Source organism: Brevundimonas sediminis (assembly GCF_048799765.1).
Taxonomy (GTDB): domain Bacteria; phylum Pseudomonadota; class Alphaproteobacteria; order Caulobacterales; family Caulobacteraceae; genus Brevundimonas.
Genome location: NZ_JBLYQK010000004.1, coordinates 101440 through 149295, shown reverse-complemented (window position 1 = coordinate 149295; position 47856 = coordinate 101440). Strand labels below are relative to the sequence as shown.

The window sequence follows — 47856 nt, the reverse complement described above, 5'->3', positions numbered from 1 at the left end:
GCGCGAACGCCCGCCCCGACGCCGCGCGAGCCCGCGGGCCGCTGGATCGTCCAGGTCGGCGCCTTCCGCGACGAGACCGTGGCCCGCAACTGGCTGGCCGAGGTCAACCGCCGCTACACGCGGCAGTTCGCCGGGGCGGAGCGCACGGTGCAGACCGCCTCGGGCTGGTACCGGTCGCGCTTCACGGGCATGACCGAGAGCGCCGCCCGCGCCGCCTGCGCCGCCCTGGCGGAGCGCCGCTGGGACTGCACGGTGATCCGGCCCGACTGAGCCGGTCGCGGGCAGCCTTGCTCCCCGGCCGGTTTTCCCCTATACGCGCCCGCTTTCCAGGGCTTCGGTCCCGGTGCGGAGTTCCAAAGGGTTCGGGAAGTCATCCCGGCCGCCGCCCCGGGAACCATCGTGGAACGGACTGAACCCGGTCCGCCCGCGCCGGCGCCCACAAGGGAGAATACCGCATGGCTCTTTACGAGCACACGGTCATGACGCGCCAGGATATCTCGGCGCAGCAGGCCGAAGCGCTGAACGACACCATCAAGACTCTGATCGAACAAGCCGGCGGCGCTGTCGCCAAGATCGAGTACTGGGGTCTGCGCAACCTGACCTACCGCGTGAAGAAGAACCGCAAGGCTCACTATTCGCTGCTGGCCGTCGACGCCCCTCCGGCCGCCATGGCCGAAGTCGAGCGTCAGCTGTCGATCAACGAAGACGTGCTGCGCTGGCTGACCGTCCGCGTCGAGGAACTCGACCTGGAACTGTCGCCGCTGCTGGCCCGCCGTGAACGTGAGCGCGAGCGCGAGCGTGAACGCGGTCCCCGCGAAGACGCCGCCGCCGAAGCCTAAGGAACCCGGAACATGACCGATACCACCGCCCCGACCCCGGGCGCGCCGGCCGGCTCCGGCCCGGCCCGTCGCCCGTTCTTCCGCCGCCGCAAGGTGTGCCCGTTCTCCGGCCCGAACGCGCCGAAGATCGACTACAAGGACGTCAAGCTGCTGCAACGCTACATCAGCGAGCGCGGCAAGATCGTCCCGTCGCGCATCACGGCTGTCTCCCAGAAGAAGCAACGCGAGCTGGCCAAGGCCATCAAGCGCGCGCGCTACCTGGCCCTCCTGCCCTACGTGGTGAAGTAAGATGAAGGTCGTTCTGCTGGAACGCGTCGATAACCTCGGCGCCATCGGCGACGTCGTCACTGTCAAGGACGGCTTCGCCCGCAACTTCCTTCTGCCGCGCGACAAGGCCCGCCGGGCCACCGCCGCCAACCTGAAGGCCTTCGAACTCGACCGCGCCGCCATCGAGCAGCGCAACGAGAAGAACAAGGCCGAAGCGCAGAAGATCGCCGACAAGATCAACGGCGAAACCTATGTGATGATCCGTCAGGCCGGTGAAACCGGCCAGCTGTACGGCTCGGTCGCCGGCCGCGACGTCGCTGAAGCCATCCAGGCTGAAGGCGGCAAGGTCGAGCGTTCGCAAGTCGTGCTGAACGTCGCGATCAAGACGCTGGGCGTCCACGAAGTGCTGGTTCGCCTGCACGCCGAGGTCTCGGCCACCGTCAAGATCAACATCGCCCGTTCGGCTGAGGAAGCCGAGCGTCAAGCCAAGGGCGAGGACGTGATCAAGTCGGCCTACGAGGAAGATCGTGAAGCCGCCGCCGAACAGGCCGCGGACATGATCGCCGGCGGCGCCGGTCAGCAAGACGGCCTGGGTTCGGAAGCCTGAACCCAGTTTTGATCCTGGCCGAAATCTGAACCGAGCCGGACTTCGTCCAACTCGACCGATTTCGACCAGATGCTGAAAAGTCACGGCGGCGTGGGGGAAGCCCTGCGCCGCCGAACTTTTTTCGGGCGTGCGCTTGACGCTTTTATGACGCACCGCAATATCGGAATCGCTCATCGAGACCGGCTGAGGGAAAAGGCCCTTGGACGCCGGGGCAACCTGCGGACCGCCGTAAGGTGCCAACTCCTTCGGGACCCCTCCCCGGGTCACGGCAGATGAGAGACCGGCACGCCCGGACTCCCTCATCCGTCACCGCAAGTGTTTCCGATCGAGCAGGAGACGACCATGCGTTCTGACACGCCCTACGCCCTGACGGTCCCCGCCCCTGACGCCCGCGCGCCGCGCCACCTTATGTGTTGCGCCCGCCCGATGCGATGTCGCCCTGGCGCCTGACACGCTGACCCGCCCGGCCCCACGCCGGAACCGCCTCCAAAACACCGCCAGCCCGGACCCCCGGTGATCGCCGCGCGCGACACCGACCGGAGAGCTGCGCCTCATCGAGACAGAGATCCATCATGACCACCCGCTCCATCCGCGCCGCCCTGTTCGCCGCCGCCTCGGCCACCGCCCTGCTGGCCGGCGCCGCCCACGCCCAGACGGCGCCGCAGACCGCCCCCGAGGCCACCGAGGTCGACGAGGTCGTCGTCACCGGCACCCGCGCGCCCAACCGCTCCCGACTGGACACCCTCGCCCCGGTCGACGTCGTCACCCAGGAGGACCTGCAGAATCGCGGCACCACCGAGCTGGCCGCCGCCCTGGCCCAGTCGGTTCCGTCCCTGACCTTCCCGCGACCGGCGGTCGTAGACGGCACGGACTCGGTCCGCCCGGCTACCCTGCGCGGCCTGTCGCCGGACCAGACCCTGGTGCTGGTCAACGGGACCCGCCGCCACGCCTCCGCGCTGGTCAACGTCAACGGCACCGTCGGCCGCGGCTCGGCGGCCGTCGATCTGAACACCATTCCCTCGGGCGCCTTGGACCGGGTCGAGGTCCTGCGCGACGGCGCCTCGGCCCAGTACGGTTCGGACGCCATCGCCGGGGTGGTCAATCTTCGCCTCCGACAGGCCGATCACGGCGGCGGCGCGACGGTGACCGCCGGCCAGTACTACACGACCATCGACACCGCCCGCGCTCCAGGGCGTGACGAGCAGGACGGCGGCACCCTCACCGCCTCGGCCTGGCAGGGCTTCGGCCTGGGCGACGGCGGCTATCTGACCCTGAGCGCGGAATACCTGCGGCGCGACCCGACCAACCGCTCCGACCTCGACCCCCGCGTTACGCCCAACGCCGTCACGGCGCGGTTCGGCGATCCGGAGGTCGAGCAGTGGACCGTCTTCGCCAACGCCGGCGCCCCGCTGGGCAACGGATGGGAGGCCTATGGCTGGGCCGGATACCAGGATCGCGACAGCGAAAGCGCCGCCTTCCCCCGGCTGGCGTCGAATGTGAACAATGTCGCCGCCCTCTACCCCAACGGCTTCCTGCCCAAGATCGCCGTCAACTCGCGTGATCTGTCGGCCGCAGGCGGCGTGCGCGGCGTCATCGGCGGCTGGGACGCCGATGTGAACCTGGTCTATGGCCGCAACGCCCTGGAATTCCGCACCGAGGAGTCGCTGAACTCCACCTATGGCGCGGCCTCGCCCACCAGCTTCGATTCCGGCTCGCTGATCTATGACCAGCTGGTCCTGGGCGCGGACGTCACCCGCCAGTTCGACGTCGGCCTGTACGCCCCGCTGAACGTGGCCGCCGGTCTGGAAGCCCGTCGCGAGACCTACCAGATCGAGGCCGGTCAGGCGGAGTCCTGGGACCGCGGCCCGCTGGGCGGCAATACCGCCCTGACCAGCGGCGCCCAGGGCTTCGTCGGCTTCCAGCCGTCGAACGAGGTGGACGAGGACCGCACCGCCGTCGGCGTCTATGTGGACGTCGAGGCGCCGATCACCGAGCAGTTGACCGTCGCCGGCGCCGTCCGCTTCGAGGACTATTCCGACTTCGGCAATGCGACCACGGGCAAGGTCTCGGCCCGCTACGACTTCACCCCGTCGTTCGCCCTGCGCGGCTCGGTCTCGACCGGCTTCCGCGCCCCCTCGCTGCAGCAGTCCTATTTCACCTCGACCGCCTCGGTGATCCAGAGCGGCTCCATTGTGGAGACCGGCACCTTCCCGGCCACCAGCACGGTGGCCAGCCTGCTGGGCGCGGAACCGCTCGATGCCGAGACCTCGGTCAACTACACCCTCGGCGCGGTCTTCCGGCTGGGCGACTTCAACCTGACGGTCGACGCCTACCAGATCGATATCGAGGACCAGATCGTCCTGTCGGAGCTGATCAACCGCAGCTTCAGCCCGCAGGTCGCCTCGCTGCTGGATCCGCTGGGCGTCCAGGCCGCGCGCTTCTTCCTGAACGGCGTGGACACCACCACCAAGGGCGTCGACGTGGTCGGTCGCTATCGCATCAATGACGAGACCTATGGCGACTGGGACTTCACCGTGGCCGCCAATTTCAACGACGTGGAGGTGACGCGTCTGCCGACCTCCTCCTCGGTGCTGAGCCCGGTCCCTCCGCTGTTCGCCCGCAGCCGCATCCTGACCATCGAGGACGGCACGCCCGACACCAAGGTGTCCGGCACGACGGACTGGAGCTACGGCCGGTGGGGCGTCACCGCCCGGGCGACCTACTACGCCAGTGTCCTGCAGCCCGGATCGACCGCGGCCTCCGACTACTGGACCGGCGACAAGGTGGTCGCCGATTTTGAAGGCCGGTTCAGCCCGAACGAACGGATCACCCTGGCCCTCGGCGTCGACAACGCCTTCGACGAATATCCCGATGCGGTTCCGGCCAGCCTGAACAGCAACGGCGTCCTGGGCTTCCCCTTCTACTCGCCGTTCGGCTTCAACGGGCGCTATGTCTACGCCCGCGTCGGCGTGAACTGGTGACCCCTGCCCCGGGCCGCCGGTCGTCCTGCACGGACGGCGGTCCGGGACCAAGTCATCCGCTGATGAAAAACTTCGGCGAAAGCGTTGCCATGAGGAGGCTCCCGCCATATCTGGACGGTCGGAGACCTCCCCATGCTTCGTATCCTGACCGCCCTCGGGCTGGCCCTGTTCCTGTCCGCCTTCGCCTCCGGCTCCGCTCACGCCATGACGGTGCGCGAGTTCCTGTCCATCGCCGACCGCCTGCCGCAGAACGCCACCGCCGCCCTGCGCCCGGACGGCCGCCGGCTGATCAACGAGGTCTCGACCTCCGTGCACGCGGTGAAGAACGCCCAGTTCGCCGACGAGCGGGCCGGTCGCCGTCCGGCCTACTGCATCCCGTCGCGCGGCACCGGCATCACGCCGGAAGGGCTGCTGGCGCGTTTCCGCGCCCTGCCGGCGGGCCGTCGCGACATGACCGTCCAGCAGGCCATTCGCGAGTGGATGATCGAACGCTGGCCCTGCGGCGCCTGATCGTTAACTGATCCGCCTGCGGAATTCGGGACTGCCCACAGCCCCGGAGATTTGTCCCCGGCAACGCGTACGTCCAAACATGACGCAGGCGGCCTGTAAGGGCATGACGTCATGACCATGAACGCCTTTGCTCCCGCCGCCTTCAACGACACGCCCCAGGTCGCGTCCCTGCCGCACAATCTCGAGGCCGAGCAGGCGCTGCTGGGCTCGCTGATGTTCGACAACGCCGTGTTCGAACGGCTGAGCGACCGGCTGCGCGGCAGCCATTTCTACGAACCCTTCCACCAGCGCCTCTTCGATGCGGTCGAGGACCATATCCGTCAGGGGCTGCTGGCTGAGCCGACCATCCTGATGGAGCGGTTCAAGCAGGACCCGGCCTTCCAGGAGTTCGGCGGCCTTCGCTATCTCGCCGATCTGGTTGACCGCGCCCCGCCGGCCGCCAATGCGCCCGACTACGCCCGCGTCATCTACGATCTGGCCCTGCGCCGCGACCTGATCCGCATCGGCGGCGAGATCATCAAGGACGCGCCGGATCCCGAGCGCCCGGCCGAGGATCAGATCGAACAGGCCGAACAGACCCTGTACTCGCTGGCCGAGACAGGCAAACCGTCGTCCGGTTTCGTGAGCTTTTCCCACGCCTTGTCCGGCGCCGTTCAGATGGCGGCGGAAGCCTATCAGCGCGACGGCAAGCTGGCCGGTCTGGCGACCCACCTGGACGATCTGGACCAGAAGCTGGGCGGGCTGCACCCCTCCGACCTGCTGATCCTCGCGGGCCGTCCGTCGATGGGCAAGACGGCGCTGGCCACCAACATCGCCTTCAACGTGGCGCGCAGCTATCGCTGGGAGCCGACGCCGGAGGGCCGCAAGACGGTCTCAGGCGGGGTTGTCGCCTTCTACTCGCTGGAAATGAGCGCCGAACAGCTGGCCATGCGTATGCTGGCCGACGCCTCGGGCGTGTCGTCCGACAAGCTGCGCAAGGGCGAGATCGACGCCTCGGACTTCGGCAAGATCCGCGACGCGGCGGTCGAAATCGGCGAAAGCCCCCTCTACATCGACGCCACCGGCGGTCTGTCGATCTCCAAGCTGGCGGCGCGCGCACGGCGGCTGAAGCGGATGGAGCACGGGCTGGACCTGATCATCGTCGACTACCTGCAACTGGTGACCACCGGCGAGAACAGCCAGAAGAACCGGGTGCAGGAAGTGTCCGAGATCACCGGCGGCCTGAAGGCCCTGGCCAAGGAGCTGTCGGTGCCGATCATCGCCCTGTCGCAGCTGTCGCGTCAGGTCGAGCAGCGCGAGGACAAGCGGCCCCAGTTGTCCGACCTTCGGGAATCGGGCTCGATCGAGCAGGACGCCGACTGCGTGATGTTCGTCTACCGCGAGAGCTACTACCTGGGGCGCGCCGAGCCCAAGGAAGGCACCGAGGAACACCTGAACTGGCAGCAGGAGATGGACCGGCTGGAGCACCAGGCCGAGGTCGTCATCGGCAAGCAGCGTCACGGCCCCATCGGCATCGTGAAACTGGCGTTCGACGCCAACACGACGCGCTTCGGCAACCTGGCGCATGGGCAGGGCGGCGGGTACAGCGACTACGAATAAACTGCCCTTCTCCCCTTGAGGGAGAAGGTGGCCCGTCAGGGCCGGATGAGGGGGCTGCCAGCCCCATGCTCATCGCCAACGAGGCGGGCTGCTGACACAGCCCCCTCATCCGTCTCGCTCCGCGAGCCACCTTCTCCCTCAAGGGGAGAAGGAAGACGTCACCGCATCTCTACCCGTCGGGCGCCCGCGGGGATGGCCAGCTCGCCATTCGAGAAGCTCGCCGCCCGGCCGTCGATGCGGACGGTCGCGGGCGGGGTCTCTCCGGCCGGCCACTGGATGATGAAGCCGCCGGGGGGCGTGACCCCGGGTTCCAGCGTCAGGACATAGCCGCGTCGGGCGGCGCGGAAGCTGTAGGTCAGCGAACCGTACGGTGTGCGGACGGCGCGGACGCCCACCCCCTCCCCGGCCAGCCAGCGGGTCGGCACGCCCGCCGCCAGCACCAGGGCATGGTCGCGGTCGCGCTCATACACCAGCATGTCCATGACCGAGCGGATGTAGTCCGAGCTGATCCAGGCATGGGGCATGTCGCCGATGAAGCGGGGCTCGCGCTCCTCACGGCCGACCACCTCGGCCCAGCCGTTCCAGGCGCGCGGGCGGATGTCGGCGAAGTAGAAGTCCAGCGCCCGGAGCGCCTCCTCGCGGCGACCCAGCCGGACCATGGCCCCGACGTTGCGCAGCTCGTAAGGGGTGTAGTCCTTCCACGCCTGACGGTTCTCCTGCCGGGCGGTGAAATTCTCCCACCATTTGTCGAAGGTGCCTTCCAGCAGCGACTGCGGCAGGTCGTCGATCAGACCACCGGGCGACAGGCCGATGGTGGTCGAGGTGGCGTCGAAATCGCCCCGGTCGGCGGCGCCGGCGATCCAGTCGATGCCGTGGACGCGGGCCGTGGCCTCGATCGAGGCGATGATGTCGGCCTTGAACTGGGCCTCCGCCGCGCGGAAGCGGTCGGCGGCCTCGGCGTCGCCCAGGGTCTCGGCGATGAAGACGGCGTCGGCGTAACCGCGCAGGCCCCAGAAGTCGTCCCAGTAGCTGTAGGCCGGACGGTCCGAATAGCCCTCATGGCTGATGGTCGGCGGCAGCAGGCCGAACAGGTGGCGCTTGTCGGCCGCCTCGAACTCGGCCGTGCGGGTCGAGGCGCGCAGCTCGTCCATATAGCGGATCGCGCCCTGCACCTGCGGCCAGACGGCCCTCAGCGCCTCCAGATCGCCGGTGTAGCGGTACGTCTCGGCGGCGAGGAAGACGAACTCGCCGTGACTGTCGTTCTCGGGCACCGGATCGGCGCCGCGGCTGTCGACGCAACAGGGCACCTTGCCGTTGTCGAAGACGTAGGGGGCGAACCAGCGCAGATAGTCGGCGGACAGGTCGGCGTGACCCAGCCGGTTCAGCCCCTCGGCCATCATGGCCCCGTCGCGGATCCAGCTGCGGTTATAGCTGCGCGTGCCCGGCTGCAGGATCGGCCCCTGACGCGACATCAGCATATGGGCCAGCGAGGACTTCATCACCGCCTCGACCGGACCGGCCTCGGGCGGCAGGGTGACGTCGAAGCGGTCGAGTTTCTCGCGCCATCGGGCGGCGACGCGGGTCTGAGCATCGTCCAGCACCGCCTCGGCCGAACCGGTGAGCGGCAGGGCCGCGTCCCCACCAGCCAGCGCGGCTGTCCAGCCGAAGGTTCGGCTTTCACCGGGCTGGAGGATCACATCGTACAACCAGCCGCCAGACATCAGGGTCGAGGCGTCATATTCCGCGCCGCCCTCCCCCATGAACGCACGGCGATCAGCCACGGTCAGAAGGCTTTGCGGATCACTGCCGGCTTCAAAGCTGGACGCGACGATATGACCGGCCCGGCTCAGGGCGCGAACATTCACGTTGTCATTCAGCGTCAGCTCTGCGGGATTGATCTCGATCTTCTCGATCGGACCAACACCCCCGGGCGTGGTCAGGAACTGGCGCGGGCCGTTGACCTGGAAGGGTCGGGCCGCCAGCGCCAGCGTCAGGCTCTGCGGGCGGTCGGAGGTGTTGGTCAGGACATAGCGGCCGTACAGGCGGGCGGCGTCCGGCTCCCCCTCGGCGAAGGCCGTGGTGGTCAGGCTCCAGTGGTCGGCGGTCCAGGTCACGGACGGGATCGGCAGATCACCGTCCGCCTGCGACTGGGTGATGTTGACGTCGGACCAGGTCACCAGCCGCCCGTTCTCGACCACAAACGGTTCGATGCTGGGGCCGCCGCGACGCAGCTCGATGGCGCCGTCCTCGCCGATCAGGCCGCTCTCGCCGCCGCCGTCGACGCCGACGAGGGTCCAGTAGGGCTGTTCGCCGTGGAAGCCGCGCGGATAGAGGCCCCGACGGCTTTCGGACGCCACCGCCATCATGAAGCTGGTCTGCGTCTCGCCGAAGGACAGGGGTTCGATCTCAAGGCCGGTCAGGGCGTAGGCGTTGGCCGCCGCCTGCCCCAGCCGCTGCCCCGCGCCCGCCTGGCCGACGACGCCGCTCTCGTCCAGCGGGGCCAACAGATCGAGCCGCAGCCAGCGCGCCGACGCCTCGGGCGTGCGCAGCCAGTCGGTCCCGCCGTTGCCGTCGGTCACCGAGGCCAGCTCGCGCCAGTCGCGCCCGTCCGACGAGGCCATCAGACGATAGGCCGACGCCGCCATCCGGTCCGCCCAGCGCAGGGTCAGGCCGCCGAACTCGCGCTCATAGCCGAGGTCCAGCGTCAGGCTCTGCTCGCCACCCGCCGCCGATTTCCAGAAGGTCAGCGGGTCGTCATCGACGGCGCGGGCCGCGACATTGCCGCCGTCCTCGCTGGTGGCGTCGGCCACCGGGCGCGGCGGGACCGAGGGCTCGGGCGGCAGCTCGCGCAGCTCCAGCTGGTCGATCTCCAGCCAGCCGCGACCGCCCTGCCCCGCCGTGACCACGAACTCGATCCGCGCGGCGCCGCGGAAGGTGCGGTCCGGCTCCGGCCCCCAGGCCCAGAGGATCTGGCGCTTCTTGATGACGTAGCGGGTCCACTCACCCTGCGCCTCGAAGCGCTGGATCTGGCGCCAGTGGACGTTCTCGCCGGACGCATCGGTGAACTTGATCTCGAGCGTATTGGGCAGCATCTCGCCGCGCGCCCAGAAACTGATCTCGTAGTTTTCCGGCACACGCAGATCGAGGGCGCGGGCGGCGAAGGCGTAGCCCGAGCGACCGTTGAAGTCGTACGCCAGCCGCATGGCGCGGCCCTCATGGCCGGGGACCGCGGAGACGGCCGAAGAGACGTCGGTGGAGGCGTCGGCGGTCCACGGGGTCAGGGTCTCGAAGGTGTCGAGCGGACGGGCGGACTGGGCCTGCGCCGCCGTGGCCAGGGCGAGGGCGGCCGTGGTGGCCAGCAGGAAGGTGCGCATATCCATACTCCGCTCATCCCGGCGAAAGCCGGGACCCAGTTCTGTCCAGCGTGACGCCGGCGTTGGGGGATCAGCCTCGGTGCGATCCCGGTCCCGCTCCATCACCCAGCGCACTGGGTCCCGGCTGTCGCCGGGATGAGCGGATCGTTTGGTTCAGCCCTTCACGCTGCCCGCGAGCATGCCGCGGATGTAGTAGCGTTGCAGGGCGAGGAAGATGGCCAGCACGGGGGCGACGGTGATGACGGCGCCGGCCATCATCATCTCGGCGTCCTGCACGTGCTCGCGCGACAGGGCCGCCAGCGCCACCGGCAGGGTGTAGTTGGACTGGTCCGTCAGGATGATCAGCGGCCACAGGAAGTCGTTCCAGCTGCCCAGGAAGACGAACAGGGCGAGCGTCACGACGATGGGCTGCATGGTCGGCAGGACCACCTTGCGGAAGATCTGGCTCTCCGAAGCGCCGTCGACGCGGGCGGCCTCGAGCATTTCGTCGGGGATGCTGAGCGCATACTGGCGCACCAGGAACAGGCCGAAGATGGACGCCAGCCAGGGCACCAGAGCCCCGGCGTAGGTGTTCACCAGTCCCATGGACTTCAGCATCAGGAACAGCGGCAGGGTGCCGATCTGGGCGGGCACCACCAGAGCCGCGACCAGCAGCTGGAACAGCCGCTCGCGCCCCTTGAACTTCAGCTTGGCGAAGGCGTAGCCGGCCGGGACGGTGAAGCCCAGCGCCAGCACGGTGGCCATGGTGGCGAGCGCAAAGCTGTTCCACAGATAGCGGCCCATGCCCTGGGTCACGAACAGGTCGCGGTAGTGCTCGAGCGTCCAGTTCTTGGGCCATAGCGGCGGCGGGAAGGCCGCGGCCTCGCCGGTCGACATGAAGCTGACCGACACCATCCACGCCAGCGGGAACATCACCGCCAGGGCGATCAGGGCGACCGCGAGGTTCAGCAGGATCGAGCGAAGCTTCATTCGTACGCCCCCACCTTCTTCGCCACGGCCAGCTGCACCAGGGTGACCGCAAGGATGCAGACGAACAGGACGAAGGCGACGGCGCTGGCGGAGCCGAGGTTCCACCATTTGAAGCCCTCCTCGTACATGAAGTAGAGCACCGTGACGGTCGACTGGGCCGGGCCGCCCTGGGTCATCACATAGGGCTCGGCGAACAGCTGGAAGAAGCTGGCGACGGCGATGATCGAGACCAGCAGCAGGGTCGGGGCGATGGCCGGCAGGGTCACATGGCGGAACTGCCTGAACGGGCCCGCGCCGTCGATGCGGGCGGCCTCGTACAGGTCATCCGGCACGGTCTGAAGGACGGCCAGGAAGATCAGCATGTTGTAGCCGAAGGTCTTCCAGACGACGAACATCAGGATGGCCGGGATGGAGGTCGAGGGATCGCCCAGCCAGTCCACCGGCGGAATGCCGAACGCGCCCAGCGCCCAGTTGATGACCCCGTACCGGGTGTGGAGCATGTAGTTCCACAGCACCGCCGTCGCGACGAGGGTGGTGACGAAGGGGGCGAAGAACATCACCCGCCACAGCGGCCGCCATTTGATGACGCGGGCGTTCAGGATGACGGCGGCGGCCAGCGAGGTGGCGATGGACAGGGGCACGCCGATGACGGCGAACAGGCCGGTGTTCTTCATCGCGCCCCAGAACAGGGGATTGGAGAACAGCCGCTCATAGTTCTGCAGGCCGACGAAGCGCATGTTGCCGATATCGGCCAGCGCATAGATGTCGAAATCGGTCAGGCTGAGCAGCAGGGCCGCGAAGACCGGGATGGCGAAGAAGACGCCGATGGCCAGCAGCGACGGGGCGACGAAGCCCCATGCGGCGCGCTCGCGCTTGCGGAGGGATGACGGGGTCACTCGGCCCTCCCCTGTTCGATCATCCAGCGGCGCTTCTCCAGCAGACGATCCACGCGCCTGTCGATCTCGGCGGCGGCGGCGGCGGGCGCGAACTCACCGCGCACCATGCGTTCGGCGACGATCTGCATCTCGGTCACGATCCGCTCCCACTCGGGCGCCTTGGGCACGGCCCTGGCGCGCGACAGCTGGCCCTTGAACGCGGCGATGTAGGGGTCGTTCGCCACCGTCGGGGCGGACCAGGCGCTTTCGCGGGCCGGCAGGTTGCCGGTGATGCCGTTGAAGATCGCCTGCACGCGCGGCTCGGACAGGTAGCGGACCAGCTTCCACGCCGCCTCCTGATGCGGCGAGCTGCTGTAGACGACCAGCGACGATCCGCCGGGGGCCGAGGCGCCGGGGCCGGTCGGGCCGGGCACGCCCGCGGTCATCCACTGGACGCCGGGCGACAGGCGGTCCTTGAAGTCGCCGATGGTCCAGGGGCCGGAGAAGTAGAAGCTGAACCAGCCGCGCTCGAACTCGGTCCAGACGTTGGAGATCTGCGCGGCCGAGGCGACCGGGGCCAGCCCCTCGTCGAACAGGCTCTTGTAGAACTCCAGCGCAGCGATGAAGGACGGGGTGGAGAAGTTGCCGCGCGTGTCCTGGTCCCGCAGCAAAGGCGCATCGCCCTGCAGGCCGAAGGTCAGCAGTTGCTCGAACTCGTTCAGCGGCAGCAGGACGGCGTATTTGTCCGGCCCCACCACCCGCTTGACCGCATGCATGGCCTGTTTCCAGCCGGCCCAGTCCCGCGGCATGGCCTCATGGCCGGCCTGACGCAGCAGGTCGGTGCGGTAGAAGATCAGCCGGGTGTCGACGTACCAGGGCGTGGCCATCGGTCGGCCGTTGATCCGGTTGGTGTCCAGCACCGCCGGGAACTGGTCGGTCAGCAGGTCCCGCGCCTCGGCGGGCAAGGGGCTGATGGCCCCGATGGCGGTCATCTCGGACACCCAGGTGTTGCCCACCTGACTGACGTCCGGCAGCGAGGCGCCGGCGTAGGCGGTCAGCAGCTTCTGGTGGGCGGCGGTCCAAGGCAGGGCCTGGACCTCGACCTTGATGTCCGGGTTCAGCCGCTCGAACTCCGGCAGGATCCGGCCGACGTTGGTGGCCTCCGAGCCCATGGCCCAGAAACGCAGGCGGGTGCGGCCGTCGCGGCTCCCGCCACAGGCCGACAGGCCGGTCGCGGCCGCCCCGGCCATCAGGCCGAGCGTCGTGCGTCGATCCGGCCTGAAGATGCTCATGCGTTGTCCAGCCAGCCGCCGGTGAAGCCCGCGCGCTTCAGGCCGCGCACCAGGTTCGGTTCGCCGTGCATGGCCTTCCAGACGATCTCGGAGCGATGGTTCTCGATCTGGATGACGATGGGGCCCTGGTCGATGCCCAGATAGTCGCCGTCGACCCAGCCGATGCCCGGCACGATGCGACCGTGCTGGAGGGGGCCGTCGCGGACGGTCAGGGTCGGGTTGAACGAGTCCAGGAAGCCGTACTGCGTATAGATGGCCGAGCCGTAGCGGGCCTTCATCGCCTTCAGGCAGGCGATGACATGGTCCGGGGCGAACGGCATGGACGCCAGGGCCGCCGTCGGGGCGAGCGTGCCGTCGTCACGGTCGCCCGGACCACGCGCCGAATAGCTGAAGAACTCCCGCTCTCGCCCGTCGATCACCTGACGGAAGTCGCCGGGGCCGTCGCAGGCGGTCAGACCCCAGACGTCGGCCGAATAGCCGGCCCAGCCCATCGGGTTGTCGATGGCGTACTTGCGCTGGGCCTCGACGGCGCGGACGCTGTTCTGGAAGTAGTCGAAGCCCGGAATCTCGGCCTGCTGGTCCTGCAGCCAGCGGTCCCGGATGCCCCGGAAGTCGATGTACATGTGGCTGTATTCATGCCCGAACAGCGGCGGGAAATGCAGGTGTTTCGGTCCCCAGCGGTCGGTCCAGCTGTGGTCGTAGACGCTGCACCACTCGTCCCAGACCGTGGTCGGCGTCGGATGGGTCGGGCTACCGATGGCCAGCAGCAGGACGATCATGCCCTCGTTGTAGACGTTCCAGTCCGCGGGGATGAAGCCGGTCTCGGGGTGCCAGCCCATGGTGATGCGGTTCGGCCGGACGACGGCCCAGTCCCATTCGACCCGCTCATAGACGGCCTGCGCCCGCTCGCGGATCTCGCGCTCCTGCGGATGATCGCCGTCGAACCAGCGGGCGGCGAACAGCATGCCGGCGACCAGAAGGGCGGTGTCGACGGTCGACAGCTCCGTCCTACCGAAGCGGTGGCCCGTCTGCATGTTGAGGAAGTGGTAGAAGAACCCCTTGTAGCCGCCGTTGCCGGTCGGCTCGGGCCCCTGCGGCAGCTCGTGGAAGAAGCGGATGGTGGTCAGGGTGCGCTCGCGCGCCTCGTCACGGCTCATCCAGCCGCGCTCGACCCCGACGGGCCAGCAGGTCAGGGCGAAGCCGACGGCGGCGACGGACGAGAAGGACTCGGTCGGCCAGCGGTCGGGGGTCAGGCCATTGGCGCGATTGGTGACGCGCACGAACCAGTCAAAGGTCTTGCGCTGCAGGTCCTCGACGTCGGCGTCCAGCGCCGGTCCGGTCGGAACCAAAGGCGTGGCCGACGGCATGGTGGCGCAACCGGCCACGGCCAGAGCCGCGCCGGCGAAGGTGGACCCCATCAGAAAACGTCTGCGGTTCATGGGATCACCTCTCAACTCGGAATACGCGGATCAAAAAAATGGCCGCCCCCGGTTGGGCTGGGAGCGGCCGTTCAGGCTCAGGAGATTGTAGTCCCCATCGGGCGGCCCGGAAGCCGCCCGAGGGTCGCACCTACCAGCGGTAACGCAGACCGACCTGGAAGCTGCGCGTCGGCAGATACTGGGCGGTCGGACGGCCGAAGTTCGGGTTCAGCGGGGCGAGCCCGGTGTTCGACGTGCGATAGGTCTGGTTGAAGCTGCTGAAGTTCTTGAAATCCAGAACGTTGATGGCATCGAACGTCAGTTCGACGATATCACCGTGCGGGAGCTCGAACTCCTTGGTCACGCGCAGGTCAACCTGACGGAAGGCCCAGGCGTCGGGGATGATGAAGTCCTTCCGTTCCGGATAGGCCGAGAACCAGTCCGGCTTGGCCCCGTTGCCCACGTTGTTGCGCGTGTACGGCAGGCCCGAGCCGAGGGTGATCAGGGTCGACAGGCGGAAGTCGTACGGCAGGGCCACCGTGCCCGACATGATCAGGCGGTGACGCTCGGCGCCCGGCGAGTTGAACTCGGGGCTGTACGACGGCCACGGATAGTCGAAGTCGAAATTGCCGGTGCCCTGGTCACGGCTGCCGTTCTGGCTGGCTTCCGTATAGGTATAGGCCAGGTTGAAGCCCCAGCCGCTGTCGGTGGTGAAGGGCTTGTCGGCGGTCAGGAAGATCGCCTGGTAGTCCCGCTCGCGATCGTGGTTCGAGACGAAGACGCCGTCGTTGAACTGGAACGGCAGACCCGTGTCGGGATCGATCAGGTTCGACGGACGCACCGCGGCCGGCACCGAGTTGGTGGTCGGGTCGAGGTTGGCGCGATACCAGGCGAACTCGTTCTTGGTCTTGGCCCAGGAGAAGGTCAGGGCCGTTTGCCAGTCGCCGAACTTCTGGCGGACGCCGAAGTTGAACTGGTCGGTCATCGGCGGCGGGGCGTCGTCCTTGATCAGGAAGACCTCGCCGCGGCCGACGGTGCCGGCCAGCAGGGTGTCGAGACCGGCCGCCGTCGCATAGATCGGGTTCCAGGCGACGGTGTCGGTGCGACCGCCGTAGGCCCCGCCGGTCGGCGAGAAGTAGATGGTCTTGCTCAGTTGGTACGGCTTGAAGCGTTCGTCGAAGGCGAAGTTGAACGCGATCCGGTCGTAGTAGCGGCCGGCGCCGCCGAAGATGACCGTCTGCTCGTCGCCGAAGACGTCGTAGCTGAAGCCGATCCGCGGCTGCCAGGCGCCGGTGAAGGCGTCGCGATCCCCGTCGGAGATGTAGTCGTTGATGTCGAGGTAGGACGGGAAGTCGAAGCCGGCGACGCCGTCGATGGCGGTCAGCAGGCGACGGACGACGTCCGGCGTGCGCCAGTCATTGTTGACGGCGTTGTCTTCATAGTCCCAGCGAACGCCCAGGTTGATCTCGAGCTTGTCGGTGACCTGCCAGTCGTCCTGGATGTAGGCGCCGAAGACGTTGTTCTCGGCATCGACCGGATCCACCGGCAGGTTCAGCGAAACCTGGGTCGGGATGGTGCGGGTGCCGTTCACCTCGCCGCGCGCGTCAACATCATAGGTGAAGAACGGGTTGCGGTTGAACTGCTTGTAAACATACAGACTTTGCATCGAGTACTTCACGCCCATCTTGAGCGTGTGCGTCCCGAGGAAGTCGATGTCGCTGAAGGTCAGGTCGTCGCGGAAGGTCAGCACCTCCTGCGTCAGGTCCTGGTTGTTCGTGCCGCCGCCGGCCGTGAAGATCGTCGAGTTGATCTGGCCGTAGTCGAACTGGAAGCCGGCCGTCGCCGTCGAGGCGTCGCGGTACTCCACATACCGGGCGCCGGTCTGGTCAAAGTTCAGGGCGCGCGGATTGTACTGCGACTCCAGATAGTCGATCGAGAACTCGTTCAGGAAGCTGTCGCCCTGGAACTGGTGACGCAGGTTCAGCGAGCGATACTCGATGTCGACCGCGGTCGCACGGTCGAACGAGGTCGGGCCGTTGCCGAAGTCACGGATGTCTTCCTCGGTCCGGTAGGTCACGCTCAGGTCGAGCCGCTGGCGGTCGTCGATCGACCAGGACAGCTTGCCGAAATAGAGGTCCTGCTCGAACGGCGCCTCGAACGTGCCCAGTTCGTCACCGAACAGCGAGGCGTATTCGGTCCGGTTCAGGAAGACCGAACGTTCACGGGTCTCGTCCTTGCGCTCGTAGGTCAGGAAGAAGTGCAGCCGGTCCTCGATGATCGGACCGCCCACCGAACCGCCGTACTGCATGCGGTCCAGACGCGGCTTGGCTTCACCACGCGAGCGCGAGAACACGTTCTGCTCGACCCAGTCCGAGGGCTGGTAGGTGATGAAGAAATCGCCGGTGAAGTCGTTGGTGCCCGAGCGGGTCACCGAGGTGATGACCGCCGACGACGCCTGTTCGTACTCGGCCTTGAAGTTCTGGGTCAGGACCCGGAATTCCTGCACGGCCGCCTGCGGGAACGGGTTGCCGCGGCTGTCGTCCTGACCGGCGATGCCGCCGTCGTTGATCAGCGACTTCTGGTTCTGGCCGTCGATGAAGACGTTCACCGCCAGCGAGGGCTGGCCGCCGGCCGAGATGGTGCGCTCGGTGTCGCCCTCGGTGACGCGGACGCCGGGCGCGAGCGCGGCGAAGTTCAGGAAGTTGCGGTTGATCTGCGGCAGGTCGTTGATCTGCTGCTGGCTGACGTTGGTCGCCACTTCCGAGGTGCGGACCTCGAAGATGCGGCGGCCGCTGACCACGACCTCGCCCAGATCGGTGGCTCCGTCGGTCGCGGAACCGGTTACAGTCGGGGCCACATCAAGGTCGAGCGTAGCCACCTGGCCCAGCACGATGGTCACGGTGTCCTCGGCCGTCTGGCCGTCGGCGCTGGTGACGACGATGCGGTAGGTGCCCGGACGCAGGCCCGCCATCACATAGCCGCCGTCCGCGCCGATGCGGCTGCGGGTCACATAGCCGGTCGAGACCTCGGTCGCGACGACGGAGCCGCCCGCCTCGACGGCGGCGCCTTCATAGACGGTGCCGCGCAGGGTCGAGGTCGACACCTGTGCGCTGGCCGCGCCCGCAGTTCCCAAAGCCATGGCGACGGCGAGGGCGGACGCCGCCCCCAGGTACGCCCTGTTCCTGATGCTCATCACAGTTTCTCCCCTTCAAGAGACGGTGTCTGGACAATGTTCTGGTCCGCGCCGGCGACGCCGAAGCCGGTCGGGATAGGTTGACTGGAGGCCCTCACCACCAGTTCCGGGCGCACCACCTCGCAGGCGGTGTCCGCGGTCGAGCCGATGAGTCCGACGAGGCGCTCCAGCGCCTTGCGGCCGGTCTCGGCAATCTGAATCTTCAGGGTCGTCAGCGCCGGACGGACGAGGCCCGCCAGCGGGATGTCGTCGAAGCCCACCATGGCGATGTCTTCCGGCACCCGAAGCCCCGCATCCTGGAAGGCCAGGAGGGCGCCGACGGCCATGTTGTCGTTGGCGGCGAAGACGGCGTCGGGGCGGTCCTTGCGGGCAGCCAGTTCCGCAGCCGCGGCCTCGCCGGAGTCGCGGGTGAAGGCGCCGTCCACCACCATGGTCGGCAGGCCGGCGGCGGCCATGGCCTCCAGATAGCCCGCCAGACGGGCCTCGGCCTCGAGGTTGCCGGTCGGTCCGGCGATGTGGGCGATGCGTCGGCGGCCGAGCGCGATCAGATGCTCCACCGCCGCGACCGCGCCGCCGTGATTGTCGACCACGATCGAGGGACGGGCCGCATCGACGGCGCCGCCGTTCATCAGCAGCACCGGCATGCGCTCGGCCAAACCCGCCGCCAGGTTGGCGGAGCGGAGATGGGGCGAGAGCACGATCAGGCCATCGACCCGCCCGCGCATCGAACGGATGGCCGAGGCGGCCTCGTCCGCGTCGTCGTGCGAGGAGGAGACGATAAGGTGATAGCCCAGCGCCCGCGCCGCGACGTCCATGCCGCGGATCAGCTCCGAGAAGAACTCGCCGTACAGGTCCGGCAGGATCACGCCGACGGTGTTGGTCTTGCTCGTCGACAGGCTGCGGGCGCCGGAATGGGGCACGTATTGCAGGGCCTCGACCGCGTCCAGAACCCGCTGGCGGGTGGCGCCGGTCACCGGGCCGCTTCCGTTCAGGACGCGCGAAACCGACGCGACGGAAACGTCCGCGCGGTCGGCGACGTCGCGGATGGTCGCCGGCTTCACGCCGGACCGCCCGCGCCCGAGGGCTGCGTGTGTAATCGGAACAAAGGTGAGTCTCCCAGACGACCACCCGGTCCCGGCCCGCTTTGCGCGAGTCCGTCCGAAGTGTCGTGTAACCGATTACATGGCACAGGAATCGGCTGCCCCGCAAGGGCCGGATTTTCGCCACAAGCGTTTCAGGTCAGTTAGCCGCAGGGACAAGCGGCCTCTGCAGGCCGTCGTGCGCGGCTAGAACCGCGGGTCAGGACCGGTCGGGGAAGTGTCCAATTTACGCCGATTGATCGACTTCGCATCCATCAGCGGCGTCACCATCAAAAAAGCGGCCGAACCGAGCATCACGCCCATCCAGAGGTAATAGCCCGGCCCGAACGACCCGACTTCAAGGGGGCCCGCTTCAGACGGCACGCTGCGCCAGAACATGGCGCTGATGGTCAGACACACGTGCACTGCCGCGATGACGACCTTGGCCGGCGCCGAAACGCCGCGCAGGACGGACAGCAACGCCACCGCCGGCAGCGTCAGATTGGCCAACCATCCCAACTGAAGTGAAAAAATCGCGAACCACCCCCACAGCAGCACAGTACCGCCGACATAACCCGGAATAACCGGCAGCATCAGCGAAACGCACCAGAGCACGCCCCAGACGACCACCGCTCCGACCCGGACCAGGCGCACCTAGCGAATCCGCCGGTAGTAGGCCTCGATCAGGTCCAGACGATCCTTGAACGGAATGTCCTTCGCCACCGGCCCGTCGTTGGTGAACTCCAGCAGACGGTCGCCGTCGGCGCCGACCTCGGGCCAGGCCGGGCGGTCGCCGCCGTCGGGATTGCCGGTGCGGGCGAAGGCGGTCCAGTAGTCGGCCATCACGGTGGCCTGACGCTGGTCCATCTCCTCGGTCGGCCAGGGCGAGGTCGACAGATTGTCGAAGACATACTGGCGCTCGGAGGCATGGGTCGCGCCCGCGTGCGGCTCGGGCATGGCGGCCGAGACGACGTCGAAGCGATAGACCCAGGCCGGATGGCCGTTGGCGGCGTGCAGCCGGGCCAGATGACGCGCCGGCTCGCTGAACACCAGGTCGCTGAGGACGTGGGCGTTATAGCCCTCCTCCCCGCCGTAGGCCGCCAGGAAGGCCGTCCGCTCATCGGGCGTCATGGCGTCGTCGATGGCGCCGTAGGGGCTGATGTCGGTCGGCTTCATCCACCAGAACTCGGCGCTGTTCGAGCCGATGATGAAGGGCACCGGAGCCTCCCGGCCGGCGGCGAAGGCCGTCTCGACATCCTCGGAGATCAGTCCGTCGTCGCGCACCAGAAGGTCGCCGCCGTAGAAGCTGGGCGCCGGAGCGAGGAACTGCTCGGCCGGGATCGCGCGCAGGTCCGCCGCTGTGGCGTTGGCGAGCCCCTGCCCCGCGGCGAAGGCCACGCCCCGCTCCTGCATCGAGGGGTCGCCGTTGGGGCGGAGCTCCGTCAGGGGCGTGCCCTGGTCACGCCCGAGCCCGGACTGAACGACCGCCCGATGGAACAGTCCGCGCGCGCGCGGCGAGATCATCAGCCGGTTGACCAGGGCCCCGCCGGCGGACTCGCCGAAGATGGTGACATTGGTGGAGTCCCCGCCGAAGGACGCAGCATTGTCCCGCACCCACTGGAGGGCCGCGATCACATCCATCAGGCCATAGTTGGCCGCGTCCTCACCCGGCGCGCGCTCGGCGGCCAGGGCGGGATGATCGAAGAAGCCCAGCCGGCCCAGCCGGTAGTTGATCGTCACCAGCATGACGCCGCGACGGGCCAGATTGGCGCCGTCGTACAGGGGCGCGGTGCCCGATCCGTTGTTCAGCCCGCCGCCATGGATCCACACCATGACCGGCAGGGGAGCGCCCGAGGAGTCGGCCGGCACCCAGACGTTCAGGTTCAGGCAGTCCTCGCTTGTCGGCAGCGGGCCGACGCCGGGATCGCCGTTCGACGGCGGCTGGATGCAGATGGCGCCCGGCGCGCCGGCGTCGCGTTCGTCCTCCCAGACCGGCGCGGGGCCCGGCGGACGCCAGCGACCGGCGCCGGTCGGCGGGGCCGCATAGGGAATGGCCTGGAAGCTGTCGATCCCGTCGACCTGCCGCCCGACCAGCGTTCCCTGGGCCACCGTCACACGAGGCTGGAAGCCGGGATCAGGCGTTTGCGAGGACACGGACATCAGGGCGGCCGCCAACAGTGAAGCTATCATGGGCGGCACCCTAGCCTCCCGGCGGCGCCCGGCTCAAATGACGAAGTGTTTTGTCGCGTTGACGTCCGGAACCCGGTTCAGGTCAAAGCGTTACAGTAACGAGAGTGCGGGGTTCCGGTTTGCGGAAATTGGCGACATCAGGCGGGCTGGCCGTCGATCTGGCGAGCGCGTTCGACGCCTCGCCCAATCCCTATATGCTGCTGACGCCCGAGCTGCGTTACGCGGGGATGAATCGCGCCTATCTGGCCGTGACCGGCGCGACCCGCGAAGCGCTGATCGGACAGAACATCTTCGATGTCTTCAGCGCCGGACCGACCGAGGACGGGCGGGAAAACGCCCGCCAGCTGCGCGCGTCGTTCGAGCGGGTTCTGGCCGAAAACCGCCCGGATCACCTCGCGCTTATCCGCTACGCCATCCCGGTCACCCGGGAGGACGGCACGACGGAGCTGGAGGACCGGTTCTGGTCCGCGACCCACACCCCGATCCACGACGACACCGGCCGCATCGTCTATATCCTGCAGCACACGACCGACATCACCGAGCTGGAGCGGCTGCGTCGCCGGGTTGCGGAGGACGCCGATCGCGAAGCCCTGGACACGGTCCTGAGCGGCAACATCCTGAGCCGGGCCGAACATGTGCAGGAGGACAATCGCCGCCTGCAGTCCGAACACAACCGGCTGCTCGAAATGTTCATGCAGGCGCCGGGGTTCGTGGCTGTGCTGGTCGGCCCGGAGCATGTCTTCCAGACCCACAACGCCGCCTACGCCCAGCTGATCGGCCGTCGGGACATCACCGGCCTGCCCCTGCGCGACGCCCTGCCCGAGATCACCGACCAGGGCTTCGTCAGCATCCTGGACGCCGTCCGCGAAACGGGAGAGGCCTATGAGGGCCGCGCCGCGCCGGTGAAGCTGCAGCGGACGGCGGACGGGCCGTTGGAGACCGTCTACCTGGACTTCATCTACCAGCCGATCCGCGACGCCGCCGGCAAGGTCGCCGGCATCTTCGTCCAGGGCCACGACGTCACGGACAACGTCATCGCCGCCGAACGGCAGAAGCTGATGATCGACGAGCTGAACCACCGGGTGAAGAACACCCTAGCCACGGTGCAGTCGATCGCCATGCAGACGGCGCGGTCCCACACCGAGCCGAAAACCTTCGCCGAAAGCTTCCAGGCCCGGTTGATGGCGCTGTCGCACACCCACGACCTACTGACCCGCAGTCACTGGGAGGGCGCTGACCTGCGGGCCATCCTGGAACACGAGACCGAGGCCCACGGCCCCCATCGCATCAGCCTGAACGGTCAGCCGGTCGGACTGGGGCCCGCCACCGCCCTCTCGCTGGGAATGATCTTCCACGAACTGGCGACCAATGCGGCCAAGTACGGCGCGCTGTCGACGCCCGACGGGCGCGTGCTGGTCGACTGGTCCATCGCCGATCAGGCCCGACCGGTTCTCCACCTGAGCTGGCGCGAGCTGGACGGCCCTCCGGTGACCGAACCGGCGCGCCGCGGCTTCGGCAGCCGCCTGATCGAACGCAACGTCCGCCACGATCTGGCGGGCGAGGTGAAACTTGACTACGCAACCGCCGGGTTCTCGGCGGAGTTTATGGTCCCGCTGGACCGGGAGAAGACGAATGACTGATGCCCTGTCGGGTCGCCGGGTGCTGATCGTCGAGGATGAGTCGCTGGTCGCCATGCTGCTGGAGACCATCCTCGAAGACATGGGCTGCACCCCCGTGGGGCCGGCCTCAAGCATCGACGAAGGCTTGGCTCTCGTCGCCGGTGACGAGGCGCTGGACGCCGCCCTGCTGGACGTCAACGTCGCCGGCCGGCAGATCTTCCCCGTGGCCCAGGCCCTCAAGGATCGGGGCGTGCCCTTCGTCTTCTCAACCGGCTACGGCGAGGGCGGACTTCCCGACGACTGGCGCGGCCAGCGCACGATCCAGAAGCCCTTCACCGAAGCCGCCGTGCGCGACGCGCTGATGGCGGCGATGGGGGTTCAGAACGGCTAAGGCAGTAGGCAGTAGGCAGTGGGGTCGCAAACGGCCCGGCGGGAGCAAGCCACTCTTGCCTGATGCCCACTGCCTTATTTCAGATCTCTCAGAACCGCCCGCGCCGCATTGTGTCCCGGCGCCCCGGTTACGCCGCCGCCCGGGTGGGCGCCGGAGCCGCACAGATAAAGCCCCGGGACCGGCATGCGGTAGTCGGCATGGCCCAGCACCGGGCGGGCGCTGAACAGCTGGTCCAGCGTCAGGCGGCCGTGGAAGATATCACCGCCGACCAGGCCGAAGCGCCGCTCCAGGTCGCGCGGCCCGAGCGCCAGCCGTCCCACCACCGAGGCCTTGAAGCCCGGCGCGTGCCGGTCGACCGTCTCGATCATCAGATCAGCCACCGTATCCCGGTGTTCATCGGCCAGATCCGGCGAAACATGCTGACAGAACAGACTGGCGACGTGCTGCCCGGGCGGGGCCAGGCTGTCATCCAGCGTCGAGGGGATCAGCATCTCCACGATCGGCTCGCGCGACCAGCCGTCCAGCCGCGCGCTGGCGTGGGCGCGGTCCATGTAGGCGAGGCTGGGGGCGATGATGATGCCCGCCGTCAGATGATCGCCCTGCCCCGGGAGGCTGGTGAAGTTCGGCAGCTCTGACAGGGCTACGTTCATGCGGAAGGTGCCTGAACCCGACTGATAGTTCCCGATCCGGGCGCGGAAGTCGGCGGGGACCACGGCGTCGTCCACCAGCCGCTCGAACAACAGGCGCGGGTGCAGGTTGGACACCACCGCCCGCGCGCGGACGATGTCGCCGCCTTCCGTCACCGCGCCGACCGCCCGGCCCTTTTCGGTCAGGACCTCGGCCACCGACGTCTCCAGCCGGATGTCGACGCCCCGTTCGGCGCAGGCTTTCGCCATCGCCTGGGTGATCGCGCCCATGCCGCCGATGGCATGGCCCCAGACGCCCTTTCTGCCGTTCACCTCACCGAAGACGTGGTGCAGCAGCACATAGGCTGAACCCGGGGTGTAGGGGCTGCCGTAGGCGCCCACGATGCTGTCGAAGCCGAACAGGGCCTTGATCGGATCGCTCTCGAACCAGCCGTCCAGCCAGTCGCCCGCCGACCTGGCGAACAGGTCCAGCAAGTCACGACGCCCCTCCTCGCCCAGGGCCAGCCCCTGTCGCGCCAGCGCCGTGGCGCTGGCCAGCTCCGGGAGCTGCGCGAGCCAGCCGCCCCCGGTCAGGTTCGGCGGGGCCTTCAGGATCCAGTCGCGCAGGATCGCCGCCACGACCTCCAGCCGCCGCTCGTATTCCGGCAAGCGCCCGGCGTCCCGCGTCGAGAATTTCGCCACCTCGCCCTGCGTTCTCCCCTCCCCCGCCAGCAGATAGCGGCCGTCGTCGAGGGGCAGGAAGTTGGAGACCTTCCGCTCGACCACCCGCAGCCCGTGCCGGGGCAGGTCCATGTCGGTGATGACCCGGGGGTTCAGCAGGCTGACGGTGTAGCTGGCGGTCGAGTTGCGGTAGCCCGGATGGAACTCCTCCGTCACCGCCGCCCCGCCGACGACGTGGCGCCGTTCCAGCACCGTCACCTTCAGCCCGGCGCTCGCCAGATAGAAGGCGCAGACGAGGCCGTTGTGGCCTCCGCCGAGGATGACGACGTCGGTGCTTGTGGTGGTCATGCCCCGTTGTATCGCCAACGCCCGTCAAGGACAGGGATAAAGCCGCTTCACCCGCGACGCGTGCGTTGTAGCGGGGCGTCGCGGCTTCAGTTAACACTCGGAAGGCGTTGTACGGGGCCTTGGGGTGCATCACGACCACCAGCTGATCTATCCGCTGCTTTCCGGCGTCGTCGCGGTCTTCGGTTCATGGACCGCCCTGGACCTGTTCCGGCGTGCGCGAAGCCATGACGGCCGGTCGCGCGTGCAGTGGATCGGCCTGTCGGCGATCGCCATGGGCGTCAGCATTTGGTCGATGCATTTCGTGGCCATGCTCGGGTTCAACCCGGGCGTCCCGGTCTCCTATGATCCGGTCCGGACCCTGGCCTCGCTGGCGCTGGCGATGGCGGGCACGGCCCTCGCCTTCCTGTTCAGCGGGCGCGCCGGCGCGCGCCTGACCCGCCAGCTGGGCGGCGGCCTGTTGATGGGGCTCAGCATCGGCGGCATGCACTATCTGGGCATGTCGGCCATCCGGAGCACCGTTCGCCTGAGCTATGAGCCGGGCTGGGTCGCCGCCTCGGTGGCCGTCGCCTTCCTGGCGTCGTTCGCGGCCCTTGCGGCCGTCCGGCGCAACGCCCGGGTCCGCTGGCAGGCGGGCGCGGCCCTCGTTCTCGGCGTCGGGGTGGTGGCCATGCACTATACGGCCATGGCGGCGGTCCGGCTGGCCCCCGGCGGAGACGCGGCGGTCGCCCCCGGGGTCCCGCCCCTGTGGTTCGCCTTCGCCGTGGCGGGCCTGACCCTGCTGCTGCTCTTGCTCGCCCTCGGCGCCAGCCTGATGGACCAGCGTCAGGTGCTGTCCATGGCCCTGCGGGCGGGACGGATGGGCTATTGGGAGATGGACATCCCCCGCCATCGTCTGGCGTTGAGTGAACAGGGCCGCGGCCTTCTGGGTTTCGCACCGGACGAGACCTTCGACCAGTCGCTGGTCCCCGCCCTGCTCACCGCCGAAAGCAACGCCCGGCGCGAGGCCGCCCTGCACCGCTCGATCCACCACGGCGACGACTACGAGGTGGACTATGAGCTTCTGGATGGCCGCTGGCTGGAGGTGCGGGGCCTGATGACCCAGGACGGGGCCGGACGCCCGCTGCGTCTGGTGGGCACCATCCAGGACGTCACCGCCCACCGGATCGCCTTCCAGGCCCTGGCGCGCAGCGAGGCCCGCCAGCGCATCCTGATCAACGAGCTGAACCACCGGGTGAAGAACACCCTGGCGACCGTCCTGTCGATCGCCACCCTGACGGCGCGCCGCTCGAACGACGTTCAGGCCTTCGCCGCGGCCTTCCAGGCGCGCCTGCTGTCCCTGTCGGCGACCCACAACCTGCTGACCGCGCAAGGCTGGCAGCAGGCGGACCTGCGCGACGTCTTCAGGGCCGAGTTCGGCCACTACAATGATGATCAGGTGGTGCTGAGCGGGCCGGACGTCTGGCTGGGGCCGGAGAATGTGCTGACCCTCGGCCTGATCGCGCACGAGCTGGCGACCAACGCCGCAAAATACGGCGCCCTCAGCCTGCCGGAAGGGCGGGTCGAGATCTGCTGGCGCGTCGAGGCCGACGCCCTGCATCTGCAGTGGCGCGAGCACGATGGGCCGCCGGTCCGCTCCCCCGAGCGCAGGGGCTTCGGTTCGCGCCTGATCACCTCCAGCGCCAGCGCGTCGGACTTCCGCTACCCGGAAACCGGCTTCGAGGCGGATCTGACCCTGCGACTGTTCGAGCGGCGCGCTGAAGGTCTGGAGGACGAGGCCGGCTAGACCACGGCCGCCAGTCCCGGATCAGCCCGCAGCCGTTCGAGATCGCGCCCCGGCGGATGGCCGTACAGGCGGGCGTACTCCCGGCTGAACTGGGACGGACTATCGTAGCCGACCGCAAACCCGACGCCCGCCACGTCGCGGCCCTGCGCCAGCAGGCGATGCCGGGCTTCCTGCAGGCGGATCTGCTTCTGGTACTGCAGCGGGCTCATGGCGGTGACGGCCTTGAAGTGACGGTGCAACGAGGTCTCGCTCATCCCGGCCACCTCGGCCAGCCGATCGATCCGCATGGGCTCGGCATAGTGCTGTCGCAGCCAGCGGATAGCGCGCTTCACCTGCGCGGACCGGCCGTTCACGGCCGCCAGCTGGCGCAGCATCCCGGCCCGCTCGCCGCGCAGAAGACGCCAGGCCAGTTCGCGATGGATCATGGGCGCCATGACCCTCGCCTCCTCCGGCCGGTCGAGCAGCCGGACCAGACGGATGACGACGTCGATCAGGTCCTCGTCCATGTCGCTGACCGCCAGCCCGCGCACCGGCGCGGCCTCCGGGATCGCGCCTTCGCTTTCCAGCAGCAGTTCGGCGATGATGGCCGGGTCCAGCGGCAGGCCTATGGCGAGATAGGGCGCGGCGATCACCCGCCCGCTGACCGGAAGATCGTCCGTGACCACCAGATACTGACCCGCCCGATAGGGATAGCTCTCGGCCCCCAGGGTCGTGGTCTTGGCCCCTTCGAGGATCAGGCAGACCATGGCCTCATAGACCACCTGCTGGGCCTCTGTGACCCGGGTGCTGGCGATCAGCTGGACCCCGGCGCCGTTCAGGGGCCCCACCCCCTCGGGCGACTCTTCCCCCATGTGGGCGCGGACGAGACTGGCGAGTTCAGGCAAGCGGGTCATGGCCACATTCAATCCACGCCTGCCTCGATAGACAAGCGCCCCACGCGTTGTCTGGCAGGATTGTGCAAGAGACTGGCGCGATCCGCCTACGGCTCCGGCAGGGAGACGGCGCATACCGGGGCTCCCAACCAAGGAGACTTCCCATGACCTCCACTGCTTCCCACAACGAGGGCCGCGTCTGGTTCGTGACCGGCGGCTCGCGCGGCCTCGGCGCCGCGATTGTTCGCACCCTGCTGGACGCCGGCGAGCGTGTCGTGGCCACCGCCCGCCGGCGGGAGGCCCTGACCACCGCCTTCGGCCCGGACAACGACGCCCTGCTTTCCCTGTCCATGGACGTCACCGACGCGGCCGCCGTCCGCGCCGCGGTGGAGGCCGCCACGGCCCGCTTCGGCCGGATCGACGTGCTGGTGAACAACGCCGGCTACGGCGACCTGTCCCTGTTCGAGGAATCGACCGCCGAGGATGTGCGCGCCCAGTACGACACCAATGTCTTCGGCCTGATGCACGTCACCCGCGCCGTCCTACCGGGCATGCGGGCCCGTCGAGCGGGCCGGATCTTCAATGTCTCGTCGGTCGGCGGCATCGTCGGCGGCGCCAGCGGGACCCTGTACTGCGCCTCCAAATTCGCGGTCGAGGGCTTCACCGAGTCGCTGGCGCAGGAGGTGGCCCCCTTCGGCATCCACGCCACCATCGTCGAGCCCGGCTTCTTCCGCACCGATTTCCTGGAAGCGACCTCGGTCAAGCACGGCTCGAACCCGATCGCCGACTACGCGGCGACGGCCGCCGCGCTGAAGGGGTTCTACGACAGCCGCAGCCGGAACCAGGCGGGCGACCCGGTGAGGCTGGCACAGGCGCTGATCGTTCTGGCCGACGCCGAACAGCCGCCGGTGCGCTGGTGCGCAGGCACGGACGCCCTGGCCATGGTGCAGTCGAAAATCGACAGCCTGCAGGCGGAACTGAACGCCTGGCGCGACCTGTCGGCCGGCACCAACGGCGACTTCGAGTTCCGCGAGGAGACGGGGTCCAGCGCCTGGGGCTGACGACCGGACCCGGCTGTCGCTTCAGAGGGCGTTCAGCGGCGTCTTCAGGAAGCGGCGGCCGGACGGCTCCGCCGGCGGCAGGGCGCCCGCCCGGATGTTGATCTGCAGGGACGGCAGGATCAGCTGGGGCGCGGCCAGGGTCGCGTCCCGGGCCTCGCGCATGGCCACGAACTCCGCCTCGGACCGCCCGCCGCCGACGTGGATATTGCCGGCCTTCTGGGCTGCGACCGTGGTTTCCCAGGCGAAGGCGTCCCGCCCCTTGGGCAGGTAGTCGTGACCCACGAACATGCGGGTGTCATCCGGCAGGGCCAGCAGGCGTTGCACCGACCGGTACAGGGTCCGCGCATCCCCGCCGGGGAAGTCGCATCGCGCCGTGCCGAAATCCGGCATGAACAGGGTATCGCCCACGAAGACGGCGTCCCCGATCCGGTAGCTGACGCAGGCCGGGGTATGGCCTGGGGTATGCAGGACCTCGACCTCCAGCCCGCCCAGACGGAAGCGGTCGCCGTCGGCCCATGTCCGGTCAAAGGCCGAGGCGTCCGGTCGGACATCCGCCGCCTCGAACAGGTCGCCGAAGGTCTTCTGCACCCGGGTGATCTGCGCCCCGATACTGACCGGCGCGCCCGTGCGTTCACGGATCTCGTGGGCGCCGGTCAGGTGATCGGCGTGGGCATGGGTTTCCAGCACATGCTCCAGTCGCAGACCGCCGGTGGCGACGATCTCCAGCAATCGTTCGACCGAACCGGTCGAGGTCCGGGCCGCCGCCGGATCGAAGTCCAGCACGGGATCGATGATCGCCGCCGCGCCCGTGGCCGGGTCCGAGACGACATAGCTGATGGTGTGGGTCGCCGGGTCGAAAACGCCGACGACATCGGGATGGGACATCTGGCTCATGAGGGCCTCCTTTGACGATCAACATATTAGTAGTTGCTAAATTAGCAATAGCGAATATATTGGCGACATGATCGATATCCAGACCCTCGGACTTGACCGGTTCCAGGCCAGCGCCAGCCAGGCGTCGGACCTGCTGAAGGCCCTGTCCAACGAACACCGCCTGATGATCCTCTGCCAGCTCGGCGAGGGGGAGCTTCAGGTGTCCGAACTGCTGGAGCGGGTCGGCCTGTCCCAGTCCGCCCTGTCCCAGCATCTGGCGCGCCTGCGCGACGACGGGCTGGTATCCGCCCGTCGCGAGGGCGTGGCCGTCTTCTACCGCATCGCCGACCCCGCGGCCCTGAAGGTCATCGCCGTCCTGGCCGAGATCTTCTGTCCGCCCCTGCCCTGAAAGGACCGCCCATGACCGCCCCCCTCACCCCCCTGTCCCCCCGCGACGTCGCCGACCGCCTGAAGAGCGGCGCGATCCGCCTGGTCGACATCCGCGAGACCGACGAGTTCGCCCGCGAGCACATCAAGGGCGCCGCCCCCGCCCCGCTCTCGGCTTTCGAGGCCGCCGACCTGTCGATCCACGCGCAACAGGACGTCGTCTTCATGTGCCGGACCGGTAACCGGACCGGCGTGAACTGCGACCGGCTGGCCGCCCGCGTGGACGGCCCCGCCTATGTGCTGGACGGCGGTCTGGAGGCCTGGAAGAAGGCCGGTCTGCCCACCCGGCTCGACACCCGCAAGCCGATCGAACTGATGCGGCAGGTCCAGATGGCCGCCGGCGGCCTGATCCTGACCGGCGCGGCCCTGGGCCTGCTGGTTCATCCGGCCTTCTGGGGCCTGAGCGCCTTCGTGGGCGCCGGACTGTTCTTCGCCGGCCTGACCGGCTTCTGCGGCATGGCTCGGGTTCTGGCGCTCGCGCCCTGGAACCGCGCGGCGAAGGCGGCCTGACCATGGACGCGCCGACCCTGCTGCTGGCCGCGATGAGCGGCGGACTGGTCGCCCTGCTGCTGACGGTGTTCGGCGGCGGCGGGTCGGTGCTGGCCGTGCCCCTGCTGCTCTATGTCGTGGGCGTCGCCGACCCCCACGTCGCCATCGGCGTCTCGGCGGCCGGCGTCTCGCTCAACGCCCTGACCGCCCTGGTCGGCCAGGCCCGCGCCGGGCGGGTCCGCTGGCCCTGCGCCCTCACCTTCGCCGCGTTCGGGGCCACAGGCGCCTGGCTGGGCTCAAGCCTCGCCAAGCGGATCGACGGCCACCAGTTGTTGCTTTTCTTCGCCCTCGCCATGGCCGTGGTCGCCCTGGCCATGTTCCGGCGGCCGAAGTCGGAGGGCGAGGCCACGGTGCGGCTGAACCCGGCCATGGCGCCGCGGGTGGCCCTGTCCGGCGCGGGCGTGGGCGCGGCCGCGGGCTTCTTCGGCATCGGCGGCGGCTTCCTGATCGTTCCGGGCCTGATGGGCGCCACCGGAATGACCCTGGCCCTCGCCCAGGCGTCGTCGCTGGTCAGCGTCGCGGCCTTCGGCGCCTCGACGGCCGTGAACTACAGCCTGTCCGGCCTGATCTCCTGGCCGCTGGTGGCGGCGATGACCGTCGGTGGCGTCGCCGGAACCCTGGCCGGCCTTCCGATCTCGCACCGCCTGGGCGCCAACGCCGCCCTCGGCCGCCGCCTGTTCGCCGGCCTGATCCTGGTCACCGCCGTCTACGTCGCGATCCGGGCGCTGGCGGGCGGCTGATCAGCCCTCACCCCCGCCCGCGATAGGTCGGCACGCCCTGGTCCGGCAGCCACAGCCCTTCCGGGGCCGGGCCGGTCTGCCAGAAGACGTCGATGGGGATGCCGCCGCGCGGGTACCAGTAGCCGCCGATGCGGAGCCATTTCGGCTGCAGCAGGTCGGCCAGCCGCTTGCCGATGGCCACAGTGCAGTCCTCGTGGAAGGCGCCGTGGTTGCGGAAGCTGGTCAGGTAGAGCTTCAGGCTCTTCGACTCGACCAGCCAGTCGCCCGGCGCATAGTCGATGACGATGTGGGCGAAGTCCGGCTGGCCGGTGACAGGGCACAGGCTGGTGAACTCCGGCGCCGTGAAGCGCGCGAGGTAGAGGGTGTCCGCATGCGGGTTCGGCACCCGCTCCAGCACGGCGGTTTCCGGGCTGTCCGGAGCGGCGATCTGCTGGCCCAGCTGGTGCAGGCCCGAGGTGTCGGTGGTCATGGGTTTCGGCTTGCCTGTCCCCGGAGGGCCGGGGCATGAGGGAGGAAATGATTTGTCGGGGGACATAGAGGCATGCGCGGACGTTTTCAAAGGGCCGGGCTGACCCTCGCTGCAGGGCTGCTCGCCCTGACGGCGGCCGACGCAACGCAGGCGCAGGCGGGTCAGTCCGTCCCGTCGCCCCCGTCCGGTTCGCCTGCGCCGCAGGGAAGCGTGGAGTACACTCACCCGCCCGTCGTCACCGACCTCGCCTGGGTCCACCGGGCGGCGCCCGACTTCCCCAGTAGGGCCATGGCCAACGGGATCACCTCGGGCAGGGTCAACCTGCGCTGCACCGCCGGAGAAAACGGCGCCCTGACCGACTGCGAGATCATGGAGGAAACCCCCGCGGAGCAAGGTTTCGGCCGGGCCGCCCTGGACGCGGCGCGGCGCTCTCGCGTCAGGCCTCGCACCGAGAACGGCGTCGCCGTGCCTTCCGAGGCCCGATTCACCATCGTCTTCCTCTCCCCGGTAGAGCCGATCGAAACCGGACCGGCCGCGCCCGCCGACCCGGGGGCGCCCGTCGTCATCAAGGAGATCGTCCCCATCCCCGCCCCGTCGGGCGACTGACCGCCTTTCCCATTTGCCTTCCCCTGCGTCCCCCCGCTATCCGTAGCGAAAGACAACCCGGGGAAACGCCATGGCCATTCCGGCTTCGCTTCAAAAAGGTCTCAAGCTGCCCGTGATCGCGGCGCCCATGTTCCTGGTCTCCGGACCGGATCTGGTGGTCGAAACCTGCAACGCGGGGGCCATCGGCACCTTCCCCTCGCTCAACCAGCGCACCACCGAGGGCTATCGGGAGTGGCTGCACGAGATCAAGGGCCGGCTGAACCCCGACGCCGCCGCCTTCGGCGTGAACCACATCGTGCACCCGACCAACCCGCGCCTGATGGCCGACATGATGGTCTCGGTCGAGGAGAAGGTGCCGCTGATCATCACCTCGCTGGGCGCCGTGCGGGACGTGGTCGATGCGGTGCACGGCTACGGCGGTCTGGTTTTCCACGACATCGCCAACGTCCGCCACGCCCGCAAGGCGGCGGAAGCGGGCGTCGACGGCCTGATCCTGGTCGCCAACGGGGCCGGCGGCCACGCGGGCATCGTCAATCCGTTCGCCCTGGTGGAAGAGGTGCGCGGCTTCTTCGACGGGACCATCATCCTGTCGGGGTGCCTGTCGACCGGGTCAGACGTCGCCGCCGCCCTGATGATGGGCGCCGACTTCGCCTACATGGGCACGCGCTTCATCAACACGACCGAAAGCTCGGCCCAGCAGCACTACAAGGACATGATCATCGACTCCGGCTCGGCGGACATCGTCCACACCCCGGCGGTGTCGGGCATCCCGGCCAACTTCATGATCAAGTCGCTGCTCGAGAACGGCATCGATCCCAAGACCCTGCCCGAGCACAAGCTGGACATGGCCGATGAGGCCAAGGCCTGGAAGACCGTCTGGTCCGCCGGTCAGGGCGCGGGGGCCATCCACGACATCCTGCCGGCCGGTCAACTGGTCGGGCGCCTGCGACAGGAATTCGCTCAGGCCACGGAACGGTTCGCCAAACAGACCGCATTCGTCTAGGGAACCTCCGACGCGATTGCGCGTCTGGAGGCACCATGATCCGCACACTGACGTCCGCCCTCGCGGCCTCGCTCCTGCTCGTCGGCGCCGCGCAGGCGCAGGACGCCGCCCCGGCCTACGGAAACTGGTCCTTCTCGTTCGGCGGAGCGACCGACAACCGTTCCAAGGACGCCTCCAAGACCCAGGGAGACGCCTACGTCTGGGGCGAGGCCGAGTGGGAGAGTGAGAGCGGCCTCTTCTACGTCACGCCCGCCTTCGAGACGATCAAGGCCTCGACCGGATCAGACCTCGAGGTCGCCCTCGCCGTGGGCATGCGGCCGCAGCTGGCCGGTTTCGACCTCGACCTGAAGGCCGAGCACAAATGGCACGTCGACGCCAATCCGGGCGCGGACGATGACGCGTGGGAGTTCACCGCCGACGTCAAACGCTCGATCGGTCCGGCCAGCGCGCGCCTGCGCCTGCAGCATTCGCCCGACAGCACCGGCTCGACCGAGGCCTGGACCTGGGTCGCCGTCCGCGGCGGCTGGGACTTCTCGGACAGGCTGACCGCCACCGCCGAAATCGGCCGGCGCGAGCAGGACAACAGCATCGACTACACCGGCTGGAACGCGGGCTTCAGCTACGCCCTGACCCGCAATATCGAGGCGGAGGTCCGGTACTATGACACCGACGCCGACCCGAATAATCCGCAGTACGCCGACGCCGTTGTCGCCGGAATAAGCTTCACCTTCTAGAAATCCGGATTTCCGCCCCCATATAGGGGTATGACTTCCCTGAGACCGACCACCCTGGAACGCGCCTACCAGCTGGCGCGCGAGGGTCGCTGTCGCACCGTGAGCGACATCAAGCAGGCCCTGTCGTCGGAAGGCTATGACCGCATCCAGGACGCCCTGTACGGCCCACGGCTGAGCGCGGACCTGCGCAAGCTGTGTCGCGAGAACTACGTCCCGCCGAGCGGCGCCGAAGCGGTCGAGTAACGGCGCGCCTTGCTTTCGCCCCGGCGAACGCTCAAAAGGCGTCTGTCGATCTCTCTTTGCGAAACGCCCCCTCTGCTTTCGCCCGAGGTCCTGCCGCTCCCATTCAGACCCGACAGGCTTCAGGCGCTCCTGCCTGGGGCCAATGCCAGAAGGAGGTCTCAAATGGCTACCGGCACCGTTAAGTGGTTCAACTCGACCAAGGGCTACGGCTTCATCCAGCCGGACGACGGCGGCAAGGACGTCTTCGTCCACATCTCGGCCGTGGAAGCGGCCGGCCTGCGCGGCCTGGATGAAAACCAGAAGGTTTCCTACGAACTCGAGCGCGACCGTCGCTCGGGCAAGGAATCGGCTGGTCAACTGAAGACCGAAGGCTGAGGTCACGCGTCGGTTCTGATCGACGCCTGATTTTGAACGGCGGCGGGGCCTCGGGCTCCGCCGCCGTTTTTCGTTTACGGGGCTGCACGAAGCCCCCCCGGCCGTCAGGCGACCGTCTCTCGCGGCAGATATTCCACACGGCAGCCCCTCGCGCTGATCCTGCCGCCAACACCGATGACCGGGTCCAGATCGAGCGTCATACCCTGCTCATGCCGCAGGACCGTCAGCCCCATGAGGATCGCCCCCTCATCGAAGGCATCAAGGTCGACCTCGAACACGTCCTGCAGGATGAAGGTCAGCAGGCAGTGCTTCTCGAGCACGAAGTAGCCCGCAGCATCCACCTCTGGGGTCATGCGGAAGGTGCGGATCGAAAGCCGGGACTCACCGCGATGGGTCAAAGTCAGGCTTTCGACCTCGGCGTCGTGGAAGTACGGAGCATCAATCCCGAACCAACGGCTGAAGGCCTCGGCGCCGTCGAGGAAAGAGAACTGTGTCTCTTCCCTCATCCCCCCAGCGCCTGATCGAGATCGGCGATCAGGTCGTCGATGTCCTCGACGCCCACCGACAGGCGGATCAGGTTGTCGGTCACACCGCCCGCCTCACGCACCTCTTTCGGCACACTGGCGTGGGTCATGATGGCCGGGTGGTTCACCAGACTTTCGACCCCGCCCAGCGACTCCGCCAGGGTGAAGACCTGAACCCGCTCCAGCACCTGTTTGGTGCGCGCCAGATCGCCGTCGATGATGGCGGTGACCATGCCGCCGTAGCGGCCGTTCATCTGGGTGGCGGCGAGGCTGTGCTGCGGGTGGCTGATCAGGCCCGGATAGATGACCCGGGAGATGCCCTTGCGCGTCTCAAGCCAGCGGGCGATCTCCAGCGCGTTCTCATTGTGCGCCTTCATGCGCAGGCCCAGCGTCTTGAGGCCCCGGTTGGCCAGGAAGGCGTCGAACGGCCCCATCACCCCGCCCACGGAGTTCTGGAGGAATTTGATCTCCTTCGCGAGGTCCGGGCTCCCGGTCACCAGCGCCCCGCCGATGATGTCGGAGTGGCCGTTCAGATATTTGGTGGCCGAGTGCATGACCACGTCCGCGCCCAGCTTCAGCGGCTGCTGGCTGAACGGGGTGGCGAAGGTGTTGTCGACCACCAGCAGCAGGCCGTGCGCCTTCGCGATCTTCGACAGACCGGCGATGTCGGCCAGCTTCATCAGCGGATTGGTGGGCGTCTCGGCCCAGATCATCTTCGTTTTCGGCGTGATGGCCGCCTCGACCGCGTTCAGGTCGCTGAAGTCGACATAGCTGAAGTCCAGCCCCATCGACCGGCGGCGCACCCGCTCGAACAGCCGCCAGGAGCCGCCGTACAGGTCGTCGCCGGTGACGATGTGCGAGCCCGCGTCCAGCAGCTCCAGCGCCGTCGAGGTCGCCGCCATGCCCGAGGCGAAGCCGAAGCCCTGCACCCCGCCTTCAAGGTCCGCCAGACAGGCCTCGAAGGCCTCGCGCGTCGGGTTCTTGCCGCGGGCGTACTCATAGCCCTTGTTCACGCCCGGGCTTTCCTGGGCGTAGGTCGAGGTGGCGTAGATGGGGGTCATCACCGCGCCCGTCGTCGGGTCGGGCCGCTGGCCGGCGTGGATGGCGCGGGTGGAGAAACCCTGGCTGTTCTTCAGCGAACTCATGAGACGTCCTGGTCGATGCGGCCGATGTTGCCGCCGTAGAAGGCCGCCGAACGCTCGAAGATGTCGAGCCATTGCGACGGCGTGAACACATGGCCCGCGCCATGCAGAATTTCCTCGCGGACATTGATCCCGCGGTCACGCAGGAATTCGATCCAGAGGGCGGTGTTGCGCGGCAGCACGTGAGTGTCGTTCTCCGCGCGAATGATCATGACGGGCGCGCGCCGCCGGGGCGGGCGGGGCCTGTAGACGTCGACGCCGCCCGCCAGACCGATGGCGGCGGCCGCCCGGCTGTTGCCCAGCGCGCCGTCCACCGCGACATAGGCGCCCAGCGAATAGCCGAACATGGCGGTGCGGCGGCGATCCACGCCTGCGGCGATATAGCGGTCGATCGCATCCTCGCCGACATCGCGCCACGCCTCCATCATCCGCTCGGGCCGGACGCCGTCGTCCGGGAAGGCATCGGTGAACAAGGGCGTCAGCACCTGATAGCCGTCTGCCGCGAACCGCAGCGCCAGTTCGTGCCAGGGCCCGCGGTTGGTGATCCGCCCGCCCGCCCCGTGCATCATCACGATCGCGGCCCGCCGCCCGTCGCCGGCCGGACGATACTGGATGGCGCGGATCGGCTTGCGATGACTTTCGAAGGTGACGCCCTCATAGGTCGGCGCAGGCGCCGCCGCCGGCTCCTGCGCGACTCCCGGCCGCGCGGCCAGCGTCAGCAATGCACCGCTGCCGACGATCAGGCCCCTGCGGTCCATCCGGCGACCGCTACCGGTTCAGGCTGAGGTGGTTGATCAGGTCGGTCCGCGTGATCAGGCCGACGAAGGTCTCCCCGTCCAGCACGATGGCGACCCGGTCCCGGTCGAACAGCGGAATCAGCGCGTCCAGCGGCTCGGAGACCTGCACAGTGTCCAGATCGCGGGTCATGGCCGACCTCACCGGCTTGGCGAAGCGCTCCTTGCGGGTGATCTCGTCGGTATTCATGACGTGGACCAGATCGCTCTCGTCCAGGATGCCGACCAGGCGGCCGTCATCGATGACGGGCAGTTGCGACACGTCCGACCCCTTCATGCGCTTGAAGGCGGTGTCGAGGGTGTCGTCCGGCCCGATCACCACCATGTCGCCCCGGGCGTATTTGCGGGTGATCAGATCGGACAGGTCGCCGTGCAGCTCGCGCTCGCCGAGCCCCTGATCGGCCAGCCAGGCGTCGTTGTAGACCTTGGACAGATACTTCGCCCCCGTGTCGCAGACGAAGGTCACGCAGGTCTTCGGTTCGGTCTGTTCCCGGCACCAGCGCAGGGCGGAGGCGATCAGGGTGCCCGACGAGGAGCCGGCGAGGATGCCTTCCTTCAGCAGCAGTTCGCGCACGGTCGCGACGGCCTCGGCGTCGGGGATCGAATAGGCCTTGTCGATCAGGCTCATGTCGGCGGTGTCCGGCACGAAATTCTGGCCGATCCCCTCGACCGTGTAGCTGCCCTCCGGCGACGGCACGCCCTCGTTGACGATCCCCGCCAGCGTCGAGCCGACCGGGTCCGCCAGAATGATCTGCGCCGTCGAGCCGACCGACTTCAGATAGCGCGCCGTGCCCGTGATGGTGCCGCCCGAGCCGATGCCGGCCACCAGCGCATCCACATTCCCGTCCAACTGCTCCCAGATCTCCGGTCCCGTGGTCTTCACATGGGCCTCGGAGTTGGCGTCATTGGCGAACTGGTTGACGTAGAAGCCGCCCGGAATCTGCTGCGCCAGCCGCTCGGCCATGTCGGTGTAATATTCGGGGTGCCCATGCGGCACGTCCGAACGCGTCAGGCGAACATCAGCGCCCATCGCCCTGAGATGCTGGATTTTTTCCTTCGACATCTTGTCCGGGATGACCAGAAGCACCTTATAGCCCTTGGCCTGACCGACCAGGGTCAGGGCCAGTCCGGTGTTTCCCGCTGTCGCCTCGACGATGGTCCCGCCGGGCTTCAGGAAGCCCTCGCGCTCCGCCGCCTCGATCATCGACACCGCGATGCGATCCTTGATCGACCCGCCCGGGTTCTGGCTCTCCAGCTTCAGGAACAGCCGGCAGGGCCCCGTGTCGATATTCTTCACCTCGACCATCGGCGTCCGGCCGATGAGCGTGAGGGCGGAACCGACGGGACCGGACAGGACCGGCTGCGCAGCGAGGGGCATCAGAGACTCCATTGAGGCCAGCGCCGGAAGCTAGGCGCGCGCCCCGGTCGGAACAACCCGACTGGCGAGAGAAAGGATTTATGGCTATATTTCTGGCCAGAATTGGAGATGGGCCGATGGCTGACTACGGCGTCGCGGAAGCCAGGAACAAGTTCACCCACCTGCTGGAGCGGGTCGAGGATGGTGAAACCGTCATCATCACCCGTCATGGCAAGCCCGTCGCCGAGTTGCGACCCGCCAGCGTTCCAAGTCCCCGTGACAAGGGACCGGAGTGGCAGGCCTGGTACGATGAGTTCGTCAAACGACGTCAGGCTCGCCCACCGCTTTCCGCGCCGGCGGCTGAACTGATCAGGGCCATGCGCGACGGCGATCCGGAGTGATTTTCTACATCGACGCCAGCGCTGTCCTTGCTGTCGTGGGAGACGAAGCCGCCAGTCTGGCTGTCGACCGCATCGTCCGCAGCCCGGAAGCCAGTATCGTCATCAGCGACTTCGCGATTGCCGAGAGTTCCGCCGTCCTGGCCCGTGACGGTCGGGTCGGCAGATGGGCTGGCGACGAGATGGAACGCCTCTATCGCGATCTTGATACATGGACGCTCGGCGTCGGCGAAAAGTCGGAGATCACCCCGACCGATATCGCCGACGCCACCGCCTTCATCCGCCTTCCCGGCGTCACGCTCCGCGCACCCGACGCCATCCACATCGCCGCGGCCCAACGCGTCGGCGCAACAATTCTCACGCTCGACAGGGGCATGGCGCGCGCCGCCGACCTGTTGGGCGTACCCTGTATCAATCCCGCCGGGGCCGACGCGCCCGGCGACCTGAAAGACTAGATGAAAAACACCCCCAAGAGGCCGCCCGCCGGCCTCCCCGACAAACAGACCCTCCTCGCCTTCCTGCGTGACGCGGGTTCGGCCGAGAAGACCGATATCGCCCGCCACTTCGGTCTGAAGGGCGGCGATCGCCGCGCCCTGCGCGAAATGATCCGCGAACTGGAAGCCGACGGCGAACTGGGCAAGCGGGGCAGGAAGGGCTTCAGCCCGTCCGGCGCCCTTCCCCCCGTCGGCGTGGCCGATGTGGTCGAACGCGACGTGGACGGCGAAATGTACGTGCGCCTGGTCGAGGCGTCCGAGGACGCCCCGCGCGCCCTGCTGATGCCCGACAACTCGGGCCGCACCGGCCCCGCCCCCGGCATGGGCGACCGCCTGCTGGTCAAGTTCAGCAAGGGCGCCGAAGGCTGGGAAGCCCGGCTGGTCAAGAAACTCGACAGCGAGCGAACCCGCGTCCTCGGCGTCATCCGCAAGTCGAACCGCGAGGTCCGGGTCGAGCCGGTCGACCGCCGCTCCAAGGATGTGCTGCTGGTCCCTCACGCCCAGTCCGAAGGGCTGAAGGACGGCGATCTGGTGCTGGCCGCCATCGAGAAGGGCGCCCAGCGCTATGGGCCCAAGCGCGGCAAGATCCTGGAGACCATCGGCCGCGAGGATGACGCCCGCGCCGCCTCCCTGATCGCGATCCACTCGCACGGCGTGCCCACCGGCTTCTCCGAGGCGGTGGAGCAGGAGGCCGGGGACCAGGAGCTGCCGTCACTGAAGGGCCGCGAGGACCTGCGCGACATCCCCCTGATCACCATCGACCCGGCCGACGCCCGCGACCACGACGACGCCGTCTACGCGCAGAAGGATGAGGATCCGAAGAACCCCGGCGGCTGGATCGTCTGGGTCGCCATCGCCGATGTCGCCGCCTACGTCCGCCCCGGCACGGCGCTGGACCGCGAGGCGCGGGAGAAGGGCAACTCCACCTACTTCCCCGACCGCGTCGAACCCATGCTGGCCGAACGGCTGTCGAACGGCCTGTGCAGCCTGAAGGAAGGCGAGAACCGCGCGACCATGGCTGTGCGCATGGTCTTCGACAAGGACGGCCGCAAGGTTGGACATAGGTTTGTGCGCGGCCTGATGCGGTCGCACGCCAAGCTCTCCTACGAGCAGGCGCAGGCGGCCATCGACGGCGCCCCGGACGAGACCACCGGCCCGATCATGGAGGCCATCCTCTATCCGCTGTGGAACGCCTACCGCACCATGCTGAAGGGCCGCCTGAAGCGCAGCCCGCTGCAGATCGAGAGCGCCGAGCGCCGCATCCGCATGACCGACGGCGAGATCACGTCCATCGAACCGCGCGTCTCCCTCGAAGCCCACCGGCTGATCGAGGAAATGATGATCCAGGCCAACGTCTGCGCCGCCGAGACGCTGGAACAGAAGAAGGTCCCGCTGCTGTACCGCGTCCACGATGCGCCCAGTCAGGAGAAGCTGTTCAACCTGGCCGACTTCCTGGGCACCATCGGCAAGCCCTGGACCAAGGGCGAACCGGCCACGACCAAACGCTTCAACAAGCTGCTGGACGAGACCCGCGAGGGCGAGCACGCCGAGGTGGTCAATGAGGTGGTCCTGCGCACCCAGATGCAGGCCATCTACAGCCCCGAGAACGTCGGCCACTTCGGCCTGAACCTGGACCGCTACGCCCACTTCACCTCGCCGATCCGCCGCTACTCGGACCTGATCGTCCACCGCGGCCTGATCCGCGCACTGGGCCTCGGCAAGGACGGGCTGACGGATCGCGAGATCGCCGAACTGCCGGCCATCGCCGAGCACGTCGTCATGACCGAGCGCCGCTCCATGGCCGCCGAGCGCGACGCCATGGACCGCTACATCGCCGCCTTCCTTGAGGATCGCGTCGGCGCGACCTTCACCGGCCGCATCACCGGCGTGACCCGCTTCGGCCTGTTCATCCGGCTGGACGAGACGGGCGCGGACGGCCTGGTGCCAGTCTCGACGCTGGGCAATGAGTATTTCACCCACGACGACCGCAGCCACGCCCTCGTCGGCGAACGCTCGGGCCTGCGCTGGACCCTCGGCCGGACGGTCGAGGTCAAGCTGCGCGAAGCCACCCCGGTCACCGGCGGCCTGCTGTTCGAAATGCTCAGCGAGCCCGGCCCGCGCGATCCCAACGCGCCCTCGGCCCGTCTGGGCATGCGGGCGCGGGGCGCCAAGGACGGCGGTTATCCGAAGCGCTCGGGTCTGGGCAACAAGCCCCGCAACGGCAAGAAGCCCTCCGGCGGGCTGAAGGGCGTGCGCAAGGGCAAGCGGCGGTGATCCAGCCTTTCGACGCCGCCCAGGACCTGAAGGACGCGCCGCGCACCGGCGCTCGCCAGCGCCCGAAGGACGCCGCCACCCTGATCCTGACCCGGAAAGGCGCGACCGGCCCCGAAGTGCTGATGGGCCGCCGGGCGCCGGGGCATGTCTTCATGGCCTCGAAATGGGTCTTCCCGGGCGGCAAGGTCGAGCGATCGGACGCCTTCGCCGCCTTCGCCACCGACCTGTCGCCCGCCGACGCCGGACGGCTGGCGCGCGAGGTGACCCGCAGCCGGGGCCGCGCCCTGGCCCTCGCCGCCGTCCGTGAGACCTATGAGGAGACCGGCCTGCTTCTGGCCGAGCCCGCCCCGGTCGCCTCGGTCGCCGGCGGCTGGCGCGAGTTCCGGGCCGTCGGCGCCCTGCCCGATCTGGCGGCCCTGTCCTATGTGGCGCGGGCCATCACCCCGCCGGGCCGCACGCGCCGCTTCGACGCCCGCTTCTTCATGGCCGACGCCTCGGCCCTGCTGCACCCCGAGCCGACCGCGGGCTCGGGCGAACTGGACGAGATCGCCTGGCTGCCGCTGGACGAGGCCCGCGCGCAGGACCTGCCCGCCATCACCCGCTTCGTGCTGGGCGAGATCGCCGAGCGTCTGACCCACCAGAACCGTCCCCTGCCCTTCGTTCGCATGGTGCGCGGGCGGCATGTGGTCGAGCATCAGGACTGACGGCATCTGATCCGGGAGCGGCGAAGGTTGCCTCGGAGCGCGGTCCGGGCTTCCTTGGGAACCGGAGGACTGTTCCATGCACCGTTTCGCCCTGGTCGCCGCCGCGCTCGCGGCCTGCCTCATCGCCCAGCCCGCCGCCGCGCAGACGCGATCCGGCCCGGACAGCATGACCTTGATCTGGAAATCCTGGGGCAACCGGCTGGTCGAGTGGACCGTGCCCCGCGGCGGCGAAGCCCGCTACATCAACCGCGAGGGCGAGACCGTCGCCTTCCCTGTCACGCCTGAGCAGTTTGACGCCTTCCGCGCCGTGTTCGCCCCCTACGAAGGCGTACCGTTCCGGTGCCAACGGGCCATATCCGACGGGGCCTACGGCAGCGTTATCTGGACAGGCGCGGGCGGGGCGGAGGAGTCCCTCAACTTCGACGCCGGCTGCGTGACCGGCGACGCGGACGACGTCTTCCGCCGGCTGGAACAGGCCGAAGCGATGCTCAAGGCCTGGCGCGACGCGCGCTGATGGCCGACACCCCCGTCACCCTGCGCCTGACCATCGCCGATCCGGTCCCCGGGGTCCGCTACAGCCTGCAGCTGGACGACGCCCCGCATGAGCCGGTCACGGCGACAGACGCGCCCCTGTCATTCGACGTCCCCCTCCGGCTGGCCGATGACGGGCGCTTTCTCGGTCCCTTCGTCCGCCGCGAGGGCAAGGAAAGGCGTTTCGTCTACATCCGCATCGGGACCTCGGCGGGCGACCACGCCTCGGAGTGGAGCCGCCGGGCCAAGATCGACATCCACGACATCCCGCCCGCCCTGCTGGACCGGGGCCGCGCGGGCGCCCTGCTGGAGGTCGTCCTGCCCGGTCGGGGCAAGGACGGCACGCCCGCCTGCGCGACGGTCCGCCCGATCAGGGGCTGGACAGCCCTCTAGTCCGCCAGCGGCCTGGTCAGATCGAACTCCACCCGGAAGAAGCGACCGCCCGGCCGACTGAGCTCATAGGCGAACATCCGCTCGGGATGGACCTCAATGGCCCAGATGTTGGTGGTCGAGACCTGCGCCCCGCCGGCGTTGAACTGGTCGATCGACTCCTGATCCACCGGGAACTGTTGGCGCGAGGCCGTGCCGGCCTCGGCGGTGTCGCCGCCGTACATGTGCCAGCCATGAATCTCGCCCTGTGGGTCGCGATGGTCATGCTTGAGCCGCAGGCCTTCGGCGGTGCGGGTGATGACCCAGCGGCGCGACCGGTCCTCGCCCACCGCGAAGGGAATGCCGACCTCGTCCGCAGAGCAGTCGCGCACATGCATGACCAGCTTCTGGCTCCGGAAAGAGTCGTCCGCGGCGTCGGTCGAGACCACCCGGCCCTCGAATCTCTGCCCGCACAGGGCGTTCAGGCGGGCCAGGAAGGCGTCCTGCGGGTGCGCCGGCTCCTGCGCGAGGGCGGGCGTGGTAGAGGCGGCGGCGAGCGCGAAGGCCGTGAGGATCAGGGTTTTCATGCCGCCACGGTGGCCCGCGGACGACTTCCGCTCAATGCGGCGTCACGCCCGTTGACTTCCGGCCGCGCCTGAGTATGTTCCGCGCCTCTCATTTCCGCGGCTTTCGCCGTCCGCAAAGGTAATTTCTCCGATGGCCAAGCCCGCCTCGATCAAAATCCGCCTGAACTCGACCGCCGACACCGGCTTCTTCTACGTCACCAAGAAGAACGCCCGCACCATGACCGAGAAGATGGTCGTGAAGAAGTACGACCCGGTCGTGAAGAAGCACGTCGAGTTCAAGGAAGGCAAAATCAAGTAAGCACTTGATCGCCTGACGATTTTCAAGACGCCCGGTCAGCGATGACCGGGCGTTTTTCGTTGCCCGGATCCTGGTGCCAGCCGCGCCTGCAGTCTTCCTGCACCCGCGCCATGGCGGCCTGTGTGTCGGCGGCCGGGCCGAGGCGGTAGGTGCGCTCCTGGCGCCGGCCGCGCTCATCCGCCGTCGCCAGCGTCACCGCGCTCGACGCGCCCAGCCGGTCAGCGAAGGCCCGGGCGTAGGCGTCGTCGCGTTTCCAGGCCCCGCCGACGAAGGCCTCCCAGGGCTCCACCGAGGCCGGCCCGCGGTCCCAGCGCACCGTCACCTCGCGCGGCTCATAGTCGTTCAGCCCGCCCAGCCGGGCGTTGGGTTGCCAGCCCACCAGAAGGGTCGCCTCCCCCTGCCGCCGGCACTCCACGCTGATGAAGCCGTCGCGCGTCAACAGGGACGCCCGGGCGCCGTGCTCGTACGACGGCCCGCTCCGGTTATGGAAATGGCGGACCTCCCAGGCCCCGAAGGTCTGGACATCGTCCGCCTCCTGCGCGGCGCCGCCGCCCAGGACGACCCCCGCCAGCGCGGCAAGGCCCGGCATCATGAATCCCGTCATCGGTCTGTCTCCCTCGTCCCGGCCAGTTGAAGGCAAGCCCCGGGTGCTGTCCATGGGGCGGGCCGCGCGGATCAGAACCCGTCACCCCTTCTGTGCTACAGATCGCTCATGACCGACCAGCCCGACGACGCGCCCGCCCCTGTTCCCGCCGACGAGACCCCGGCCCAGAAGGCCCTGCGCCTGAAGCAGGCGAAGATCGCCGCCAAGCCCCAACCCCCGCGCGGCGGCAAGTTTCAGCGCGAGCAGGCGGCCCGCATCGCGGCGGGCAAGTCCAAGCCGTGGATGACGCGTTAGGCGTCCTTGGGGTCGCGGGTCCGTGACGGCGGCAGATCGCGCCATGAGCGGCGCTTGGCCTGCACGTCGAGGAACTCGGACAGGGGCGCGTCAGCCCCCTTCCTCCAGCCCCCGACGCGTTCGACGTCGTGCTTCAGCGAGCTCTCGACCACGTCCAGCCCCGCCTCGTCCAGAGCCTCGACCCCGCCCAGCGCCTGGACGGCCTTGCGGCGGCTGTTGCGGTTCTCGGTCGCCTTGCGGGCCGGGATCGCCTTGCGGGACGCCTTGTCGCTCTCACCGTAGATGTTGCGGCAATCGTTGGCGTAGCTGAGCGCCTTCTTCTCCTGCGGGGATTTCGGCGTCTTGCGGGTCATGGGCGAAGGCTAGACCAGGCCCGATCCTTGTCAAAGCTGCGGAGGGCCAGTTCGCCGTCAGCGGTCGACTGGAACCCGGCCTTGCCGTCCCCGAGCATGCAGCCCCGCCAGCCGATGTCCTGAAGGTCCACGAATCCCCGATCCGCGATCTCGCGCCACTCGGCGTTCGAGAGCAGGGCGCGGGCGCCGGGGCGGAAATCGTCACGGTGGAAGGTCAGGTAGCGCCCCCCGGACCGGATGCCCACGGCCTCGTCATAGAAGCGCATCGGGACGGGCTCGCCGCTGTCCAGAGCCCGTTCGAGACGCTGGAAGAAGGCCAGCGCCGCGCCGGGCTTGAGGACGCCGCCACAGAACGGGAAGTCGTTGATCCGGGCCGGGGTGGATGCAGCGCTCAGGGATGGCGCGGCTTCGGGCGGAGCCGACTGTTCAGGTCCGCAGGCTACGAGCGTGAGCGCCAACAGGGCGGCGTCCGACGTCCGTGCGCCAACACGGCGGCGGGTCGGGAGCCCCCGCATCAGCAGGGCTCGAACACGCGAGCGGCGGCGGCGTAGCACCATGTCTCGCCGGGAAGCGAGGTTCGCTCTCCTTCTGCCCGACCATCCCACATGCTGAGCACCCTTCCTTCCGTCCGCGTGCCCGTGACCGTGATCCGGCGCGCATCGGGCGCGTAGCGCCACTCATAGACGTCCGCCGAGCCCGGATAGCGGTCCGGCATGATGTCGCTCACCTCCAGAACGGGGTGGCTCCAGAGAACCTTGAAGCCGTTCCTGGTCTGCGAGAGCAGCGCGACGGACTGGATGCGGATCCCGGTCCCCCATGAGGGACTGTAGAAGACCTCAAACGTCGGGGCGCCATCAATGACAGGCCCGGCCTGGGCGCTTTCGAACCGCCCAAACTCCTCGACTCGCTCGCAGAAGCCGGCGGGCGTCCCCTGATCCCGCGGATCACAGTTCGGACCGGCAGGAAGGGCCTGTGCGGGTTCCGGGGCGGTGACGGAGGGCTCGACATCCCGCTCGGAACAGCCCGTCGCCGCGATCATGACGAGGACAGCTACCAACGTCGGAGCCACGTCCGTTCCCCGCACCTCACGCCGCCCGTGCGATCACCTGGTTGCGGCCCCGGCTCTTGGCCTCATAGACCCCTTCGTCCGCCCGCTTGAGCAGGGCGTCGGGGGTGTCGTCAGCGCCGGTGGAGCAGGCGACGCCGACCGAAACGGTGATGGTCAGGCTTTCTGTCCCGCCCATGATCGGGAAGGGCTGGGACGCCACGTCGCGGCGGATGCGGTCGGCCACCTTGGCGGCATCCTCCAGCGAGGCGCCGGGCATGACGACCACGAACTCCTCGCCGCCCAGACGGCACGGCAGGTCGATGGCGCGCACGTTGGTGGCCAGACGGACGGCGAACTCGCGCAGGACCTCGTCGCCCGCGTCGTGGCCGAAGCCGTCGTTGACCGCCTTGAAGTGGTCGATGTCCAGGACAAGGGCGGCGACCGGATCGCCCCCCTGCCCGGCCCGGCCCATCAGGGCCTGAAGCTGGCCCGCCATGTAGCGGCGGTTGTGCAGGCCCGTCAGGGCGTCGGTGACGGCCATTTCAAGGCTGTAGTCGAGCTTCTGCTTGAGGAAGTCGGCGTAGCGCTTGCGCTTGATCTGGCTGCGGGCGCGGGCGTCCAGCTCTTCCGGGTCCACCGGCTTGGGCAGGATGTCGTTGACGCCCAGCTCCAGCGCCTTGATCAGGCGCGGGCGGTCGGCCGGATCGACCACCGCCAGGATCGGCACCCGCCGCGAGGCCTCGGTCGAGCGCGCCTGCGCCACGAAGCGCAGGCCGTCGAAGGCCGAAGCCGAGACGTTGACGATCATCAGGTCCACCGGACCGCGCGCGGCGATCAGGGCGGCGGCGGGATCGGGTTCGTGCACCGGACGGTGATCGTCGGACAGCTGGTCGATGATCTTGCCCGCCTGCAGGGCGCTGTCGTCCACGACCAGGACCCGGCCGCCCGAACCGCGCAGGCGTCCCGCGCCGTCGGTGTCCACGCCGAAGCGGCGACCGCTTTCCTCGCGCTCGCGCAGCTCGTCCATGACCGCCTTCAGCCGCACCAGCGATTTCACCCGGGCGAACAGGATGACGTCGTCGATCGGCTTGGTCAGGAAGTCGTCGGCGCCGGCCTCCAGACCCCGGATCTTGTCCTCGCGCCCATCCAGGGCCGTGACCAGAATGACGGGGATGTGGCGGGTGACCGGGTCGGCCTTCAGGCGCCGGCAGGTCTCGAACCCGTCCATCCCCGGCATCATGACGTCCAGCAGGATGATGTCGGGCCGCTCGGCCGAGGCGATGTCGATCGCCGTCTGACCGTCCATGGCCGTCATCACCTCATAGTACTCGAGGGTCAGCTTGGCTTCGAGCAGACGGACGTTCGGCTCGACGTCGTCCACGACAAGGATGCGCGCCGTCATCCCGCCCTACCCCAGATGCTTCCGGACGACCTCGAGGAAATGCATCACCGAGATCGGCTTGGAGATATAG

Annotated in this window: 51 protein-coding genes and 1 riboswitch (1 of these 52 only partly in view); of the genes, 27 read left to right on the top strand and 24 right to left on the bottom strand. The window is 68.6% G+C overall.

The annotated features are described in order from the left end of the window. From ACLQ7T_RS04510 to ACLQ7T_RS04480, 7 genes are all read left to right on the top strand, one after another. On the top strand, window positions 1-270 hold a 270-nt coding region (locus ACLQ7T_RS04510), incomplete at its 5' end, for an SPOR domain-containing protein (protein WP_420478337.1). A gap of 185 nt (window positions 271-455) precedes the next feature. Then, window positions 456-839 carry a 30S ribosomal protein S6 gene (gene rpsF, locus ACLQ7T_RS04505; RefSeq protein WP_420471674.1) on the top strand — a complete coding sequence of 128 codons (384 nt, stop codon included), beginning with the start codon at window positions 456-458 and terminating at the stop codon, window positions 837-839. A gap of 12 nt (window positions 840-851) precedes the next feature. Continuing rightward, window positions 852-1127: a 30S ribosomal protein S18 gene (rpsR, locus tag ACLQ7T_RS04500; protein ID WP_092311918.1), complete on the top strand. Its 276-nt coding sequence runs from the start codon at window positions 852-854 to the stop codon at window positions 1125-1127. A 1-nt stretch (window position 1128) separates the two neighbouring features. Continuing rightward, window positions 1129-1713, top strand: coding sequence for a 50S ribosomal protein L9 (gene rplI / locus ACLQ7T_RS04495; RefSeq protein ID WP_420478336.1), 585 nt, complete (start codon window positions 1129-1131; stop codon window positions 1711-1713). Window positions 1714-1880: 167 nt separating this feature from the next. Continuing rightward, window positions 1881-1992: riboswitch (SAM riboswitch) on the top strand. A gap of 293 nt (window positions 1993-2285) precedes the next feature. Continuing rightward, a complete protein-coding gene (locus ACLQ7T_RS04490) occupies window positions 2286-4694 on the top strand; it encodes a TonB-dependent receptor plug domain-containing protein (RefSeq protein WP_420478335.1) in 2409 nt (802 codons plus the stop codon). A gap of 132 nt (window positions 4695-4826) precedes the next feature. Then, a complete protein-coding gene (locus ACLQ7T_RS04485; protein ID WP_420478334.1) occupies window positions 4827-5204 on the top strand; it encodes a hypothetical protein in 378 nt (125 codons plus the stop codon). Window positions 5205-5321: 117 nt separating this feature from the next. Continuing rightward, window positions 5322-6803 (top strand): replicative DNA helicase, encoded by a 1482-nt coding sequence (locus ACLQ7T_RS04480; protein ID WP_420478341.1) that lies wholly within the window; start codon window positions 5322-5324, stop codon window positions 6801-6803. A gap of 158 nt (window positions 6804-6961) precedes the next feature. Here the strand turns inward: ACLQ7T_RS04480 and ACLQ7T_RS04475 are convergent, their stop codons facing one another. The 9 genes from ACLQ7T_RS04475 to ACLQ7T_RS04435 all read right to left on the bottom strand — a co-directional run bounded on the left by ACLQ7T_RS04475 (window position 6962) and on the right by ACLQ7T_RS04435 (window position 21193). Next, window positions 6962-10183, bottom strand: a complete 3222-nt coding sequence (locus tag ACLQ7T_RS04475) for a discoidin domain-containing protein (protein ID WP_420478333.1) — start codon at window positions 10181-10183, stop codon at window positions 6962-6964. A gap of 147 nt (window positions 10184-10330) precedes the next feature. Further along, a complete protein-coding gene (locus ACLQ7T_RS04470; protein WP_420478332.1) occupies window positions 10331-11146 on the bottom strand; it encodes a carbohydrate ABC transporter permease in 816 nt (271 codons plus the stop codon). Next, entirely contained in the window at window positions 11143-12042 is a 900-nt protein-coding gene (locus tag ACLQ7T_RS04465) for a carbohydrate ABC transporter permease (RefSeq protein WP_420478331.1), read from the bottom strand. Before ACLQ7T_RS04465 ends, ACLQ7T_RS04470 begins: the two co-directional genes overlap by 4 nt. Beyond that, window positions 12039-13313, bottom strand: coding sequence for an extracellular solute-binding protein (locus ACLQ7T_RS04460; protein ID WP_420478330.1), 1275 nt, complete (start codon window positions 13311-13313; stop codon window positions 12039-12041). The genes ACLQ7T_RS04465 and ACLQ7T_RS04460 overlap by 4 nt, the downstream gene beginning before the upstream one ends. Beyond that, complete coding sequence (locus ACLQ7T_RS04455; RefSeq protein WP_420478329.1) at window positions 13310-14752, bottom strand: glucoamylase family protein; 1443 nt, start codon at window positions 14750-14752, stop codon at window positions 13310-13312. The genes ACLQ7T_RS04460 and ACLQ7T_RS04455 overlap by 4 nt, the downstream gene beginning before the upstream one ends. Before the next feature lie 130 nt (window positions 14753-14882). After that, window positions 14883-17924 (bottom strand): TonB-dependent receptor, encoded by a 3042-nt coding sequence (locus ACLQ7T_RS04450; protein WP_420478328.1) that lies wholly within the window; start codon window positions 17922-17924, stop codon window positions 14883-14885. Further along, on the bottom strand, window positions 17924-18985 hold the full coding sequence (locus tag ACLQ7T_RS04445) for a LacI family DNA-binding transcriptional regulator (RefSeq protein WP_420478327.1): 1062 nt from the start codon (window positions 18983-18985) through the stop codon (window positions 17924-17926). The genes ACLQ7T_RS04450 and ACLQ7T_RS04445 overlap by 1 nt, the downstream gene beginning before the upstream one ends. 225 nt (window positions 18986-19210) lie before the next feature. Beyond that, window positions 19211-19657, bottom strand: coding sequence for a hypothetical protein (locus ACLQ7T_RS04440; protein ID WP_420478326.1), 447 nt, complete (start codon window positions 19655-19657; stop codon window positions 19211-19213). After that, complete coding sequence (locus ACLQ7T_RS04435) at window positions 19658-21193, bottom strand: carboxylesterase/lipase family protein (RefSeq protein WP_420478325.1); 1536 nt, start codon at window positions 21191-21193, stop codon at window positions 19658-19660. It lies immediately after the preceding gene. A 128-nt stretch (window positions 21194-21321) separates the two neighbouring features. On the opposite strand from ACLQ7T_RS04435, the gene ACLQ7T_RS04430 reads away from it, so the two are divergent. Continuing rightward, window positions 21322-22833, top strand: coding sequence for a sensor histidine kinase (locus ACLQ7T_RS04430; protein WP_420478324.1), 1512 nt, complete (start codon window positions 21322-21324; stop codon window positions 22831-22833). Further along, the gene (locus tag ACLQ7T_RS04425) at window positions 22826-23203 is read left to right on the top strand and encodes a response regulator (protein WP_420478323.1); all 378 of its coding nucleotides are present in this window, start codon (window positions 22826-22828) and stop codon (window positions 23201-23203) included. Before ACLQ7T_RS04430 ends, ACLQ7T_RS04425 begins: the two co-directional genes overlap by 8 nt. A gap of 74 nt (window positions 23204-23277) precedes the next feature. Here the strand turns inward: ACLQ7T_RS04425 and ACLQ7T_RS04420 are convergent, their stop codons facing one another. Further along, window positions 23278-24858, bottom strand: a complete 1581-nt coding sequence (locus ACLQ7T_RS04420; protein WP_420478322.1) for a phytoene desaturase family protein — start codon at window positions 24856-24858, stop codon at window positions 23278-23280. 124 nt (window positions 24859-24982) lie between these two features. On the opposite strand from ACLQ7T_RS04420, the gene ACLQ7T_RS04415 reads away from it, so the two are divergent. Beyond that, the gene (locus ACLQ7T_RS04415) at window positions 24983-26641 is read left to right on the top strand and encodes an MHYT domain-containing protein (RefSeq protein WP_420478321.1); all 1659 of its coding nucleotides are present in this window, start codon (window positions 24983-24985) and stop codon (window positions 26639-26641) included. Here the strand turns inward: ACLQ7T_RS04415 and ACLQ7T_RS04410 are convergent. Next, on the bottom strand, window positions 26638-27534 hold the full coding sequence (locus ACLQ7T_RS04410; RefSeq protein WP_420478320.1) for an AraC family transcriptional regulator: 897 nt from the start codon (window positions 27532-27534) through the stop codon (window positions 26638-26640). The genes ACLQ7T_RS04415 and ACLQ7T_RS04410 overlap by 4 nt on opposite strands. Window positions 27535-27677: 143 nt before the next feature. On the opposite strand from ACLQ7T_RS04410, the gene ACLQ7T_RS04405 reads away from it, so the two are divergent. Next, entirely contained in the window at window positions 27678-28574 is an 897-nt protein-coding gene (locus ACLQ7T_RS04405; protein WP_420478319.1) for an oxidoreductase, read from the top strand. Window positions 28575-28595: 21 nt separating this feature from the next. On the opposite strand, the gene ACLQ7T_RS04400 is transcribed toward ACLQ7T_RS04405, so the two are convergent. Further along, entirely contained in the window at window positions 28596-29468 is an 873-nt protein-coding gene (locus tag ACLQ7T_RS04400; protein WP_420478318.1) for an MBL fold metallo-hydrolase, read from the bottom strand. Window positions 29469-29535: 67 nt separating this feature from the next. Here ACLQ7T_RS04400 and ACLQ7T_RS04395 point away from each other — a divergent pair, with 67 nt between their 5' ends. From ACLQ7T_RS04395 to ACLQ7T_RS04385, 3 genes are read left to right on the top strand one after another with little or no spacing between them, the layout of a single operon-like run. After that, entirely contained in the window at window positions 29536-29856 is a 321-nt protein-coding gene (locus ACLQ7T_RS04395) for an ArsR/SmtB family transcription factor (protein ID WP_420478317.1), read from the top strand. An 11-nt stretch (window positions 29857-29867) separates the two neighbouring features. Further along, window positions 29868-30404, top strand: coding sequence for a rhodanese family protein (locus ACLQ7T_RS04390; RefSeq protein WP_420471694.1), 537 nt, complete (start codon window positions 29868-29870; stop codon window positions 30402-30404). 2 nt (window positions 30405-30406) lie between these two features. Continuing rightward, complete coding sequence (locus tag ACLQ7T_RS04385; RefSeq protein ID WP_420478316.1) at window positions 30407-31183, top strand: sulfite exporter TauE/SafE family protein; 777 nt, start codon at window positions 30407-30409, stop codon at window positions 31181-31183. 7 nt (window positions 31184-31190) lie between these two features. On the opposite strand, the gene queF is transcribed toward ACLQ7T_RS04385, so the two are convergent. Beyond that, window positions 31191-31652 carry a preQ(1) synthase gene (gene queF / locus ACLQ7T_RS04380; protein ID WP_331047196.1) on the bottom strand — a complete coding sequence of 154 codons (462 nt, stop codon included), beginning with the start codon at window positions 31650-31652 and terminating at the stop codon, window positions 31191-31193. Between the two features lie 72 nt (window positions 31653-31724). Between queF and ACLQ7T_RS04375 the strand changes: the two genes are divergently transcribed. From ACLQ7T_RS04375 to ACLQ7T_RS04355, 5 genes are all read left to right on the top strand, one after another. After that, window positions 31725-32258, top strand: coding sequence for an energy transducer TonB (locus tag ACLQ7T_RS04375; protein WP_420478315.1), 534 nt, complete (start codon window positions 31725-31727; stop codon window positions 32256-32258). Window positions 32259-32328: 70 nt separating this feature from the next. Then, entirely contained in the window at window positions 32329-33261 is a 933-nt protein-coding gene (locus ACLQ7T_RS04370) for an NAD(P)H-dependent flavin oxidoreductase (protein WP_420478314.1), read from the top strand. Between the two features lie 35 nt (window positions 33262-33296). Next, the gene (locus tag ACLQ7T_RS04365) at window positions 33297-33995 is read left to right on the top strand and encodes a TorF family putative porin (protein ID WP_420471698.1); all 699 of its coding nucleotides are present in this window, start codon (window positions 33297-33299) and stop codon (window positions 33993-33995) included. A 30-nt stretch (window positions 33996-34025) separates the two neighbouring features. Next, window positions 34026-34238, top strand: a complete 213-nt coding sequence (locus tag ACLQ7T_RS04360) for a hypothetical protein (RefSeq protein WP_420478313.1) — start codon at window positions 34026-34028, stop codon at window positions 34236-34238. Between the two features lie 162 nt (window positions 34239-34400). Next, complete coding sequence (locus tag ACLQ7T_RS04355; RefSeq protein WP_141626345.1) at window positions 34401-34613, top strand: cold-shock protein; 213 nt, start codon at window positions 34401-34403, stop codon at window positions 34611-34613. 104 nt (window positions 34614-34717) lie between these two features. On the opposite strand, the gene ACLQ7T_RS04350 is transcribed toward ACLQ7T_RS04355, so the two are convergent. Genes ACLQ7T_RS04350 through ACLQ7T_RS04335 form a run of 4 tightly spaced genes read right to left on the bottom strand, consistent with a single transcriptional unit; the run spans window position 34718 to window position 38451 of the window. Then, window positions 34718-35119, bottom strand: coding sequence for a hypothetical protein (locus ACLQ7T_RS04350; RefSeq protein WP_420471700.1), 402 nt, complete (start codon window positions 35117-35119; stop codon window positions 34718-34720). Further along, a complete protein-coding gene (locus ACLQ7T_RS04345) occupies window positions 35116-36282 on the bottom strand; it encodes a cystathionine gamma-synthase (RefSeq protein ID WP_420478312.1) in 1167 nt (388 codons plus the stop codon). Before ACLQ7T_RS04345 ends, ACLQ7T_RS04350 begins: the two co-directional genes overlap by 4 nt. Then, on the bottom strand, window positions 36279-37037 hold the full coding sequence (locus ACLQ7T_RS04340) for a dienelactone hydrolase family protein (RefSeq protein ID WP_420478311.1): 759 nt from the start codon (window positions 37035-37037) through the stop codon (window positions 36279-36281). The genes ACLQ7T_RS04345 and ACLQ7T_RS04340 overlap by 4 nt, the downstream gene beginning before the upstream one ends. Window positions 37038-37047: 10 nt before the next feature. Further along, a complete protein-coding gene (locus tag ACLQ7T_RS04335) occupies window positions 37048-38451 on the bottom strand; it encodes a pyridoxal-phosphate dependent enzyme (protein ID WP_420478310.1) in 1404 nt (467 codons plus the stop codon). Between the two features lie 116 nt (window positions 38452-38567). Between ACLQ7T_RS04335 and ACLQ7T_RS04330 the strand changes: the two genes are divergently transcribed. The 6 genes from ACLQ7T_RS04330 to ACLQ7T_RS04305 all read left to right on the top strand — a co-directional run bounded on the left by ACLQ7T_RS04330 (window position 38568) and on the right by ACLQ7T_RS04305 (window position 43224). Then, complete coding sequence (locus ACLQ7T_RS04330; RefSeq protein WP_420478309.1) at window positions 38568-38831, top strand: type II toxin-antitoxin system Phd/YefM family antitoxin; 264 nt, start codon at window positions 38568-38570, stop codon at window positions 38829-38831. Further along, a complete protein-coding gene (locus ACLQ7T_RS04325; protein ID WP_420478308.1) occupies window positions 38828-39283 on the top strand; it encodes a type II toxin-antitoxin system VapC family toxin in 456 nt (151 codons plus the stop codon). Before ACLQ7T_RS04330 ends, ACLQ7T_RS04325 begins: the two co-directional genes overlap by 4 nt. Further along, a complete protein-coding gene (gene rnr, locus ACLQ7T_RS04320) occupies window positions 39284-41596 on the top strand; it encodes a ribonuclease R (protein WP_420478307.1) in 2313 nt (770 codons plus the stop codon). It begins immediately after the preceding gene. Then, window positions 41596-42300 carry an NUDIX hydrolase gene (locus ACLQ7T_RS04315; protein WP_420478340.1) on the top strand — a complete coding sequence of 235 codons (705 nt, stop codon included), beginning with the start codon at window positions 41596-41598 and terminating at the stop codon, window positions 42298-42300. The genes rnr and ACLQ7T_RS04315 overlap by 1 nt, the downstream gene beginning before the upstream one ends. 76 nt (window positions 42301-42376) lie before the next feature. Next, window positions 42377-42814: a hypothetical protein gene (locus tag ACLQ7T_RS04310; RefSeq protein ID WP_420471709.1), complete on the top strand. Its 438-nt coding sequence runs from the start codon at window positions 42377-42379 to the stop codon at window positions 42812-42814. Continuing rightward, entirely contained in the window at window positions 42814-43224 is a 411-nt protein-coding gene (locus tag ACLQ7T_RS04305; RefSeq protein WP_420478306.1) for a DUF5990 family protein, read from the top strand. The genes ACLQ7T_RS04310 and ACLQ7T_RS04305 overlap by 1 nt, the downstream gene beginning before the upstream one ends. Here the strand turns inward: ACLQ7T_RS04305 and ACLQ7T_RS04300 are convergent. Next, the gene (locus ACLQ7T_RS04300; protein WP_420478305.1) at window positions 43221-43787 is read right to left on the bottom strand and encodes a hypothetical protein; all 567 of its coding nucleotides are present in this window, start codon (window positions 43785-43787) and stop codon (window positions 43221-43223) included. The genes ACLQ7T_RS04305 and ACLQ7T_RS04300 overlap by 4 nt on opposite strands. Window positions 43788-43917: 130 nt before the next feature. Between ACLQ7T_RS04300 and rpmG the strand changes: the two genes are divergently transcribed. Further along, complete coding sequence (rpmG, locus tag ACLQ7T_RS04295; protein WP_029417689.1) at window positions 43918-44085, top strand: 50S ribosomal protein L33; 168 nt, start codon at window positions 43918-43920, stop codon at window positions 44083-44085. 22 nt (window positions 44086-44107) lie between these two features. On the opposite strand, the gene ACLQ7T_RS04290 is transcribed toward rpmG, so the two are convergent. After that, the gene (locus ACLQ7T_RS04290) at window positions 44108-44689 is read right to left on the bottom strand and encodes a hypothetical protein (protein WP_420478304.1); all 582 of its coding nucleotides are present in this window, start codon (window positions 44687-44689) and stop codon (window positions 44108-44110) included. 108 nt (window positions 44690-44797) lie between these two features. On the opposite strand from ACLQ7T_RS04290, the gene ACLQ7T_RS04285 reads away from it, so the two are divergent. Beyond that, window positions 44798-44983 carry a hypothetical protein gene (locus ACLQ7T_RS04285; protein WP_420478303.1) on the top strand — a complete coding sequence of 62 codons (186 nt, stop codon included), beginning with the start codon at window positions 44798-44800 and terminating at the stop codon, window positions 44981-44983. Here ACLQ7T_RS04285 and ACLQ7T_RS04280 read toward each other — a convergent pair. The 5 genes in view from ACLQ7T_RS04280 to ACLQ7T_RS04260 are tightly spaced (at most 56 nt apart) and all read right to left on the bottom strand, a layout consistent with a single transcriptional unit that may run on beyond the window. Then, complete coding sequence (locus ACLQ7T_RS04280) at window positions 44980-45336, bottom strand: hypothetical protein (RefSeq protein WP_420478302.1); 357 nt, start codon at window positions 45334-45336, stop codon at window positions 44980-44982. The genes ACLQ7T_RS04285 and ACLQ7T_RS04280 overlap by 4 nt on opposite strands. Further along, the gene (locus ACLQ7T_RS04275) at window positions 45333-45794 is read right to left on the bottom strand and encodes a hypothetical protein (RefSeq protein WP_420478301.1); all 462 of its coding nucleotides are present in this window, start codon (window positions 45792-45794) and stop codon (window positions 45333-45335) included. Before ACLQ7T_RS04275 ends, ACLQ7T_RS04280 begins: the two co-directional genes overlap by 4 nt. Window positions 45795-45850: 56 nt before the next feature. Continuing rightward, window positions 45851-46375 carry a hypothetical protein gene (locus ACLQ7T_RS04270; RefSeq protein WP_420478300.1) on the bottom strand — a complete coding sequence of 175 codons (525 nt, stop codon included), beginning with the start codon at window positions 46373-46375 and terminating at the stop codon, window positions 45851-45853. A 46-nt stretch (window positions 46376-46421) separates the two neighbouring features. Next, entirely contained in the window at window positions 46422-47786 is a 1365-nt protein-coding gene (locus tag ACLQ7T_RS04265; RefSeq protein ID WP_420478299.1) for a PleD family two-component system response regulator, read from the bottom strand. Between the two features lie 6 nt (window positions 47787-47792). Continuing rightward, window positions 47793-47856, bottom strand: partial view of a response regulator gene (locus tag ACLQ7T_RS04260; RefSeq protein ID WP_141626327.1) — the 3' portion only. Its footprint extends 302 nt past the window's final position; the window shows 64 of its 366 coding nt (coding positions 303-366); the start codon falls outside the window, past its right edge; it ends in the stop codon at window positions 47793-47795.

Coding starts and splice junctions, on each gene's coding strand:
- rpsF (WP_420471674.1), top strand. CDS start 456: ATGGCTCTTTACGAGCACACGGTCATGACGCGCCAGGATATCTCGGCG.
- rpsR (WP_092311918.1), top strand. CDS start 852: ATGACCGATACCACCGCCCCGACCCCGGGCGCGCCGGCCGGCTCCGGC.
- rplI (WP_420478336.1), top strand. CDS start 1,129: ATGAAGGTCGTTCTGCTGGAACGCGTCGATAACCTCGGCGCCATCGGC.
- ACLQ7T_RS04490 (WP_420478335.1), top strand. CDS start 2,286: ATGACCACCCGCTCCATCCGCGCCGCCCTGTTCGCCGCCGCCTCGGCC.
- ACLQ7T_RS04485 (WP_420478334.1), top strand. CDS start 4,827: ATGCTTCGTATCCTGACCGCCCTCGGGCTGGCCCTGTTCCTGTCCGCC.
- ACLQ7T_RS04480 (WP_420478341.1), top strand. CDS start 5,322: ATGAACGCCTTTGCTCCCGCCGCCTTCAACGACACGCCCCAGGTCGCG.
- ACLQ7T_RS04475 (WP_420478333.1), bottom strand. CDS start 10,183: ATGGATATGCGCACCTTCCTGCTGGCCACCACGGCCGCCCTCGCCCTG.
- ACLQ7T_RS04470 (WP_420478332.1), bottom strand. CDS start 11,146: ATGAAGCTTCGCTCGATCCTGCTGAACCTCGCGGTCGCCCTGATCGCC.
- ACLQ7T_RS04460 (WP_420478330.1), bottom strand. CDS start 13,313: ATGAGCATCTTCAGGCCGGATCGACGCACGACGCTCGGCCTGATGGCC.
- ACLQ7T_RS04455 (WP_420478329.1), bottom strand. CDS start 14,752: ATGAACCGCAGACGTTTTCTGATGGGGTCCACCTTCGCCGGCGCGGCT.
- ACLQ7T_RS04450 (WP_420478328.1), bottom strand. CDS start 17,924: ATGAGCATCAGGAACAGGGCGTACCTGGGGGCGGCGTCCGCCCTCGCC.
- ACLQ7T_RS04435 (WP_420478325.1), bottom strand. CDS start 21,193: ATGATAGCTTCACTGTTGGCGGCCGCCCTGATGTCCGTGTCCTCGCAA.
- ACLQ7T_RS04425 (WP_420478323.1), top strand. CDS start 22,826: ATGACTGATGCCCTGTCGGGTCGCCGGGTGCTGATCGTCGAGGATGAG.
- ACLQ7T_RS04420 (WP_420478322.1), bottom strand. CDS start 24,858: ATGACCACCACAAGCACCGACGTCGTCATCCTCGGCGGAGGCCACAAC.
- ACLQ7T_RS04410 (WP_420478320.1), bottom strand. CDS start 27,534: ATGACCCGCTTGCCTGAACTCGCCAGTCTCGTCCGCGCCCACATGGGG.
- ACLQ7T_RS04405 (WP_420478319.1), top strand. CDS start 27,678: ATGACCTCCACTGCTTCCCACAACGAGGGCCGCGTCTGGTTCGTGACC.
- ACLQ7T_RS04400 (WP_420478318.1), bottom strand. CDS start 29,468: ATGAGCCAGATGTCCCATCCCGATGTCGTCGGCGTTTTCGACCCGGCG.
- ACLQ7T_RS04395 (WP_420478317.1), top strand. CDS start 29,536: ATGATCGATATCCAGACCCTCGGACTTGACCGGTTCCAGGCCAGCGCC.
- ACLQ7T_RS04390 (WP_420471694.1), top strand. CDS start 29,868: ATGACCGCCCCCCTCACCCCCCTGTCCCCCCGCGACGTCGCCGACCGC.
- ACLQ7T_RS04385 (WP_420478316.1), top strand. CDS start 30,407: ATGGACGCGCCGACCCTGCTGCTGGCCGCGATGAGCGGCGGACTGGTC.
- queF (WP_331047196.1), bottom strand. CDS start 31,652: ATGACCACCGACACCTCGGGCCTGCACCAGCTGGGCCAGCAGATCGCC.
- ACLQ7T_RS04375 (WP_420478315.1), top strand. CDS start 31,725: ATGCGCGGACGTTTTCAAAGGGCCGGGCTGACCCTCGCTGCAGGGCTG.
- ACLQ7T_RS04370 (WP_420478314.1), top strand. CDS start 32,329: ATGGCCATTCCGGCTTCGCTTCAAAAAGGTCTCAAGCTGCCCGTGATC.
- ACLQ7T_RS04365 (WP_420471698.1), top strand. CDS start 33,297: ATGATCCGCACACTGACGTCCGCCCTCGCGGCCTCGCTCCTGCTCGTC.
- ACLQ7T_RS04360 (WP_420478313.1), top strand. CDS start 34,026: ATGACTTCCCTGAGACCGACCACCCTGGAACGCGCCTACCAGCTGGCG.
- ACLQ7T_RS04355 (WP_141626345.1), top strand. CDS start 34,401: ATGGCTACCGGCACCGTTAAGTGGTTCAACTCGACCAAGGGCTACGGC.
- ACLQ7T_RS04350 (WP_420471700.1), bottom strand. CDS start 35,119: ATGAGGGAAGAGACACAGTTCTCTTTCCTCGACGGCGCCGAGGCCTTC.
- ACLQ7T_RS04345 (WP_420478312.1), bottom strand. CDS start 36,282: ATGAGTTCGCTGAAGAACAGCCAGGGTTTCTCCACCCGCGCCATCCAC.
- ACLQ7T_RS04340 (WP_420478311.1), bottom strand. CDS start 37,037: ATGGACCGCAGGGGCCTGATCGTCGGCAGCGGTGCATTGCTGACGCTG.
- ACLQ7T_RS04335 (WP_420478310.1), bottom strand. CDS start 38,451: ATGCCCCTCGCTGCGCAGCCGGTCCTGTCCGGTCCCGTCGGTTCCGCC.
- ACLQ7T_RS04330 (WP_420478309.1), top strand. CDS start 38,568: ATGGCTGACTACGGCGTCGCGGAAGCCAGGAACAAGTTCACCCACCTG.
- rnr (WP_420478307.1), top strand. CDS start 39,284: ATGAAAAACACCCCCAAGAGGCCGCCCGCCGGCCTCCCCGACAAACAG.
- ACLQ7T_RS04310 (WP_420471709.1), top strand. CDS start 42,377: ATGCACCGTTTCGCCCTGGTCGCCGCCGCGCTCGCGGCCTGCCTCATC.
- ACLQ7T_RS04305 (WP_420478306.1), top strand. CDS start 42,814: ATGGCCGACACCCCCGTCACCCTGCGCCTGACCATCGCCGATCCGGTC.
- ACLQ7T_RS04300 (WP_420478305.1), bottom strand. CDS start 43,787: ATGAAAACCCTGATCCTCACGGCCTTCGCGCTCGCCGCCGCCTCTACC.
- rpmG (WP_029417689.1), top strand. CDS start 43,918: ATGGCCAAGCCCGCCTCGATCAAAATCCGCCTGAACTCGACCGCCGAC.
- ACLQ7T_RS04290 (WP_420478304.1), bottom strand. CDS start 44,689: ATGACGGGATTCATGATGCCGGGCCTTGCCGCGCTGGCGGGGGTCGTC.
- ACLQ7T_RS04285 (WP_420478303.1), top strand. CDS start 44,798: ATGACCGACCAGCCCGACGACGCGCCCGCCCCTGTTCCCGCCGACGAG.
- ACLQ7T_RS04280 (WP_420478302.1), bottom strand. CDS start 45,336: ATGACCCGCAAGACGCCGAAATCCCCGCAGGAGAAGAAGGCGCTCAGC.
- ACLQ7T_RS04270 (WP_420478300.1), bottom strand. CDS start 46,375: ATGATCGCGGCGACGGGCTGTTCCGAGCGGGATGTCGAGCCCTCCGTC.
- ACLQ7T_RS04265 (WP_420478299.1), bottom strand. CDS start 47,786: ATGACGGCGCGCATCCTTGTCGTGGACGACGTCGAGCCGAACGTCCGT.